We start from the raw sequence: 43,706 nt of genomic DNA, 5'->3' as shown, positions 1-43,706 counted from the left end.
TCAAAAACCTCCTGGTATTACTACTTTGGTTCGCGGTCTTGAGCAATTTGAATCCACTTTTTTTGGCTGGAAACTCGCTCTGGGCAAACTTGTGTGTACACCGTAGCCTTGTAGGAGAGAGGTTTGGAGAGAGGTCAGAGTGGATTGTATACAAACGAGAAGCGCTATATGTAGCAGCTTATTTTTGTACTTACAAAGTAAAAATATTAGTCTAATCTATTACTAGTATGAGGGCAGAGGGTGCGATCGCTCTTTGTCACATCTAGATTAGTTTTTAAATAATCCCGTAGTAAATCACACCCCCGCGCCAGTAAATTCTCTAATCTAATCTCTGCTAAATTCTGGAAAATTACCTGACCATTACCGCTACCTGTTGCCAAAATCTTACTGTCAGGACTGAAGGTGACACTAGTTAATTCTTCTTTGTCACCTTTTAAGACCATGAGCAAGGTTCCTTTCTGGTTCCACAGCCTGACTTTATCATCACTACTAGCGGCTAACATCTGACCGTCAGAACTAAAGCTGACACTGATAAAACTATCACCATCACCAGGAAGATTTCTTAATAGGCTACCATCCCGATTCCACAGTTTAACTGTGCCGTCGATACTTGCAGAAGCTAAAATTTGTCCATCTGGCGACCACGCTACCCCATTGACTCGGCGGCTATGTTCTTTGAGGGTGTGGAGTAGTTGACCTTCTCGATTCCATAACTTGACGGTGGTATCATCACCGACGGAGGCTAACAACTTGCCATCAGGGCTAAAACTGACCCAATTGACTGCATCGGTGTGACCTTGTAAGGTGTGGAGTAGTTTTCCTTCTCGACTCCACAACTTCACCATTTTATCTTTACTAGCTGAAGCGATCGCTTGACTATCTGATGACCATGCTACAGCTAAAACTCCATCTTTGTGACCTTGTAAGGTATGCAGTAGTTTACCATCCGGATTCCACAACTTCACTAGTTTATCTTTACTGGCTGAGGCTATCATCTGCTGATTTGGCGACCATGCAACACCCCAAATTGAATCTTTATGTCCTTTAAAGGTGTTGAGTAATCTCCCATTGCGATGCAAGATTTTCACGGTTTTATCTCGACTCGCCGCCGCCACAGCCTCACCATCAGGGCTAAAACTAATACTAGTTATCCAGTCGTTACCATCGGCTTTGGGGTTTCGCAATAGCACTTCATCCCATCGCCAGAGTGTCACCGTTTTATCTCGACTACCAGAGGCGAGGGTGCGACCATCAGGGCTAAAACTGACACTATTCACCCAGGTGTTATGTCCTTTTAATGTTCCCAACAGCCGACCTTGGAGACTCCATAGTTTCAATGTTGCATCTATACTTGCAGAGGCGATGGTTTCACCATTAGGACTGAATGTAACGGCTGTAACTCCCGCCGTATGTCCTGATAGGGTTCGCAATAAATTACCTTGACGATTCCACAGTTTGACGGTCTTGTCAAAACTAGCCGTAGCGATGATTTCATCATTAGGCGACCAAGCTACACCCAAGACTGCATCATCATGACCTTTCCAGGTTTTGAGTAGTTGACCTTGCTGACTCCAAAGCTTGATGGTATTGTCAGCACCCACGGAAGCGAGAGTTTGACCATCACCTGTCCAAGCTATACCCAAAACTGCATCACCATGATTTTTTAACGTTGTCAATAATTTCCCTTCTCGATTCCACAGCTTGATAGTCTTGTCGCTACTGGCGGAAGCAATAGTTTCTCCATCGGGGCTAAAACTGGCGCTATTGACTACATCCTCATGACCTTCTAGAGTTGTGACTAATTGCCCGACTCGATTCCACAATTTTACTGTCTTGTCTTGGCTAGTAGAGGCAATCAATAAACCATCAGGGCTGAAGCTGACACTATTAACCACGTTGGTGTGTTGGGACAATGTATTGATTAAACTGCCATCATTACGCCAAAGATTGATGGTATTATCGGCGCTGGCGGAAGCAATCAGGGAACCATTAGGGCTAAATACAGCACCGTTTATCCCTGCGGTATGTCCTTCTAAACGGTTGTGTTCCCTGACTCCCACAACGGCTTGATACAGTGCTGTTTGTACCTGTTCTCTGGTGTGAGCGTCTACCCAAATAGCCCGTTGCAGTTTTCTCCCGGCTTTGACACCTTCTTTTAAAGCATCGATACCTTTTTGAGAAGCAAACAAAGCTTCACTGGAGACACTGAGGGTTCTAATTTCGCTATCTACGGCGGTAATAATAGAAACACTTAATCCCAAGATAGCGAGACAGGAAACTGTCAAGGCTATTTTCAGTGAACGATTTACTTTAGCTTCACTCAACCTTTGTTGTTTCTGACTTTCGGCTAGTTGGGCTGTTAACTCTTTCTCTTTGAGTTCTGCCCGTAATTGTTCAATTTCTAGTTGAGTTAGTTCTTCTCGCTTGCGTAATTCCCGCAATTGGGTAACTAAATCTAATCCCTGCTGGGGATAAGTAACTGTGATCTGGGATTGCTGCTTTTTTTGCCTGAGTTCGCTTTTGAGGCGCTCAATTTCACTTTGACTTTGTTGGGCTTTGCGGCGCAGTTGGTCAAGTTGTGCTTGTAAGCTGGATTCCTGTTGTTGGAGGTAGCGAATCAAGTCTACTAAATAATCATGAATGAGTTGATAGCGTTCGGGAACATCAGGAAATAATACGACTAAACCAGAGCTAACTAAAATGTCTAAGACTAGTTCTAATTTGTCTGGGTCTTCTAATTCTGCTAGTTCGGCGGTTAATTCTGCACGGGTTTTAAAAGGTCGTTTGTTACTTTCATCTGTTAATAAATATAAAACTAGTAAAGCTGCACGTTCATTTTCGGGGCCACAGTCTTTGAGGAGTTCTTTAATATATCTCTCTATAAGTTTGTTTGGTCGATATTGCTGATATTCTTTTAAGGTATTGATGCGCTCATCTTGGATTTGTGCGCCGACTACTTGCAATTCTATGGGGCGGACTTCTCCTAATTCGGTAGATAAATCTTCAACTACAGCATCAATTAAGGCTGGTTCTAAATTAAATTGAGAACGTTCTGTTAATTTCTGAATAACGGCTTTGGCGTATTCTGGAGAAAAATTATTTAATTGATAGCGGATATGTTTATCGAGAATATTATTATTAATTGCTTCCAGGCGGGAAAGATGTTTAAATTCTAATAATCTATGTAAATAATCTTCTCTGATGGAGAGGATAATTTTGACAAAAGATATATTCAGACATTGATGCAAAAATTGATCAAACTCTTGTTTTTGTTGCCGATCATCACTATAACCAAAGAAAAATTCTTCAAACTGGTCGAAAATCAAAACGGTGATTAGATGGTTATTGGCATTTTGGCGTAGTTGTCCTAATATATCAGCGATCGCCATCGGTCTAGCATTGCCTATACCTATCGCCGGTGTGGGTGTGGATAAAATATCTGGGGAAATATGGGTTTCTCCTTGAATGTGAGTCACCGCCTCAGTTAAAGATTTGCCTAATTCTCGTACCCAATCGGTGTATACTTGCAATACTACAGGCACAGCAATTTGATCACCGATCGCTCGATTCTGTAATGCTGGGACTAAACCAGCCGTGACAGTGGAACTTTTCCCCACTCCAGAAGGGCCATGAATCACAATCAGTTTTTGGTCAGACCGACTAATTCTGCCAATTAAGTTATTAATATCCTGTTCTCGACCAGAAGCCGCAATTTCTAAAGCCACAGTACTGCTTGCTGATGGTGACATCAAGGCTGGATTGGTCGCCTGTCTTTGAGGTTGTAACCTCCCCGCACCGATAAAAGCCCGCAAGCCATACTGTTGTTCGACAGAACGGCGTTTTTGTCGAATCCCGTAAGCTTCTAGATATCTGCCTGCTTCAAAATAGAGCGATCGCAATGTCCGCAACAGTCTAATATAACGGTGGGCATCATATTGATGGGCGCTATTTTCTAAGGCTACGGGTAATTCTTTGGTAGCTTTATCTAAATATTCCTCTGCAATTGTCTGATCACCTAACTTTTGTTGTGCTTTCGCTAAAATTAGGTAATATATCTGTGCCAACAGCAAGGGAAATAAGCCATGATGGGAGTCACTATCACTGTGCTTTTGCGCTTCGCTTAATTTTAACAGTGATACGTGCGCCAAAATGCTCGCTTGCACCCAGCGCGAATGCTGTAGCGCCACCTGGGCCAGAAAACCATAATCACAAGCTAGTTGAATCTGATTACCGTAAGTATGATGTAACTCCAGGGCTTTTTCAGCCACAGTCTGTAATTCATCCCAGGCTTGCAGATGTTCTAAAACTTCGGCAAACTGACCAATAAATTCACCTGCAATATCTGGTCTATTGGCTATCTCCAAAATTTCCAAGCACTCTTGAAAGTAAAATTTTGCTGTTTCCCAATGACGGCGATTATCTAGCTGATTCTGTTCGGCTAAACGACAGTAACATAGTCCGATGTAGTATTGTAAAACTGCCTGTCTGAGAGATGGGGAAGATGGGGGAGTAGGGGGAGTGGGGAAAGTGGGGGAAGAATTTCTCTGTTCTTTATCTTCTATCTCGACCAGTTGTTGCCAAACTTGCAGGCTTTGTTGAAAATGATGTAAGGCATGATGAATGCGATCGCTGACATAATTATCTAAGCCAAACACAAATTTTAAACTGGCGTTTAATTCTGGCTCTAAGGTTATCCCGCGCTCATGCAGTTCGGCAATGGCATAGTGTAGTTCATTACTATGTTCCCAAACTTGCTCTAAGGTAGAGTAATTATCACCGACTCGTGGCTGTTGGTGTTGTCCGATATTTTTGGGTAAGACTTTGGCAAATAAGGAATCAGTTTCTTGTTGGAGAAATTGCAGCAACTCCGGCGTTGTCATTTCAAACCGGATTGGTGTCGCCGCCCAACTAGCGAAATCCGGCGCTAAACGCATCACCTTTTGTAAAACTTCTTCATTCACCCAAAAAATCATCGGAAATGAATGACATTTAGGCAATTCATCCCGGATATGATTCATTGCTCTGAGTAAATCGTCAATTTCATCAACTGACTCTAAGCCCAATACCATCAAGGCTGATGGTGGTTCCTGTCCAGGGATGGTATTAAAGTGGAGGGTTGTATAAAAGCTTCTGGTATTGGGGGGGAGGACAACTTTTTGAATGTAAGTATCGGTCGCCATTTCATCGAGTCGTTGCAGTATTCGCTCTTGCAAGACACGATAATTACAGTAAACTAAGGCTACAGAAAAATTATCATGAGACAGTGCGATCGCTCTTTGTAAACTCTTGAAAGCACGCTCGTTTGCTATCTTGATATCTACTGGTGGGTATCCTTCAGCCATGATTTAAATTTTTGTGTCTCCGCTATAACTGGGTTGACAGCAAACCAAGCTCCTTGATGGTCGCGGTATTCAAAAACAAATAAGCTCCGCAACAATGTATGGTATTCAATATCACCTCTCACTCTCTGCTGTTGTACCACCTGAAAAATCAACTCCCATTCATGGGGGTCAATGGCGTTGGCGCGGTAGTCTCTTTGTCTTTGAATGACTAATTCGACACACTCCCGCCCAAAAGGTGGGTCTTGTTCCCGCAGACAGTCAAACAGCAACCCTAATAAGTCACGTACATGACCACCACTGATCAAGCACAATCTATCTAATGTTTCTAAACTATCAAACACCTCTGTAATTAAGCCTAACCGATCGCCAGGGGTAATGTCAGGAAAGCTCCTCGCCAATACCATTTGTCGCATCAGTGTTAATCCCTGGGTAAAAATCTCCCCAGACCGTAGGCGTACAGGTATCATCGGTAAAACTTTTGGCGCTACCCCACCCCCCAAGCGATGTTGCAGTTCGGCGCTATCGTTGGAGAAAGTTAAAGCCAAGGGAATGGTGTAAACTACATGACAGTTGAGTTTACGTAACTGCTCACCCCGTTCAATAAACAAGTATTCTGGGAGCGATCGCCCGGATGGTAAAGGTCGAATTGCTACTCTATCCAAGTTATCGACAATTACCACCAATCCCTTTTTTCCCAAGGCTTTCAGTTCTGTATTCGCCCGTTCTAGTAATTCTAAGTTAATAGATTGCAGTATATTTTGTGTACGTGGTTCTAAGTAATCTCGCAACCGTCGCCGTAATTGGGGACTTTCCTTCGTCTTAGCGGTAATTTTGGCAATTCCTATGGATAACTCACCCTCCACACCCAATTCAATCGGCGTTTGCAGAAAATCTACCACCTCCCCAAATAACTTAGTAAAGTAGTTAGGCTTGAGGCGGATTTTGATGGCTTCTAAACTTTCGCTCACCTGACCGGCGATCGCTAGTAAAATATCAGTTACATCCACATCTGCCATTTCTAAGACGTGGGTAGACTCAAAATAAACTACGTGAAATTGCTGTTCTTCTAACTCGGCTTTCAGTCGTAATAATTCTGTGGATTTGCCACAGCCAAGATGCCCCGTAAATAGCTGACAGGTGGGGGCATCCGGTGATATTCTCGTAATTGTACGCAGTAACGCCTCAATGATTTTACCGCCCCGTACCGCCGCAAAATCGATATAGTATCGGCGATCGCTAGCATTGCCCATAATCAGAGGTCTGCTTGGATTAGAAGCTTGATAAAATCTTTTTAAGTCTAAGGGCATAACTAGTTAAATCTACTGAACAAGGGGTAAGATTAATACTACTGAATAAAATATAGGAATTTTTAGCAATTTATGCTCTAGATTCAGCACTCATTGCACAAATTACTGACCAATTTAACAATATTCACGGGAAATTTGATTTCTGATTCGGACTTAGCACATAGTAATTCTATCTGTTACTCAATCAGGCAAAATTTTATAAACATCACAAATTATAAAATTTCCACTTTAGAGGTTATTTATAAAGCAAAAATAAAATTATTGTAGGGTGTGTTAGGCGCTGATTTCCAAGATGATTGGTCACGAAATAAATATCCTTGCGCCTAACGCACCGCCTCACGGATGGTGCGTTACGGCTAAATTGTCTTGTCTCTAAGTCACAAATCCTTTCATAGCCGTAACACAACGGCAATAAAGCGGGAAGAACATCTACACCGCTTTTTGCTTCCCCTACTTAAGATTTACTTTATAAATGGTCTCTTAATGTGCCTTTATAAATTTTAAAAATATTTCATAGCTAAAAAAGTACGTTTGAGTACAGTCTGTCCGTATCTTGCAGCCTCGTGAGTTGAAAAAAGAGATTAGAGGCTTTTAGCCTCTTGCGACTTCAGTGATTAAGGAAAATCCCCTAATTTTCACAATTTCTTTACAAAAACCTTAATAAAAGGGGCTTTTCTTTACCTGAAAAACAAAATAGCTGCTTATTAGAGGTATTACACTTAATAAATGTGAAGATTATACAAATTTAGATTTAAATATTATATCTGTAAAAAATAAAATCTCAATCTGTAAACTTCCCAATTACCCTGTTATCTCGCTTTAATTTGCTGAGGTAGAAAATTTTATATTTTTTATTTCATGAATTTCTAGATTTTAAAAAAATCAGATAAGCATTTCATAACCCATAAATTAAATACTATGAAAACTTTATATTTATATACTTTTTTTAATATGAAGAATGGTAGACTTACTTAGGTACAACTATTTTCAAAAAAACTTACTATGGTTGTTCAATTAAAAAAATAATTCTTGTCACCCAATAAGTGTGAAGGATTTATCAGTACCGCAACTTCGTAACCTACTCATGCTGAAATACTGAGAAAACATTATGAAAGACCGCTTGCATAATGGAAAAGGCAAGTTATACTGGGTAATCCTACTTAAGTTAATAATATATGGTACCTGTTCAGGTTTACTATTCATAGCTAGTATTGCAATTATTCAAGCTCTGTTTTTCTACATTAATTCCTTTACTAAGTCTAGTTATCCTACTTCACTTCCTTGGATTGACGACCAATATGAATGTGAGTATACAGGTCGAACCTGGAATCAAAACGAGTGTTGGGATAAAGAACAGAGTCCTTGGTTTTAATAAGTTTCTTGCTAAGTTAACTAGATTGTCGCCAATGTATTGGTATTTCAAAATTATCAGGTAAGCGAGTTGTGCGATCGCCAAATGCCATGCTAAGTTGTTGTGGCTTTAAATTTTTGACTCCTGTGAGAATTGCCCCAGCTAATTTGACATCACAAAAGTTAGTATCAGATAAATTAGCACCAACAAGATTAGCCTGAGAAAGATTTGCTTGATACAGACTGGCTCTTTGTAAATTTGCCCCCATCAAATTAGCTTTACACAAATCCGCTTCTGTCAAACTAGCTTCAGTGAAGTCAGCAAATAAAATTTCTGCTTGTTGTAACTTTGCTGCATTTAAATTTGCACCATTAAGATTTGCACCATTAAGATTTGCACCTTGTAAATTTGCACCGATTAAGCCACAAAGATATAAATTAGCTTTACCAAGTTTTGCTCCTTGTAGGTTAGCCAAAAACAGCTTTGCACCGGAAAGATTAGCCAACTTGAGTATTGCTTGTTGCAAATTAACTTTATAAAGATTGGCTCCTTGTAAGTTAGCTGCACGCAGACTTGCACCCATCAGATTAGCACCCCGCAAATTTGCGCCACAAAGGTCAGCGCGATTCAGGTTTGCTCCATGTATATCTGCTCCTTGCAAATTAGCTTTTAATAAAGTAGCCTCAAAAAGAATAGCACCAGCAAACTTAACACTATCAAGATTTGCTCCACTGAGGTCGCAACCACGTAAGTCAGCCCCCCGAAAATCACAACCACGCAGGTCTGCTCGTTGTAAATTGGCTCCCAACAGTTCTACTCGCCTCAAATCAATATTACGTAAATCGAGTTTTTTATTTTCTTCTTCTTGTAAGTAATTACGTCGTCCAATGACCGTCAAGGCTATTTGAATATCCCTGCGAATTTTTGGCGATTCTTCATGAATATTCAAACGCAACTGTGGTGTTTGACGCTCCCCGTACTTATATCTATTCAAAGATGTTGGCTGTGAGTCGTCTTCTTTTTGTTCTTCTATTTCCCGAATAGGAGCATTCTCACGAATAAAAGCTGTAAGGATTTCGATAACTGTCCAGTGTTCTTGGGGAAAATCCTGCGCGACTTTTTCTAAGACATAAATTGCGCCTGTTCGGGTTTCAATTTTTTCATGTCCAAGTTGGGTAATCGCCGTCATCAGACGTTCTGAAATTAATCTATCTTCAGATAATTTGGTATTTTGAATACTGACTTCTACGTTCTTTTCAGCAGCTAAGGCACTTTTATTTATCGCATCCACACGCTTGGCTGCATAGTAAGCGTTAATCATCACTCCCAATCCCAAAAAAATGATGGCAGTAGTTGTTAAGGCTTGATTTCTAGATTGTAATTTTTGTTGAATACTTAATCCTTCAGAATTTGAGGATGCAAATAAAATAATAGCCACGCTAACGGCAAATATAACGGTTATGCCAATCAACCAGCGCCATAATTTATCTGTCTTATTAGCAGGCATAATCGTATCATTCCTTACCACACACAATGAATACTCATGTGTTTTCTAGAAAATAATACACCATTTAAATCTAAATTTAAATATCGTACTCAGTGCATTAATTAATGCTTTAATGATCACAGGAATAAGGAATTTAAGGATTATGTAAGAATTCAGAAGTCAAAATCCAGCAAGGGATGAGAAAAATCAGAATTGATATCTTATTCATTCTAACTTTTAGATTTTGGATGACGAATGCTTACCGAATTACCATTGCTGATTTCGGTAGTCGTAAATTTTACATCTCGTAGATTTGCTTCATTAAATATTGTCTCATTTAAGATTGCTTCCTGCAAATTAGCTAAATATAAACTTGCTCTAGACAAATTAGCTCCTGTGAGATTTACACCAGTCAGATTTGCAGCACTGAGAATTGAGCCAGATAGATTTGCGCCAGCAAGGTTAGCGCCAGATAAGTCGGCGGCGCTAAGAATCGTCCCACAAAGATTAGCTTCAGCTAAGTTTGCGCCAGAGAGGTTAACACGATAGAGGTTTGCTTGTTCTAAATTGGCTTTTCTCAGATTTGCTCCTCTTATATCAACATGGCTTAAATCTAATTGTTTATTTTCTGGGTCTTGTTTTCTATCCCTCTGAGCAATCACAGTTAAAGCGGCTTGAATTTCTGCATGAAGTGGTGATGTTGAGCCAGTGTTTAACTGTGCTGGAGAAATATTAAAAGCATTAAGGCGTACAAAATTGCTGAGAGCTTCCATGATTAACCAGTGATGTTGTGGATAATCTTGAGCTATCTGCTCTAACTCATAAACTGCTTTCAGTCGGGATTCTATTGTTTCATGGTGCAAGTATTCTATTGCTATTTTTAAGCGTTGGGCAATTTTTCCCCGCCCCACCCGTGGGGAAAAACTTTGTATTTCTTTACAAGGAAAAACCATCTCATTGATGATATCTCCTACAAAAGCGTGATTATGTTGTATCTGCCCTGCGACTGTACGATAAACATTAAAAATTATATTTAACATAAACAAGGGAATATTTAAGAGATTAGTTTTATTTGCTATTTTGCCTATATTTTTAAAATTTGAGTATTCGTGATTGTAATGATAATATTTATTTTACTACTAAAAAATAATACTTGTTTTAGCAGCGTATATCAATTAATACTCTAATAGTTTTTGGGCATTTTATATGAGCATAATTCATTTTTTACTTGATACTTTGTAACAAAAAAATAGTTAGATGACATACCTCACTTAGCTAGAAATCGCTATATAATTTAAATATTAAGTTGTCATCAATATTTACTAATTTAAAAATAGATATTACATATATGATTTTTATTTGATGTTAGAAATACAGGTAGGGTAGCCAAGTATGTGCGTGGGTTTCCAGGGTTGAGAGTAGTGACGTTGGCATTGCCCACCCTACATATACTTAGATTTTTAAGCACAAGCGCAGGCTACGTTCACAAAAATCAAATCGGATTGTTATAGATAAATCATCCATTATCCAAAAGCTAACAATTTGACCTTATAGTTGTGTAAAAAATACTGCAATTACTAACTACAGACAAATCACTATTATTTAAATTACAAATAGATGCAGCAGAATTTAGTACTAATTGGTGGAGGTCACAGTCATGTCATTGTACTCAGAATGTTCGGCATGAAACCTCTACCCGGAGTAAGTTTAACTTTAATAACACTAGCTTCAGATACACCATATTCTGGAATGTTACCAGGACATATTTCTGGTGTTTACAGTCGTGACGAATGCCATATTGACTTGCAAAGATTAGCTAACTTTGCTCAAGCGCAGTTGTATATCGATAAAGTCATTGACCTAGATTTAAAAAACCACAAAGTAATTTGTGCTAACCGTCCGGCGGTAGATTTCGACTTACTGTCTATTGATATTGGCAGCACTCCAGCCACAATATCTGTATCCGGTGCAGCAGAATATGCAATTCCTGCTAAACCAGTATCTCAATTACTAGAGCATTGGTATCAGTTACTAGACAGTGTAGCTCAAAATCCTCAAATCAAGCGGAGTATTGCGATCGCCGGCGGTGGTGCTGGTGGCGTGGAACTGGCGCTATCAATGCAAACACATCTACAGCGCATCTTACAACAAGCCCAACAACCCCTGAATAATCTAGAAATTCATTTATTTCATCGCCAACCTGAACTGATGTCTCACCATCACCCATCAGTGCAACGTCAGGTCAAGCAAATTTTAATTAGGCGCGGCATTAACTTACACTTAGGGGAAACAGTTTGTCAAATTGCACCATCTGCCGACAACAAAATTGAAGAATTATTAGACATTCAATGTGAATCTGGCATAAAAGTAAAATGCCACAAAATTTTTTGGGTAACCCAAGCCTCAGCCCCCCACTGGTTAAAAACCACAGGATTAGCCACTGATGAGCGAGGCTTTATTTTAGTTGAGGACACATTACAATCACCAACGCACCCAGAGGTATTTGCAGCCGGGGACATCGCCACAATGATTCATCATCCCCGTCCAAAGGCAGGGGTATTTGCTGTACGCCAGGGTAAGCCCTTATTTGAAAACTTGCGGCGGATGTTATGGGGACAGTCGCTCAAACCCTACAAGCCACAGCAACAATATTTAATGTTAATTGGTACAGGTGACAAAAGAGCGATCGCCACCAGAGGTTGTATTACTTTACCACCACACCAACTATTCTGGCAGTGGAAAGATTGGATAGACCGTCGCTTCATGCAAAAATTTAGATGAGGAACTCAAATCAAGGGAGCAGAGGAACAAGAGGAGAATTTGAACTCAGTACTCATTATGTAAAGCTACCCCAATTAGGTAGTGATTGGGTTACGATCTTGTCAAAGTTACTTTTTAATTTGAGAAGTCCTATACTAGAATTTTCCGGCTAAAATAGTATATCTGTTCTACTCAAACTCCAAACCCCAAACTACTTAAATCCATATATTTTAGAGGCAGGAATGGCTATCAATACCGATACTTCTGGCAAGCAAAAAGCGCTGACTATGGTACTTAACCAAATTGAGCGCAGCTTCGGTAAAGGAGCAATCATGCGCCTGGGTGATGCTACCCGGATGCGGGTAGAAACAATTTCTACAGGAGCGCTCACCTTGGATTTAGCTTTGGGTGGCGGTTTACCCAAGGGGCGGGTGATTGAGATTTATGGCCCGGAAAGTTCCGGTAAAACAACAGTAGCACTCCATGCGATCGCAGAAGTGCAAAGAGAAGGCGGAATTGCTGCCTTTGTTGATGCTGAACACGCCCTAGACCCCACCTACGCCGCAGCCTTGGGTGTAGATATCGCAAACTTACTGGTTTCCCAACCTGACACTGGCGAATCAGCATTGGAAATTGTTGATCAATTGGTGCGCTCCGCCGCCGTTGATATTGTAGTAATTGACTCAGTAGCAGCGTTGGTTCCCCGTGCAGAAATCGAAGGTGATATGGGTGATGCTCACGTCGGTTTACAAGCAAGACTCATGAGCCAAGCTCTACGCAAAATTACTGGCAACATCGGTAAATCTGGTTGCACAGTCATTTTCATTAACCAGTTGCGACAAAAAATTGGTGTCACCTACGGTAGCCCAGAAACAACAACTGGTGGTAACGCATTGAAGTTCTATGCTTCAGTACGCTTAGATATTCGTCGTATTCAAACCTTGAAAAAAGGTACTGATGAATTTGGTAACCGAGTTAAAGTCAAAGTTGCCAAAAATAAAGTTGCACCACCTTTTAGAATCGCGGAATTTGACATTATTTTTGGTAAAGGAGTTTCGACTATCGGTTGTTTAGTCGATTTAGCTGAAGAAACTGGTATTCTCATCCGTAAAGGAGCTTGGTACAGTTATAACGGCGATAATATTTCTCAAGGCCGAGATAACGCTATCAAATACCTAGAAGAAAAACCAGAATTCAGTGAACAAATTAAACAACAGGTGCGTGAAAAATTAGATAAAGGAGCTGTTGTTTCCGCAAACTCTGTAGCTAAAAACAACGAAGACGAAGAAGATGATGATGATGTAGAAGAGGAAGAATAATATTGATGGTGTGATATTTGAACGTTAATCACACCAAGTTAGTCTGAACATGATCACATAATACTGCTATTCATCAAAAGATTACTCCAGATGGAGTAATCTTTTAATTTATGGATTTTTATGAGTTTCATTAAATTAATGAGATGTCGCTATTAATTGAATTAATTATAAAGCTCTTACGTAAATAGTAAAATTTTCTTACTGTAAATTTAAATTTTTCATGAGTACTGTTTTATAACTTGCAGCAATCATACAACTATAAACTTTAGATAAATAAATTAAGAAATTACTTTGTTTATAAATGAAATATGAGTATGATATCTAAGTAGGTACTGATAGTACTTCTACTAAGTTGTTTATACTGCGAAGAATATGACAATTTATACAAATCATCAACTGAAGGAATATTTGCACAAATCCTTAGGGCAAATGGAGAATTTTAAATCATGTGCATTCCTAGACTATCCAGCATATCCCAACATAGGAGATCACTTAATATGGCTGGGCGGTGTATTCTATTTAACTAAAGTTAAAGGCGTAAAAATACAATATGCCTCTAGTGTGGGTGATTTTTCTCCTATCACTTTAAAAGAGAAAGCTAATAACTCCCCTATAGTTCTTACGGGAGGAGGAAATCTAGGAGATTTATGGCCTGATTATCAGAATTTTCGGGAATACATTATTTCTACGTATCGCGATCGCCCAATCGTCATTTTACCCCAAAGTATATATTTTCATGATTCTGCGAATTTAAAAAAAGCAGCAGACATCTTTAATCGTCATCCTAATTTAACTATATTTACCCGTGATGATTATAGTTACAAGTTAGCAAGGGACGCTTTTGATAAATGTCAGATTTTTAAAGCCCCGGATATGGCTTTTCAAATGACTGATTTACCAGGCATTAATAATATTGTTTCTCCCAAATCCTCGATTCTATATCTTTGTAGACAAGATAAAGAACTAAATCAAGAATTTACAGAAAATATGTGGGATATTCCCAACTTAAAAATTGATGATTGGGTTTCATATCAATGGAAAGTAGGACATCCTGACAACCTACTTATACGTTATGGATCTGCTTTATTTAGAGAAGGATGGCAAAAAGGCTTGGCAAATCCATCTGATTGGCTTTCTAGACAAAAATGGCAATACTTGCATCCATATACTAATATTTTCCAAGAATTATACAATCCAAAAATGCACCAGTATTCATGGAGTTTGATGCACAGTGGCATTTACCAACTCCAGCAACATAAGCTAGTAATAACTAACCGATTACATGGGCATATTCTCTCTACACTTTTAAAAATACCTCATATTTTCTTTCCAAACAGTTACTACAAAAATGAATCTTTTTACGAGGCTTGGACAAAGCAGATTCCATTCTGTAAATTTGTCAAAGATACTTCTCAGATAAAAATTGCCATTCAGCAAGTATTGGAATCAAGTGAGCCAGGGAGAATCCAACAAGAAAAAGTGGAAATTTGATATTCAGATTAACTCTTTTATCAGTATTTTTACAAAATCAGGGTGTGTTCTAATGAGTAAAATTCATGTATGGCAAGAGCCAATAGTTGAGAACGAAGGTAAATTAACAATAAATGTTACTGTTGAAAACTCGCAAAAAAAAATTGATACTCTTTGGTTTCAGATACCTGTAGAACATAAAAAGATAATTACTCAAAGTTGTGATCCTTTTGTCCTGGCAACCATCTTAATCGCCATGAAACAGGATAAAAATTTAATTATTCATGGTGAAGTTTCTCCATCTCTTTTACAAAATTTGGCAGAATTTCAAGCTGCTTGGTGTTCTTGGAGACCAAATGTTTACAAATTAGTTGATATTCATGCAGAAGTTGTAAAAGAACCAGCTAAAAATACAGATTTAGACAAAATTGTTAGTACTTTTTCTGGAGGTTTAGATAGCTGCTTTACTGTATTTCAACATCGCACCCATAATTTAGTTAAAATACAACGCAACTTACAAGCAGGATTGATGATACACGGATTTGATATCCCTTTGGAAGAAAAAGAAGTTTTTAATAATGCAGTTGCTAAATCAAAAAAAATCCTGTCTAGTGTGGGTGCAGAATTAATAACAATGACAACTAATTTACGTCTATTTACTAAATTAAATTGGGAAAATACTTATGTAACAGCACTTGCGTCTTGTCTTAGCTTGCTACAACGTGGATATACAGCAGGTTTAATTCCTAGTTCTTCTTATTATAATGAGCCTTCCCGTCTTTATCCTTCTAATCCAGTCACAGATCATTTGCTATCAAGCAATAGTTTTCGGATTATTCATGATGGTGCAGCCTTTACCCGTTTAGAGAAGATCAGAGCCATTGCAAATAGCCAAGAAGTATTACAAAACTTGAGAGTTTGTTGGCAAGGAGATCAAAAAGATCGCAACTGTTGTCGTTGTGAAAAATGTATCCGGAATATTCTTCACTTTCGGATTTTAGGTATGGATTTACCTGCTTGTTTTGAGAAAGATGTTACAGAAGATCAGATTTTACGAATGAAGGTAAAAGGCGCTCAGTTGGATGCTCTTAAAGATACTCTTAAAACTGCAAAATCTGTCGGTATATCAGATAGTTGGGTTCAAGCATTAGAAAAATGTATCCAACACAATCAGTTAAGAATTTTCTTAAAAAAACATTTACCTAGTAATATACAAAAACAATTCAACAACATCAAGAAAAATTTTATTAATAATTAAGAAATAAGAAATATGATTTGAACGATTGCTTTTCTTTGCTAGTGCTTAAACAAAGCTAGACTAGCCTAGCTTTATTTCAATATTTAATTATGCTTGTCTCTGAAAAAATTGATCTAAAATATCGACTTTTTGCTCAGAGCTTAAATCATATTCTCCATATTTTAAATTTTCTACATATTTAGAATCTATGGGAATTTGTAAAGTATTATCTGAGTTTTCACTGGAATCATTCTGTTTTGGTAGCATCATTTGTTTTAGTAAATCTCCTGCTAATGTTGGTAGCATCCGGCAGTTATGATTTAAGAAAAAATCAAAAGTTAAACTCCCTAAGCGGACGCGATCGCCATCTTTGAGATAGACTGGTTGATAAACTGGTTCTCCATTCACAAAAGAACCATTTGTACTTTGTAAATCTATCAATAAAAAGCCTTGATTTTCAATATATTGGATAGCCGCATGATGACGAGATAAAAGTTTATCGTAAGTGCAAATGCCATTACTGTGATCGCGTCCTATCGTCCAAATATTTTGTAGTTGTTGTAAAGTTTGTGTTTGATTGTCACATAGGTTGGTGATAACATAGATAGCTGAGTCATTCACTACCCCTTGTACATAATACGGCTTTTTACTAATCCATGATGACTGAGATATATTGTCTAATTGAAGAATTTCATTCAGAAGATTACTATGACGTTCATACAAAGAAATAAATATTTGATATAAACTCAAACGTTTTTCTATATCCTGGTTTTTTAACTGAAATTTTATACCTGTATCTTGAGAGTGCAACATATATTTATAGCTACTTTTGTTAGTTAATTATCAAACAGAATTTAGAATTAAAATAAGCATATACAGGTGTATCTTTGCCGCAGACTATTCTGTATAAATAAAACCACTGTTAAATTGAGAATTTAGCAGTCTATAATTATTTGCGAGTCTAACCCTGACTAATGGATTCTGGATACTGAACTATTTTTCACAAGTTCTATAGATTATTTCCTAGATTAAAACTAGTTTTGACTTACTAAGATTACTTCATACACTGTCATAGCCATCTTTTCAAGTTCATATTATTTAATTAATGAAAATTCAGGAATTATAATTAGTAATTATTGTTATCTTATTTAAATTATCCAATTATAACAAACCTCTTTTACCGTTAGGACGTATAGTCATCCAGTTAGTTTTCGCTAATGCTAATTGCTCATCAGTAACTTTTGCACTTGTAAGATTAGCACCACACAAATTAGCTCCCCGGAGATTAGCATTAGTGAGATAAGCATGGCTGAGGTCTGCACCGCGCAGGTCTGCTCCTTCTAAATCGGCATGATTGAAGTAAGCTTTACTTAAATTAGCGTCTCTGAGATTAGCGCGTGTCAAACTAGCTCTGCCAAAATCACTATTATGGAGGTTAGCTCCTTGAAGATTAGTGTTTTGTAATTGAGCAGAATGAAAATTTGTTTCTGATAAATCAGCACCTTGGAGATTGAGTAAATTTAAATTGTGAAGAGCAAAATCTCGTCTCCCCTTAAGATAAGCTTTCATTAAAGTTTGACTATCTAATCTACGCCCAACCCTAGATTGTTGAGTCGGCAACCCGTTACCATGACTGTTGCTGTTAGGCAACATTGGTAACTTTGCTGCTGCATCTTTAGCCCTTCTGGCTCGAATTGCGGCAGCTACCTGTGCTACACCTATACCAGTAGCCGCCGCAGAATAGTTGCTAGATAAAACCGCAGAATCTTCTGGACGATGGGGTATTTGCTCTTTATCTGATTTAACGAGTAATCCCTGAGCCAAACTTTCCAAATATGGCTCTATTTCTAGAGCTTTTAGCACTTCTGTTGCTGACTGGTAGCGATTACGTACCGATACATCCAACATTTTCCGCAACACACTAATCAAGTGGTCACTTGCTTGAACCAAATGTTCCCACATCACTTCGCCTGTTGTGGGATTGTAATCTAAATCTTTAGGTGTTTTTCCTGTCAGCAGATATACACAAGTTACGCCTAAGGCGTAAATATCACTAGCGTAAACTGGACGCATCGCCATTTGCTCTGGAGGCGCAAAACCAGGCGTACCAATTGCATAGGCAGTCAATGCTGTATGTGCTGATTGGTTTGTAATCGCTTGACTGACTTGGTTTTTGACCGCGCCAAAGTCAATCAGTACCATTCTGGCATCTTGAGAACGGCGAATTAAGTTAGCTGGTTTAATATCACGATGAATTACTTTATGTTCATGGATGTATTGTACTAACGGTAGAATCTCACTTAAAAATTGCTTAACACCAGCCTCGCTCAAAGTACCATTAAGCTTGACTTCCTGTTGAAGAGTAGAACCACTGATGTATTCTTGAACTAAATAGAATTGTTCTTGCTCCTCAAAAAAGTCCAATAATCGCGGCACTTGGGGATGATTGCCGATTGTGCCTAAGGTTTTAGCCTCTCGCTCAAATAATTCTCGCGCCATTTGCAAAACGTGTGGTGCTGTTCCTGAGGGACGTAGTTGTTTAATCACACAACTTGGTTCCCCTGGCAAGATTTGATCATGGGCTAAAAAGGTTGCACCGAAGCCACCTTGACCCAATGGTTTGACCACCCGATAACGATCGCGCAACAGTAGCCGTGAGCCACAAGCCTCACACCTTTGGCTAAAAGCCACATTTTCTGGATTTGGACAAGTAGGATTTATGCAGTAGCTCATGCACTGTCAACTCGCTGCACGAATAAATAATAGAAAGCGTTATGCTCTGTTTCAATTATTGAGATACAAAATCAACTTTAACTAGGTCATTTTTGCTGGAACTCCTTTAAAGACTTTCTAAAGCTATACCTAGATTATGTAAAGAAATTCGCATAATTGAATAACTTATTATACCGATGCTGATAGATAGTGTCGAGATGAGATATTTGACTCAAATTGCCATAGCGATCGCTATTTTTCTACGTAAGTATATTTTTAAATTTTATTTCTTACGTTATTTTACGTATATATAATCTTTTAACTGACACAAAAAAGGAGTATATCTGTGCCTGTTAATTTTTTTAATGCGAATTTCTACCGAGTTGCCAATTCTGATCTAGCAGCAGCAGGCTTAATCACAGATGCACAACTACAGTCTCACTTCCAAAATCATGGATTGAATGAGGGACGCTCCTTTTCACCTTTTGTTAATCTCTCCTTATACCGCGCCAGCAACCCTGACTTAGCAGCAGCAGGGTTAAGAACCAACCAGCAATTATTGAACCATCTGCAAAACAATGGCGTGGCTGACGGAAGAAGGTTTTCAGAGTTCGTAGATATTGATTTCTATTTAGCTTCTAACTCCGACCTGAATCAAGCCTTTCGAGGTAATCGGGAACAAGCCTTGAATCACCTCAGTAGCTATGGTGTGGAAGAAGGACGAAGATTTTCGCCCTTTTTCGACATCAATCGCTACGCAAGTTATAACCCCGATTTACCAACCGCCTTTGCTCAAGCTGTGGGTAGAAGACCATTTGAAGTAGGAACAGTCCCAGGTTTCCGACTGTTTTTGCTATATCACTTGGAGTTAGCTGGAGTGAATGAAGGGCGGGATTATTCTAATACTTTTAATGTTAATTACTATCGCAGCGTCAACTCAGATTTAGCAGCCGCAGGTTTAAACAATCAGCAGTTATATAACCACTTTCAACTCAATGGTTTACGTGAGGGACGAGCATCGTCCTTCTCGTTCAATGTCAGATACTATTTGAACAATAATAGTGACCTGAGAGCAGTATTTGGTGCCAACTACTCCCAAGCATACAACCACTTTATTACCTCAGGTCAGAGAGAAGGAAGACGTGGAAATGAGTATGGAAGTTTTTTGACTGGTGCAGAAGTCTCGACAGGAGCTATCAATCTGCAAACAGGAAGCCAAACTGTTAGTGCTAGTTTATCTACGAGCGATCGCCCAAATCCTACCCGTCTTGGTAGCTATAGTGATGATTATCGTTTATTCGGTATTGCAGCCGGTCAGCAGATCCAATTGAATTTGAATGCAGGTTTTGATGCTTATCTACAACTGGTGAATGCAACAACGGGACGAGTAATTGCTGAAGATGATGACTCTGGTTTTGGACTTAACTCACAACTGACTTTCACAGTCCAATCAGGAGTTGAATATATTGTTCGTACTAGTAGTTATGGCGCTCAAGCAGTAGGAGACTATACATTAATTGCTGCTGCCAGTAGTGCGATCGTTGGTTCTATAGGAGCTAATCAATCTCGTAGTGGTACTTTAAGTAGTACTGACTTTGATAACCCCACCCGCCAAGGTAGTTATCGTGATGACTATAGTTTGACTGGGGTTACTGCTGGTCAACAAGTACGAGTGAATCTAAGCGCTAACTTTTTTGACACCTATCTACAACTAATAAATAGCTCTACGGGAGAAGTCATTGACTATAACGATGACGCTAATGGCACAACTAATTCTGAATTAATCTTTACAGTTCAATCTGGAGTTAACTATATCATCCGTATTGCTAGTTATTTTGCTCAAGACACTGGTAACTATACTCTGACTACAACCACATCAGGTAATGCGAGTATTGGCTCTAATCAATCAGTGACTGGTTCTCTAGACACCACTGATACATTGAGTAATGGTTATTACTCAGATTTTTATCAATTAACGGGAGTAACTACTGGTCAACAAATTCGCATTAATTTAAACTCTTCTACATTTGACACTTATCTCTATTTGGTCAATGCCAGTAATGGTTCAACAATTCTCTCTAATGATGATTCAGGAGACAGTACCAACTCTGAGCTAACTTTTACTGTCCAGTCTGGAATCAACTACCGCATTCAAGTTAGTAGTTACTTTACTAATGAAACAGGCTCATACACTCTGACTACCACATCATCTGCATCACCATCACCATCACCAACACAAGATTGGTACAGCCAAAATATCGTTGATGCTGGACTACGGGAAATAATTCGGAACAGAGCAGGTGATGGCACGCTTGATCGCAATGATATGTTGGCGATCTTTCGTAATGCTCAAGATGATTCTGTAATCGATGCTAACGAGGTCGCAGATTTAAGGAGATTAGTTAGTAACAGTACACGTTTTCGGATGCCAGATTATGTAGAGTTCCTGTCTACCAGAGTATCTGAAGGTGCAACTGTCAATATGTCTGCCAGCACCTTTGAGTTGAATGTGCTGGGGCGTTGGTTTTTAGGAACTATTGCTCCCACAGCCAGGTTTACAGATCAAATCGCAGGTAGAACTTACAATCTCACTTACGTACAAGCACAAGGTAACTTATTTGGTAGCTCTGGACGCGCTCAGATTGGTGATATTGACCAAGGTAATTGGGGTGATTGTGCTTTCCTGGGAGCGTTAGGTGCGACTTTTGCTCCCCAATCTAATGATTCTGGCAATCAGCGCAGTTCAATAATTGACAGTATGATTATTGACAATGGTGATAATACATACACTATTCGCTTCTACTCTAATAGCACTCCTAACTGGGTAACTGTTGATCGTCGCTTGGCTACTTTTAACGGTGAGTTATTTGGTGCTAGGGCTAATGGTAGTGCAAATCCGAATAACCCTGCTAATGTACTTTGGTCTCCACTAGTTGAACGGGCTTATGCTCAGTGGCGTGAATGGAGAGAAGGCGCACCTGGTTATGATTTAATTGGTAATGGTGATTCGGTAAATCGTCCGCTCCAGTTCGTCACAGGACGTACAGCAACCCCATATTATGTTAGCAGTATAACTTTCAATCAAATAGTGAATGCACTACAAAGTGGTCAAGCTATACAGTTAGGTTCTCAAAGCTATTACACATCTTATACAGTTCCTAGTCATGCTTACACGCTGACAAATGCCTATACCACTAATACAGGACAACAAAGAATTGTAGTGCGTAATCCCTGGGGTGTAGATAATCAGAGTGGTCGTCTTTCTAGCGGATCTCCAAACGATGGATTTATTGATTTATCTTTTTCTGAATATAGGAGCAGTTTTTATGCGATCGCCTTCGCTTAAATTCAACATAATTTGACACAGATTAATTCACTGCCTCGGCCTATTCAAATACACAACTTTCTGGTTAGGCTTGCGTCTTGAAATATAATAGCAAGCAAATTCATGGAGGTCTGTGTGTTAGATTTTGCTCTCTTGATAGCCTCTGTTACACTGGCTTCTTCACCCCAGCCTGAATTACCCATTCAAACACCAATTATGTTAAAAAATGCCCAAAAGGCTCCCTTAAGTTTGAATGTCAATCTTTTGGAAGTATATGAAGCCTTGACACCCCCTCCTGGTGCATCGAAAAATTATCCGGTTGGTCATGCTGTTGTTAGGTTGAGGCTAGAAAATTACACTCTCGAAAATCTCCAGATCAATGCGAAAAAAGTAGAGATTACGCAAGCTGATAATAATAAAATTTTGATTTCTCAGGTGGTGCAGCCATTAAATTTAGCTGGACTACAAATTTTTGAGCAAGGTTTTCATCTGACTAATGCTCAAGGCTTTGGTGGTGCAAAAAAAGTCAAAGCTGTCTTCACCTACGAATTTAATGGGAAAAGTTATAGTGCAGAGTCTCAAATATTAGATGTTGTGCCTAATCTTTGAGCTTGAGGCAGAACACCATCACTAAATGATGGATGAAGGCGATCGCTTTATTTCTTAGTATCTCTGTATTTGACCCAATATTACAATTTATTAACCAATACATGAACAGCTATTCATGTATTGTAGTGTAATTACAGATAAATACAGAGGGAATAATTATGTCAACCGTAACTCAACTAAAATGTGCTTGCCCAAGTTGCTTGTGTATCATTTCCATAGAAGATGCCATCAACAAAGAGGGTAAATACTACTGTTCCGAAGGCTGCGCTGAAGGTCACAAAACCATAAAAGGTTGTAACCATAAAGGTTGTGGATGTTAAATTAGTTCTAGTTTTCCAATCATGAGTGCTGAGTTACGGTAGTTACTCAGCACTCACGACTCAGTACTCAATACTTAGAGACTAGATAGAACCTCGCGGGCGATCGCAATAGTCTGGTCAATATCTTCATCAGTGTGCGCCAAAGAAGTAAAACCAGCCTCGAATTGGGAAGGCGCTAAGTAAACACCACGCTCTAACATACCACGATGGAAGCGCCCAAATTTACCTGTGTCACACTTTTTCGCATCTTCGTAATTATGCACAGGGCCGGAGGTGAAGAATAAGCCAAACATGGCGCTGATGTTACCACCACAAGCTGCATGACCAGTTTCATGAGCAACTTTGAGTAAACCATCTGCTAACTTCTTGGTAATCTGCTCTAGATAATCATAAGTACCGGGCTTTTGTAGCAATTCCAGGGTTTTAATCCCGGCTGTCATGGCTAGGGGATTACCAGAAAGTGTTCCTGCTTGATACACAGGCCCCGCAGGAGCAATCATTGACATGATATCCCGACGACCACCATAAGCTCCCACTGGCAAACCACCACCGATGACTTTACCTAATGTTGTCAAGTCGGGCGTTACGCCAAACTTTTCTTGAACACCGCCATAAGCAATGCGGAAACCAGTCATCACCTCATCAAACACGAGTAAAGCCCCATGCTCGTGAGTTAGTTCCCGCAAGCCTTCTAAAAAGCCAGCTTCGGGAGTAATAAACCCAGCGTTACCAACAATAGGCTCCAGAATTACCCCAGCAATTTGATCGCGGTTTTCTGCAAATAAAGCTTTGACAGCTTCCAGGTCATTATATGGGGCTGTAAGAGTGCTGCTAGTTGCCGCTTTCGGCACACCAGGGGAATCGGGTAAACCTAGTGTAGCTACACCAGAGCCTGCTTTGACTAGGAACATATCCGCGTGTCCGTGATAACAGCCTTCAAATTTGATGACTTTCTCGCGGTTAGTAAAAGCCCGCATGAGCCGCAACACGGCCATACAAGCTTCTGTCCCTGAGTTGACAAATCGTACCATCTCGATGCTAGGAACAGCAGCGATGACCATTTCCGCCAATACATTTTCTAAAAATGAAGGCGCACCGAAGCTAGTACCTTTTTCTAAAGCTTCATGCAACGCCCCAATTACTTCTGGATGAGCATGACCGCAAATAGCTGGTCCCCAAGTGCCTACATAATCGATGTATTGGTTGCCATCTACATCCCAAATATATGCTCCCTTGACCCGATCAAAGACTATGGGTTGACCGCCTACAGATTTAAAAGCGCGGACTGGGGAACTAACTCCACCTGGCATGAGGTTTTGGGCGGCGGCGAAGATTTCTTGTGATTTTGTGGTTTTAATAGAGGTGTTTACCAAGGGTCTCTCCTAACAGTGGGCAACTAAAAAAAGCTCTATCTGAGGATAGGGTTAAAAATTGTCTAGAACTTCTATCGTATAAAATAAGCAGAACCAAAAAAATAACAATATGTTATACAAGTCCAACGAAGACTTGCCTTTAGAAATTCGCGCTCAATTATCACAGGCACATCAAGACCTTTATCGGGCTGCTTTTAACTCGGCCATACATTGGTATGGCGAAGTTGCAAAAGCTCATCATGTGGCCTTAAGCGCTGTCAGAATGCAATCGGCGATGAATAAGAGCGTTGTTTTACAAGGATGATAAAAGATTACTCAAAAAAAATCATGCCAGCTGCCCTATACAGAATGGTATCGTGAAACCATGAATCATTCTCATTAAATTAGCTGGTATGTCTTTTATAGATTCACTTTCACCGCAAAATATTATCCCCATCGACAAAATTCGCTACGATGAGCGGGGTTTAGTGCCAGCAATCATCCAAGATTACTTGGATGGTACTGTCTTAATGATGGCGTGGATGAATCAGGAGTCATTACAAAAGACTTTAGATACAGGCGAAACGTGGTTTTGGAGTCGTTCCCGTCAGGAACTATGGCATAAGGGGGGGACTTCTGGACACACGCAGAGGGTGCAGAGCATCCGTTATGACTGTGATAGTGATGCTCTACTAATTGGTGTAGAGCAGATTGGAGATATTGCTTGTCACACTGGTGAGCGCAGTTGTTTTCATCAAGTGGAAGGAAAAATTATTCCCCCACCAGGAGATACATTGTCCCAAGTGTATCAGGTAATTTGCGATCGCCGGGATCACCCCACAGAAAGTTCCTACACCTGCAAGTTGTTTGCAGGCGGCGATAACAAGATTTTGAAAAAGATTGGCGAAGAATCGGCTGAGGTGGTCATGGCTTTTAAGGATGATGACCAAGAAGCGATCGCTGGTGAAGTAGCAGATTTGCTATACCATACTTTGGTTGCTTTGGCTCACCATCAAGTAGATATAAAGGCTGTTTATCGCAAGTTGCAAGAACGGCGGAAATAAATAATTCAAAATTAAAGAATTTTTTGCTCTCCAGATTTCTCTACTCCCCACCTGACAGGTGTAGGCTTTTTACGCTTTGTCCACACAACGCGAGTGGGGGTATAAGGGAGGGGTATGAGGTGGTAAGTGAGCAAAACTTTACACCCATTTTCAACAAAGAATTTTTGTGCGTAAGTGCTGCCTAAAACACAGTAAAGCCTGAACCGACTTCTGATAGAAATCTGGCGATCGCCAAAAACCAGAGTTGAGGGTGTATCGGAAATAACCACACAATTTTTATGAGATTAATTGTTATCAAAAGATAATGTTTTTGTAATTCTTATCATTTGCTAGGATTTTCCTCACTGTTTCCACAGGCTTTCCACAGGGTTTTTGACAGTTTTCCACAGATGCTCTACGAGGTAATAGGCTGTTGCAGGCTTACTGGGGATTTTTAATTTAGGTAGTGAAGAATTTAGATGGACTGAGTTTCCATTAAGTAATGTAACAAAAATAGGTCTTTAATCCTGATGATTTCGTTCATGTCTGTTTTTTATACAATCGTTTTTAACATTTCGCAGCATTGACAAACCCACCCCCTCATATCGCACAATGATTCGACCTGGGTTTGTAGTTTGTTCAAGAGTAGGCATCAAAACCTAACTGGGATGTCTATCTGATTTTGATCGCTAACAAGCTGACTACAAACAATCCATATCCCTTGACTGACCTCAAAGAAGGACTATTTTATGAATTCATCAGTCAGTATTTTTACTGAAATTCCGGAAACTCTCCATGATTCTCTGAAAAATTACTTAGAAACTCATCCCGATTGGGATCAAAATAGAGTCTTAACAGCAGCACTGTCCTTGTTTTTACTACAAAACGGAGATAGCGATCGCCGTGCAGCTCGTGTGTACTTGGAAACTTTATTTCATCACTGCTAAGTAGAAATGTCTCGTACCGATTTGCCACAAATAGCTAATGTACCAGACATTCTCAAATGCTGGTACGGACGGTACTATTCCTATTTAGTCCCATAATGGACACGGTATAGTGTGTCCATTTAACTAATCATCAAAAGCTTTTTGATAGCAAGAGGTTTTCAAACCTATCCCCTGTCCCCTGCTATCAGTCTTCTAAATTTTCCGAAAATTGACATGAAAATATCGCTCACATACTAACTTGATTGGCCGTTTTTGAGCGATTTGATTAATCTATTTGGTTCATCGGACAAGTGAGTTACTTAGTCAAGGTTGAGATGCTGATTACCAACCTAGACTATGAACTACTTATTTAAGCATTAGTCTCTACATGGGAGTGTGTAGGACATTCAAATTTATACCCGACCCCCCGCACAGTCTGAATCAATGCTGGTTGGCTAATATCCACTTCAATTTTTTTGCGAATTTGACCGATATGTACATCTACAACTCGCTGGTCGCCGACGTATTCATAGTCCCAGACCTCTTGAATTAGTTCGGCGCGTCGCCACACTCGACCAGGATGGCTAGCTAAGAAATGTAACAAGTCAAATTCTAAAGCAGTTAAGGGTACGGGTTGGCTGTTAAGTGTCACCTCTCGCCGTACAGGGTCAATCATCAACTTTTCAAATGTTAAACGTTTTTGTTCTGCGGTGGTTACAACGCGCTGTCTTCTTAAAATAGCTCCGACTCTGACTTCTAATTCTCCCAAACCAAATGGTTTGGTGAGATAGTCATCAGCACCTTTAGCAAAGCCGCGAATCTTGTCAGCTTCATCCGCACGGCTAGTCAGCATCAAAACAAAAACACCATTACGACTTTGCATCTCTTGGCAGAGGTTAAACCCGATGACATCTGGCAAATTTACATCCAAAATTACCAAATCTGGGTTAAATTGCTCAAATAGAGACAAAGCTGTCTTACCATCCTCGGCAGCCTCCACCTGATAGTTTTGCTTTATTAAAAAGCGTTGGATTAAATTCCGAACCGCAGGGTCGTCATCAACTACAAGAATCTTGGCAGGAGCCATGACCATCACTTTGCACAAAAATGTATAAGATTAACAGCAGTATGGCGTAAAAACGCAGTTTTCACTTGGGAATATTCAAGAAACTACAAGGGTCAGGAGTAAATTTCCTGATAATCCACATAATAGTTTAATCACAATACGGAATAACGACACCAGGAAGAGTTTAGTAGTAATTCCTACATTTGAATGTAGGGATTGTCATTGTCAACTTGATGTTCCGTGATTTTTGGGGATTATCCACGGTAGTTTATAAACGAAGGAGCGTATTTGCTCTTCAAGTTTAGTGGAAATTTAAAACTTTTCAATTTTAAATCTTTATCCGCATGGATACTACTACTTAATTGAGTGGCTCAACATGAAAACCTGTTCAGGGAACAGTAAAGCGCCAAATCTGAAAGATAAAAGTTATTTTTTTCATAAAAAATAGCTCTTAGGTATCCCTAGTTCAAATTCTAGAGTAGAGCCAGAATTGGTCAACGACATGAGGGGATACACTGAGTTGTGGCAATATGTTAAGGTAGTTGTAGTTAAAATTTACAGGTTAATCTAACTAACCCGTGTTAATATCCTGGTAGGGCATAAAATTAGGTCGATACATTTGTTTTCGATCGAAATAAAACCTAAGATTGTTTCCTTTGATAAAAGACTGCCCCTGACTAAGGCTGAAGTACAAACTCCCATGAGCGATCAAAGTCCCTACGAAAAACTTGGGGTATCCGAGGATGCTAGCTTTGATGAGATTCAGGATGCTCGCAATCGCCTATTGGAGCAATACAGTGGCGATGGTAAGAGCGTAGAAATCATCGAAACTGCTTACGATGCGATTTTAATGGATCGTTTAAGGATGCGCCAAGAAGGTAAAATTAAGGTTCCTGAGCGTATCCGCTTTCCCGAATTAAGAGTCCAATCGCCTCCTAAAGAAAACTTAACACCCCGCGAGCAGTCGCCTGCATGGCTGCAAAAAATATTAGATCAGCCTTCAGGGACAGATGTGATTTTGCCAGGGGTTTGGTTTTTGGGTTTGAGCGCTATTAGCGTTTTTTACCCAGCAGTTGGTGATCAAGTTTTGCAGTTGGCGTTGGTACTTGGGGTAGGAATTAGTATTTTCTTTCTCAATCGTAAAGAAGGTAGATTTGGTCGAGCAGTTTTATTCACTCTGGTTGGTCTGATTATAGGCTTAATTGCTGGTGGGCTAATTGCTAGTTTGCTCTTGCCGCAAATATCCGCTATCAGTATCACAGCAAATCAGTTTTCGACAGTACTTACTTTTATATTATTGTGGTTGGTTAGTAGTTTTTTACGTTAAGTCGGTTTATTCCGGAAAACACAACAACCAAGATATTTCCAAAGCTAACCCCTACCTTCACAGGTAGGGGTTCTTGGTTTAGATTTTCGCAACAGAAGATACAGGAATAGACGTTCTTGACTTTAAGATCATATCTACGGCAGCACCCAAATTTCCCACAATTAAATCAGGCTGGTACTCTTTCAATTGAATGCGATCGCGGATACCAGATTCTACAGCAATCACTTTAATATTATGCTTTTTCGCCGCCGTAATGTCGGCTTCGGTGTCTCCCACCATCCAAGTATCAGCTGCGGGTGGTAATTCGGCTAATGCTCTTTGCATTAACAGAGGTTTGTCCTCAATATCGCGGGTTTTCACATAGTCGTTACTGAGACAATAACAGCGATTCTCCGGGAAAAATTTACCTAAATCATATTTTTGTAAAGCATAGTCTAGTTCCCGAACTCGGCGCATAGTCATTACGACTAAATCAACCCCAGCTTTTTGAACCTTTAACAACACATCTAAAGCGCCTGGAATGGGAATATCATACTGAAAGTAAGGTTCTGTATGCACTGTTTTCCGGCGCAATTGAGAAAATTCTTGTGCTTGTAGTTCATCTAAACCAGAAATGAGGGCAATTTCTTTTTCAGGAACTTGCTTGCGCTTCATTTGCCAAAATTCGGCTTTAGATAATTGTTGTACTGGCTGGCCTGGATATTGAGTTTTTTCTAAACAGAATAGGTATACACGGTAGTACCTTTCCGAAACATCCATAATCGGCCCATCAAAGTCAGTAATTAGTCTCAGCATCGCCCCAGTTAAATATTAATTAATATTAATATTATTGTAGCTTTTGTCATAAATTAACATCAAAATACCCAGTAGTCAGAGTAATTACTACCTGTAATTCCTGCGATGATTTGAAAGGCAGTACTAGCCTTATGGTAGTTTTAAATTACATTCATATATTGCGAAATATTACCTTACCCTCATGACTGGAGAGCATCACCTTGGGAATAGAACTACGCAGCTTCGTATTTCTCGACAGCCTGCAACCACAACACGCAGCTTACATAGGAACAGTAGCCCAAGGTTTCTTGCCATTACCAGGAGATACATCACTGTGGATTGAAATCTCTCCTGGTATCGAAATTAATAAAATTACCGACATAGCCCTCAAAGCCGCCTCTGTCCGCCCCGGAGTGCAAGTAGTTGAGAGATTGTACGGTTTATTGGAAGTACATTCAGGTTCCCAAGGCGAAACGCGGGCTGCGGGTCAAGCGATTTTAGCTGCTCTGGGAGTCAAAAGAGAAGAGTGTATTAAACCGCGAATTGTTTCCAGCCAAATTATCAGGAATATAGACGCTTATCAAACCCAACTGATTAACCGGACGCGACGAGGACAGCTACTACTAGCTGGGCAAACTTTATACGTATTAGAAGTTGAGCCTGCTGCTTATGCTGCTCTAGCAGCCAATGAAGCAGAGAAAGCAGCCTCAATCAACATCTTAGAAGTTCAAGCTGTAGGTAGCTTTGGCAGGTTGTATTTAGGTGGGCAAGAAAGAGATATTCTTGCAGGTGCGGCGGGAGCGAGAGCAGCCATAGAAAGCGTAGCCGGACGGAGTAATTCTCAGAGTGGTCGCCAGGAGTAAAGGAGAGATAATGGCAAATCAAGAGCATCTAGCTTTATTACAAGCAGGTGCAGTGAGATGGGTTGAGTGGAGACAGAAAAATCCCCAAACTGAACCAGACCTCAGCACCGCTAATTTACAAAAAAATAACCTCAGAGGCGCAAACCTCCAGAGAGCTAACTTGAGTCGAGTCGATTTCAGTCATGCTTTGCTGGTGCGTGCTAACCTCAGTGATGCTGACCTCAGTAGTGCCAACCTCTACCAAGCCGTACTCAGTGAGGCTAACCTGAGTACGGCTAATTTCAGTGTGGCTAATTTGAGTCAAGCCATACTCACACAAGCAGATTTAAGCCGTGCTAATCTCATTGGTGCTGATTTGAGTCAAGCAAATCTTAGAGGCGCTATTTTGGCGGAGGCTAACTTGATTGGGACTGATTTAAGTGGTGCTGACTTGAGAGATGCTGATTTGGGTGCAGCAAAACTCATCCGGTCTAACTTCTGTTTTGCGAACCTCATCGCCGCTAATCTTATTGGTGCTGATTTCAGCGAGGCAAATTTATACCAAGCAGAAGTTATGGAAGCTTATCTCTACAAAGCCAACTTCTACAAAGCTAATCTCCATCAAGCCCATCTAGGTGGTGCATATTTATTTCGAGCCAACTTAACCGAAGCCGACTTGAGAGGCGCTGACTTAGCATGGGCTAATCTCACGAGTGCTAATTTAGGAGGGGCTAATCTTAGTGGCGCTAACCTGAGAGGAGCTAATTTGCACGGTGCCAACCTCAATGGTGTTAATCTCCAAGAAACAATTATGCCTGACGTGTAAGCGTGGAGTAGGGAGTTTCGCTGCCATAAGGGTGTAGTTTAGGGTTTATGGAACTACCTTTTTCTACTCTTTAATAATTCAGCATGAATCAGCTAGTAACAGCTTTTATTAAAAGTCTGATTGCCTTCGCAGCCATAAATATTGATGACAGTTTGCCAAGATTTTTCGATGGCTTATGTGTGGAGTGAGAATTAATAGGATTGCTAGGAATATTACCTATAATAATTGGATTCAGACAGTTAATTATAAAAAATAAAACACTCCAATACAAGCAGTAACTACTGATTTTAAAAAAATATTACCTACTAAGCTAATCAGCATTTAAGTTGCATAAAGCCAGGGCTAAAGCCCTTACTACAAGCGAATCAGTCTGGAAAAGTGAATGACGATTAGCTTAATCCTATATTATCTGGGCGATCGCCTAACTTTCCCCAGGAAGTATGCTCTCTCACTTCTTCTCCTTGGCACCATCTACTAACCAGCTAAATGATCATCCAATCTGATAGTATTTTCTGTAATTTCCTGCTCGACAGGAAAATAATTGAATGGAAATCAAGTACTTTGATACCCAAGAGGAGTGAAATGAGACTTAGTGAAGGACTCTTGAACCCAACGAAAAAGGCTCTGGTCGTGGATGATTGCTGCAACATGATAGAAGCACAACTCGCTTCCAAGTCAGGTATAAGTGGTATAGCCTTGAAAACTGCTTTTGCTGCCCTGAAGGGAGTCAAACCTGGATATATCCCCCATGTAGTAGAGCAGCTCCTACCACAGTGCTTTGAAGCGCTTGATCCAATCTGGGGTGAGGGTGTCCAGAAGGGCGATCCCGTCGGACATTTGGTTGAGAGTCGTTCTCGCACAGCCGACGCATTACTTAGCATTACCGATGCCAGAGTCAAGGATTCAAAGCGCCAAATTGTGCGGGGAACTTATGATAAATTTCGTGGTTCAGCCAAGCAACACGTAGAAGAAGCAGTGCCAGATTTTGCAAAATTAATTGATAAATACACTAAGGCTTAAAAATTTAATTTTTGTACATTTGCGGTTTTAGGGTGTAAGGGTATAAGTTTGTAGCAGTTTATATAACCTTAATTATTTCGTGAATTTTATACTCATCACTCAATAATTTTAGGAAAAACCTACACTTACCCTAGCCCCTAATCCCCATTTTTAGAACCGTGTTTGATACTCAACTACTGCACGACTATCATCTTCTAAATTAGTCGAAGCACGTACACGGAATTCATCGTTTATGCGGTAATTAATCCCCCATTGGAAAGGGTCATTTGCCGTTAAGATTTTGATGCTAGAAATAGAGAACTTGTTAGAAATATCTACTCCAGCTTCGGCTGCCAATTCTATACTAGAACCACCTCTATTATTATTACTACCAGCTTCCGGATTATCAGAGATGACAGTGGGGAAGATTCGCAGTTCACTTAAACCAAAAGCAGTACCAATTTGGTTAAAGGCAGATTGAAAGTTACCGAAAACGGCTGATCCAGCGATGTTAATTAAACCTAATGTACTATCCCCACGCCCTTGAGTATCGACAAATCCACCACCCAAAAGTGCTACTAATTCAGTTTCACTGCGTGACGGACTGCTTCTTAATTCTAGGCTTTCATTCAGTCTGCTGGCAGGCCCTTTGATATTCGCTTCCACTCGTACAGTATCTAAAGCACCTAACCCAACAGGATTAAGTCTGCTCAAGTCACTGTTCTGCACTACCTCTACAACTTTTGCAAGTAGCTGAATATCTAAATCTGGATCACGGGGTTGATTGGCTCTAAAGGTAGCAGTATGTTCATAACCACGAGTCAGGTTAAACTGGGTTGTAAATAAATTCACTCCACCTTTTCTTAATTGAATAGTACCCACAGGTATAGGATCGGCAAAAGAACCATTGACTGTGAGATTACCCGTAGCGTCGAAACTGAGAAGGGGAGGACGAGTAATTTGTAAGTTTTTACCTAACACTAGTTCTAAATTATTAAAACTAGTGTTAGCGCTCTCAGTTGGTGGTGTGTTTTGTTTGTTAAATTTTGTCAGTGATATATTAGAAACATTATTTGTAGGTTGGTTATTATCAGTAGATTCTGCTAGCAATACTTGACCATCATATAAACCTACCTTACCTCCGATACTTGGATTAAGGGCAGAACCAGTAATTTGTAAATTACCACTAGCACCACCTTGATACAAACCTTTGAGATTTAATGTTAGCTGATCAAGATTCACAGTTAGAGGATTGTTAACAGCTACACTATTGTTGTCGAATACGGGAATTGCTCCAGCAGCTTGCACTTGTCCACGGCTAAATCTGCCTTGCAGACTTTCTACTAAAATCTGGTCGAAATTAAACAGGATTCTACCTGTAACACCTCTGATCTTTCCTGGCAAAGCTTGAGCAGAAAAAGTGGCATCTTTGATAGTAGCAATACCATTGACGATGGGTTGGTCTCTAGTTCCACGTACAGTCAAGTCTATTTCACCTTCACCTTTTTCAAAGGTGACTTGGTTACTTAACAAGTTGAACAGTGCCAGTCCTTCATTTTCAACTTTTACATCCAAACTGATTTGATTGCTATCAGGAGCGACAGAAGCAAAAGGTAGCTGATAAGGGATACTACCTGCAATATTTACAGGTTGCGGCCCAGTAATGGCTACGGTACTACCAAAGTTTAAGCGGCCATTACCATAACTAAAACTAGCTGTGGCTGACTCAATTGGATTTTGATTGAGTGTCCCATCTGTAATTTGCAGTTCTCCTCTGGCTTGGGGATTAGCAATACTACCGGCCAAAGCTGCTGTTCCAGTGACATTTCCTGTTACACCGACTGGGAGGTTGACGAAATTATTGAGTAACTGAATGGGAAAATTATTAACTCGCAATTGACCAGATTGTTCGCTCCCACCAATGTTACCAGTGAAAGCCACTAGACTATTTTCCGATTCAATTCGCACAGGTCGCAACTGCAAAACCCCGTTAGTAAAATTACCTTCAGCTATGATGTTATCGGCGCGGTAAAAACGATTTGGTTCTGTTTCTTGACCCCAGACAAAGTTTTGACCATTCAAGTTAAACTGTACTGCTAAACCATTAGCTGTGGCAGTGTCTACAGTCACGTCTCCGTTAAAGGTTCCTTGCAAATCTGCTAGGTTTGGTATCGGTGAACCATTCCGTTCTTGTTCCTGTTTAGCAACTAGAGCATCAATTTCATAAAAACGTTTGATTTGGTCGAATAACGGCTGATTGGGCAAGCCTTGGGAGTAGGTGTTGAGATCCGATGCGTTGCCGTAGTTGGGTTCGGCGCCATTACGCTGGAAATCTTGGAAGTCAAATATTTGTGCTACTTCTAGCACATCTTGAATATTGCCTTGAGTGACGTTCAACTTCCCTTGAATGCGGGGGCCTTGGGGAGTCTGTCCGAAGTTACCAGTTAAGGCGTAACGACTATTACCTTTAGTAAATTCGCTACTGGTGAGGGTAGCTGTACCATTACTGTAGCGGAACTGGGCTGTTAAACCATCGCCTTTGATTCGGCCAAGTTCTGGATTGGCGATCGCTATATTCCCGTTAGTATTAAAAGTATTTTGGTTAAACTGTACATCCCCAGTTGCTAACCCAGCTACCCTACCAGCACCCAAACGCAGATTTGGCGGTGGTGACAAGTTCAATAGTGCTAGGGGGAAGTTGGCAACTTTCACAGCCCAATCATTCCCTTTTACTTGACCTGATGCTAATGCTTGTTGCCGTTGTACTAGGAAGGATTGGGGGCGATTATTGCCGTCTAAATTCAGGGCTAGGCGATCGCTATTTCCGGCTAAATTGAAATTCAATCCCTTTCCTGCGGCTGACTGAATATTGCCAGTTAACAACCGTTCAAAAGCAATATTTTGGACAACTAAGTCTTTTAAGGTGAATTGCCCGTTGACATTGGGCAAGGGTAATCTACCTGTAACTTGACCGTTAAAGTCCATCCTTCCTGCCACAGCTACTTGATTTGGTAAAGTAATTGGTAACTGTTGTAGGCTAAAGTCCTGGGCTTGGATGTTGAGATTGAGGGCAGTAATTTCAGGTATACCTGGCTTGCTGGCATTGGCTAAGATATCGCCAGTGACATTTAAACCGGGGGCTGTGGCTTGCTGGATAGTTAACCGTTCACCATTCCAGGCGATCGCAGCAGTTAAGGGACGCTCAACACCAGGGATTCCTTGTGATAATTGTACCTGACCCGCAGCACTCACATCAGCTAATCTGGTCGAACCCAAGTTACCTGCTAGTTGTAATTGACCGCCAAGCTGACCCTTTAACTGTTGATTGAAGCGATTTAACTGCACACCAGCAGCAGCCACTACAGCCTGATAACGACCTTTAGCGAGTTGGATGTTTGACGCATTAATTATCCCTCCACCCGCCACGTTTAATTGACCTTGACCGCTTGCTTGGATGGTTTGGGGACTAAAGGATGCAACAGAACCAGCCAGATTTAATTGTCCAGTCAAATCGCCTTGAAACTGGGGTGGTACGGCGGCTAGACGTTGCACAGGTACGTTATTCGCTTGGACTTGCGCCTGATAGTTACCGTTAGCTACTTGAATATTGGCGGCAGTAATCGTACCATTGCCGACATTTAACCGTACTTGACCGCTTGCTTGGATGGCTTGGGGACTGAAGGATGCAACAGAACCAGCCAGATTTAATTGTCCAGTCAAATCGCCTTGAAACTGGGGTGGTACGGCGGCTAGACGTTGCACAGGTACATTATTTGCTTGGACTTGTGCCTGATAGTTACCGTTAGCTACCTGAATATTGGCGGCGGTAATCGTACCATTGCCGACATTTAACCGTGCTTGACCGCTTGCTTGGATGGCTTGGGGACTAAAAGATTCAGCCGCAACATCAAATTTTCCCGTCAAGTTACCTTGAAACTGGGGTGACACGGCGGCTAGACGTTGCACAGGTACATTATTTGCTTGGATTTGCGCCTGATATTTACCGTTAGCTACTTGAATATTGGCGGCGTTAATCGTACCATTGCCAACATTTAATCGTGCTTGACCGCTTGCTTGGATGGCTTGGGGACTGAAAGACTCAGCAGAACCAGCGACATCAAATTTTCCCGTCAAATTACCTTGAAATTGGGGTGGTAAGGCTGCCAAACGTTGGACAGGTACGTTATTCGCTTGGACTTGCGCCTGATACACACCTTTAACTAACTGAATATTGGCGGCGCTAATTGTACCATTACCCACACTGAGACGGGCATCACCTGTAGCTTGTAAAGTGTTGAGACTGAAATTTTCTCGGTTACCTACTACTTGGAAAGTCCCGGCGATGGGATTAGCTAAAGCGGGAGGAGCATTTTTCAGAATGCGTGCTAGGCGGACATTATTTGCCACCAGTCGCGCCGCAAAGGCTTGGTCTTGCAGTTGAATGTTAGAGACTGCAATTGTCCCGCCACCAATTTGCACCCCTGCCCCTTCTGTGCGAATGCTGGCAATTTGAAAGGGTGCAGCCGTACCTGTAAGGATGACGCGACCGTTAAACTGCGCCCCTGCCAAAGAGATATTTTGTAGTTGATTTTGGTTGACAAATGGTGTCAAATTGACACTACTAGCTTGGGCTACAGCTTGCCAACGTTCATTGGCGAAACTGCCATATCCGCGTACCGTACCGCCACCAACCTTAAGAGCTACGTTGCGAAAGTTAATGTTACGATTTGCGCCGATAATAACTTCACCAGTAGCAGGATAGACAGCTTTAGGTGCGGCAAATTTTACCAAAGTACTAACGTTAGTGGGAGCGCCGGTTACTTGGGCAGTTGCTGACACAGTGCCAATTTGCCAGGCAGTATTTGTATCGTATAGTTTAGCGATCGCATTCCCCGCTACATTCCTCGCGGCAAAATTCAAATTCAGTTGAGGATTTTCCCCAAGTAAGATTCTGCCACCACCATTAATTTCTCCGCCTATTGTGGTTTGGCCTTGAACATCTCTCAAGCTAACTAAGCCATCGTTAGGGGAAAACTCAAACTTACTAGTAATTTTTTTAAAATCTACTTTATCAATGCGGGCAGTATTAATAGTGCTAACTGTACCTGAGAGAATGGGCTTAGTTGGTTCTCCCACTACTTGTAAGTTGGCTTGTAATTGTCCAGTTACGGGTACAGGCAAATTTATGTTAAGTGTTTTTTGGGCATTGGCTACACTAACACCGTTGACACGTCCTGTGAGCTTATAACCTGCTTTGGTGTCAATGATTCCCGCCGCGACTAGAGGAATACTGCCATAGTTAGCAACAGCATTTTCTAATTTTACTTCCGTCCCTTGGAAGTAAACATTGGCTGTGGTATTCGTCAATAGCTGCGGCGCGCGGGGAATCTGCACTGTTACCTTTTGCAAATCAGCACTGCCATACAACAAAGTTTCTTGTCCTGGTTCTAGCTGGATTCGCAAATCGCCATTAACTCTACCCGTTTCTAAACTCAGTGGTAACTTCACCAAGCGAGTAATATCAGTCGCTAATAATTCTTGCCCCCGCAGTTGAAGATTAGCAGCAGTTGTCTGAGGACGTAATTCTCCGTCAAGCGCTACATTACCACCGCTATCTGCCGTACCTCCAGCCTTGAACTTAATTAGCTGGTTTTTTTCCAGTAGTTGAGCAGATCCATTTAGTTGAGAAAATCCTATGGGAGGCAGGGAGTGGGGGGATAAATTATTTAATTTTGCATTGATTGCTCCCTCATTTCTGACTTGCGGGAGCAACATCAACTTGCCGTTGCGGAAGTTGACATTTTCTAAATCTGTTTGAATGGCTCCCTTTTCACCTGGTGGCGCTATGGTCGTGGTGAGCCAGCGTCCTTGGTTATCCTGTTCGATGTAAACGTCTGGATTTACTAAAGTGACATTTAGTTTTAACTGGCGATTAAAAACTAACAGTAATGGGTTAAAACCTACTTCCACCGCATCGACTGTCACCCTATCTGGATCTGTGGGTGTGGCAGGAATAGATGATTCAGCAAACCGTACTCCTGTCAATGAAAAGTTAGTGACTCTTCCCAGTTGTACCGGACGGTTAAGGGTTGTCGTGAGACTTTCTTGTGCTAACGGTGTTAACTCTTTCTGCACAAAAGTCCATAACCGCCAAATACCGCCCATCAAACCCACAATTAAAAGTCCACCTATGGCAATACCACCACGGCTCAAAATCAGCAACCATAGACTCCGGCGCGGGGTTCGTGGGCATTGATTTTGATTGGGAGAGTTGATCATGATATGAGTTTACTTTTATTTGCTGGATGTGGTTAGCGCACTATTTAAAGAAATTTAAAATTTAAAATATCCTACAGGAAGCAAGCTACAAAATATCCTGTGGGTGAAAGGCTGATCTTACAAAATTTAGGAAAGCAGTTATGGTAAGCATTCCGTCCTTTGAGATAATCCAACTTAAAAGCTCGTTACCTTAGCAGTATTCAGCATTCGTGTTAACTATGCCAATACCAGGATACAAACCAATTAGAGATTTTGGCATTCGGATCAACTCGGTGAGTGGAATTGACTAGAGAATGGGGAGTAAGGATTTCTCCCCCTGCCATCTACCTCATATTGTCCTGTGGAAAAACAAGCCATTGATATTGTCAGTCAAATCTGAATTAAAGTGAAAATATTGCTGTGACTTTCCCAGGTACACGGTCTAGAACTTTAATTAATCAATAGACCTCGGAACATAAAGATAAATGATTACGCCAATGCGGGTTTTTGTTTTAATTTTTAACGCTAATACGGAAAATGAAGGGATTCACACCGTTCGTGTGGGCGATCGCAATAAAATTCTTATGTTTGAGTCCCAAGATGATGCTATACGTTTTGCCCTCTTGCTGGAAGCTCAGGATTTCTCTACTCCTACAGTAGAGGCGATTGACGCTGAGGAAATTAAGGAATTTTGCGAAAGTGCTAATTATGATTGGGAAATAATCCCAGAAAATAGCGACCTAGTGATTCCCCCTGAAATCAATGTAGAAGAAACTGACTGGCAACCTGATGGTCAGTATGATGACGAGGGTACTGATGACGAAATTTTCGAGTCTGATCTGGTACCACCGGCTCAAGATTCAGAATTTTCTGCTACTGAACTGGAAAATATTCGTCGCAAACTGGAAGGATTGTTGTAACTTAGTCATTTAGTCATTAGTCAATGGTCATTAGTCAATGGTCAAGAATTGAACTATGGGCTATGGGCTGGGGATTCTTGACTAAATTACATAATGACAGGGAACATCAGATTACATGGCAAATTTGCAGGAACGTGGGCATTTATTGACTGAACAAGTCAATCCTCTGAGTCTGAACTTAGACCAACTCAGTGCTTTGGAGTTGGTAGAGTTGTTTAATAGTGAAGACCTCAAGACAGTGGCGGCGGTGGGGGCGGCTAAGGTACAGATTGCGGCAGCAATTGAACAGACAGCCGATCGCTTGCGTCAGGGAGGACGCTTGTTTTATATCGGTGCTGGGACAAGTGGCAGGTTGGGCGTGTTAGATGCGGCTGAGTGTCCGCCAACTTTCTGCACACCCCCAGAGTTGGTACAAGGAATTATTGCTGGTGGTGCTGGCGCACTGGTACGCAGTTCTGAGGATTTAGAAGACCGGGCTGAAGATGGAGATGCAGCGATCGCTCAACGTCATATTACTCAGTTAGATGTTGTCGTTGGCATTACGGCTGGTGGAACTACGCCTTTTGTCCACGGTGCAATTAACTCGGCTCGTCAACGCGGAGCCTTGACAATTTTTATTGCTTGTGTACCACTAGAACAAGTTGGTTCTGTCGCTGATATTGATATTCGCTTGTTAACGGGGCCAGAAATATTGGCAGGTTCTACTCGTCTCAAAGCCGGTACTGTTACCAAACTAACTTTAAATATCCTGTCTACTGGGGTGATGGTCAAACTGGGCAAGGTTTACGGTAATCGCATGGTGGATGTGGCGGTAACAAATCAAAAGTTACGCGATCGCGCTTTGCGAATTTTGCAAGACCTCACAGGCTTAAGTCGGGAAGCGGCTGGTTACTTATTAGAACGTAGTGGTAAGTGGGTAAAACTAGCCCTGGTGATGCACTGGACTGGCTTGGATAAAGATGCAGGCGATCGGCTTTTATCAGCACATCAAGGGAATCTGAGGGAAGCTGTTGCTAGTTATAAAAATCAATGTAATTCGTAATTAATTTTTGTTTAAGTTTCTTGAGAATAGGGGACAGGGGATTGGGGACTGAGGACTAGGGACAAGGTTAAAAACCCCTAAACCTTTACCCCCTGACACCCCAACAACCCTTACACTCTCCCAAAAGCAGATCTGATTCCCTAAGATTTTGGTTTGTAAGTCGAAGCCACGTGCAGTTCTTTCATCTGCTTGACATCTACGCCAGAAGGTGCATCTGTTAACAAACAACGTGCTTGTTGTGTCTTCGGAAAAGCAATCACATCTCGAATTGATTCTTCGCCAGCAAATAACATCACCAATCGGTCTAAACCGTAGGCGATACCACCATGCGGCGGTGTACCATATTCAAATGCTTCTAACAGAAAGCCAAATTTATTTTGTGCTTCTTCGGGAGACAAACCAATGGTTTCAAACACTTGTTCTTGAATTTCTCGTTGATATATCCGCCGACTACCGCCACCGACTTCAAAACCGTTGAATACTAAATCATAAGCTTGAGCGCGGGCTGTTTTTAAGTCATGCAAATCATCAGGATGGGGTGCGGTGAATGGGTGGTGCAGTGCTTCTAGGCGCTTCTCGTCTGCATTCCATTCAAACATGGGAAAATCTACAACCCAGAGCAAGTTGATTTTCTCTGGATCAATTAAACCAAATTCTCTGGCGATCGCCTGCCGCAACCTGTCCAAAGTTTTATTTACAGTAGCCGCATCACCAGCACCAAACAACAACAAATGTCCTGGTTTTGCATCTGTGCGCTGCAATATTTCCTGTTTCTGCTCTTCTGTGAGGTTATCTTTAATCGCGCCAATGGTGTCAATTTCCCCATCTTCTCTAACGCGGATATAAGCTAAACCTTTTGCACCGGCTTCGCTGGCTTCTCGGAATAAATCTCCACCTGGTTTGATTCGCACATTAGAAATTTGCTCATTTCCGTTGGGAATTGGCAGAATTTTGACTATACCGCCATTGGCGACAGCATCCCGAAAGACTTTGAAACCAGAGTCTTTCATGACATCGGAAACGTTAACCAGTTGTAAATCGTAGCGGGTATCTGGTTTATCGCTACCATAACGTTCCATTGCTTCGGCGTAGGTGAGACGGGGGAATGGAAGCGGTAACTCAATATCTTTTACAGTTTTGAAGATATAACTAACTAACTTTTCGTTCAGTTCGATAATTTCTTCCTCAGACATGAAACTCATTTCCATGTCCAACTGAGTAAATTCTGGTTGTCTGTCAGCGCGTAAGTCCTCATCGCGGAAGCAACGAGCGATTTGATAGTATCTATCCATCCCCGCTACCATCAGTATCTGCTTAAATAACTGTGGTGATTGGGGTAAAGCAAACCATTCACCGGGGTTAACGCGACTGGGTAGAACATAGTCCCGTGCGCCTTCTGGGGTGGAACGGGTGAGAATTGGGGTTTCGACTTCGATGAAACCTTCCACGTCTTCTAAGTAGCGACGCATAGCTTTTACGACTTGATGACGCAGTTGTATGTTACGCGCCATGCGATCGCGCCGCAAGTCCAAGTAACGATATTTTAACCGCAAGTCTTCCCTAACTGTCTCAGTGTCGGCGGTAGAGACTTGGAATGGTAACTGTTTCCGCACTCCATTGAGCAATTCAATCTGATCAGCGTAGATTTCTATTTCCCCTGTAGGGATACGGGTATTCAGTGATTCTTCTGGACGTCGTGTCACCCTACCAGTAATTTCTACAACGTATTCATTACGTAGAGAGTTAGCCAGTTCGTAGGAGTCTGGGGTGCGTTGCGGATCGCTGACAACTTGGACAATACCAGAGCGATCGCGTAAATCCAAGAATATCACGCCCCCATGATCGCGGCGACGGTCTACCCATCCATATAAGGTAACAGTTTCTCCAATATTCTCTTGTCGGAGTTCGCCGCAATAGTGAGTTCGCATAGTTGTTAATCTGTTCTTCCGGGCTAGATTGGCTAGTGAATGTCAAAGCCTTCCCATTATCTAGCATCAATCGTATCTAATTGAAGGACAGTTAGCACAATCTCATGCAACTTCAAATTCTATGGTTTAGCATCATGCCCCACTCTACGCTACTTTTAATGGCTTTTCAGGTAAACTTTTGCCTTGTTCTTGACATTTGTGATATTCTGCTGTTATGCAATACAACAGGATAGTATTAATCACTACCTGCATAAAAATCTTCATCTAATAACTGTTCTAAAAGATAAGGACAATGCATCGGATATTCTGCTTCAGACGGTTGCCTGACTCCTAATTTAGCTTTTTTACTTTCTTTAATTGCCAGCCTTCGAGCATCAGCATAGGCTTGAGAAATAACTTCATTCATATATTTCTTCAAAGAAGGATTTTCTTCCAAATCCTTTTTGACTCGGAAACGATGTTCTGTCACAGAACTATACCAACTTCCTTGCATTGTTTCAGGAGCATCAGATTGAACGGTTAGTTTAAGTAAATGAGCAATCAAAATTGTTAAATTGCTCTTAAAAGACCGTTTTTCGGATTTTCCAATGTCTTCTAATTCTAAAAGCAAATGCTCCCAATCTATTTCATTGAATCGATGTTGTTTAATCTGCTCAATAATACTTTCTCGCCAAAGATTAAAATCTTGTTCATACAGTTGATTGGTCATATAGCAATTCTAAAAACTGATTAGGCTGTTGGCTTGATGATTCACACCTACTGCAATTATAGAAAAATTCCTATAAGTAAAATCAATGTTCCTTTTCTTTAGACTTGACTGGGGCTAATTTTAGTAAAGCATCATGGTTTACCAGAGACAGCAGCATTAGTTGAGGCTGTTAGTAAACTATTGCCTTTAATTTCTAAGTTTTTGGGTTTAGGGTAAGCAGACAATCAAAGCAACCTATGTGAAAAAAAGTAAACTAAATCAAAATCTTCTTTTCTCAAAAAAAGAAGCAGCAGGGTAGATGTTGAGTTTGTAGTGTGATTACATTAAGTCAATAATTGATAACTAATAACAATACCTTAGCCAAAATAAGAGGATGAAGAGAGAGGGCCGATGTAGTAGAGTTATTGTCTCTCACAACGACAACTCAAAAACCACAATCAGCCCATGCCCGATATC

The 43,706-nt window shown here is 40.8% G+C and carries 28 protein-coding genes; 16 read left to right on the top strand and 12 right to left on the bottom strand.

Translation table 11 applies throughout. The features are described from left to right. Window positions 1-206: 206 nt before the first annotated feature. The 4 genes from H6G18_RS20990 to H6G18_RS20975 all read right to left on the bottom strand — a co-directional run bounded on the left by H6G18_RS20990 (window position 207) and on the right by H6G18_RS20975 (window position 10,526). Window positions 207-5,342 carry a WD40 domain-containing protein gene (locus H6G18_RS20990; protein WP_190409040.1) on the bottom strand — a complete coding sequence of 1,712 codons (5,136 nt, stop codon included), beginning with the start codon at window positions 5,340-5,342 and terminating at the stop codon, window positions 207-209. Further along, a complete protein-coding gene (locus H6G18_RS20985) occupies window positions 5,318-6,649 on the bottom strand; it encodes a P-loop NTPase fold protein (protein WP_190409039.1) in 1,332 nt (443 codons plus the stop codon). The genes H6G18_RS20990 and H6G18_RS20985 overlap by 25 nt, the downstream gene beginning before the upstream one ends. Window positions 6,650-8,037: 1,388 nt before the next feature. Continuing rightward, on the bottom strand, window positions 8,038-9,507 hold the full coding sequence (locus tag H6G18_RS20980; RefSeq protein ID WP_190409038.1) for a pentapeptide repeat-containing protein: 1,470 nt from the start codon (window positions 9,505-9,507) through the stop codon (window positions 8,038-8,040). 209 nt (window positions 9,508-9,716) lie between these two features. Continuing rightward, window positions 9,717-10,526, bottom strand: coding sequence for a pentapeptide repeat-containing protein (locus H6G18_RS20975; protein WP_190409037.1), 810 nt, complete (start codon window positions 10,524-10,526; stop codon window positions 9,717-9,719). A 577-nt stretch (window positions 10,527-11,103) separates the two neighbouring features. On the opposite strand from H6G18_RS20975, the gene H6G18_RS20970 reads away from it, so the two are divergent. From H6G18_RS20970 to H6G18_RS20955, 4 genes are all read left to right on the top strand, one after another. Continuing rightward, the gene (locus H6G18_RS20970; RefSeq protein WP_190409036.1) at window positions 11,104-12,267 is read left to right on the top strand and encodes an FAD-dependent oxidoreductase; all 1,164 of its coding nucleotides are present in this window, start codon (window positions 11,104-11,106) and stop codon (window positions 12,265-12,267) included. 221 nt (window positions 12,268-12,488) lie between these two features. Then, a complete protein-coding gene (gene recA, locus H6G18_RS20965) occupies window positions 12,489-13,565 on the top strand; it encodes a recombinase RecA (RefSeq protein WP_190409035.1) in 1,077 nt (358 codons plus the stop codon). Window positions 13,566-13,994: 429 nt separating this feature from the next. Beyond that, the gene (locus H6G18_RS20960; protein WP_242040426.1) at window positions 13,995-15,056 is read left to right on the top strand and encodes a polysaccharide pyruvyl transferase family protein; all 1,062 of its coding nucleotides are present in this window, start codon (window positions 13,995-13,997) and stop codon (window positions 15,054-15,056) included. Window positions 15,057-15,108: 52 nt separating this feature from the next. Beyond that, window positions 15,109-16,293 (top strand): hypothetical protein, encoded by a 1,185-nt coding sequence (locus H6G18_RS20955; protein ID WP_242040425.1) that lies wholly within the window; start codon window positions 15,109-15,111, stop codon window positions 16,291-16,293. An 87-nt stretch (window positions 16,294-16,380) separates the two neighbouring features. Here the strand turns inward: H6G18_RS20955 and H6G18_RS20950 are convergent, their stop codons facing one another. Further along, the gene (locus tag H6G18_RS20950; RefSeq protein WP_190409033.1) at window positions 16,381-17,085 is read right to left on the bottom strand and encodes an FHA domain-containing protein; all 705 of its coding nucleotides are present in this window, start codon (window positions 17,083-17,085) and stop codon (window positions 16,381-16,383) included. 348 nt (window positions 17,086-17,433) lie between these two features. Beyond that, complete coding sequence (locus H6G18_RS20945; protein ID WP_190409032.1) at window positions 17,434-19,005, bottom strand: serine/threonine-protein kinase; 1,572 nt, start codon at window positions 19,003-19,005, stop codon at window positions 17,434-17,436. A gap of 325 nt (window positions 19,006-19,330) precedes the next feature. Between H6G18_RS20945 and H6G18_RS25210 the strand changes: the two genes are divergently transcribed. The 3 genes from H6G18_RS25210 (at window position 19,331) to H6G18_RS20930 (ending at window position 23,238) form a co-directional block, all read left to right on the top strand. Next, on the top strand, window positions 19,331-22,330 hold the full coding sequence (locus tag H6G18_RS25210; protein ID WP_190409031.1) for a C2 family cysteine protease: 3,000 nt from the start codon (window positions 19,331-19,333) through the stop codon (window positions 22,328-22,330). 114 nt (window positions 22,331-22,444) lie between these two features. Further along, window positions 22,445-22,918: a hypothetical protein gene (locus tag H6G18_RS20935; protein WP_313954452.1), complete on the top strand. Its 474-nt coding sequence runs from the start codon at window positions 22,445-22,447 to the stop codon at window positions 22,916-22,918. A gap of 158 nt (window positions 22,919-23,076) precedes the next feature. Beyond that, window positions 23,077-23,238: a metallothionein gene (locus H6G18_RS20930; RefSeq protein ID WP_190409029.1), complete on the top strand. Its 162-nt coding sequence runs from the start codon at window positions 23,077-23,079 to the stop codon at window positions 23,236-23,238. A 74-nt stretch (window positions 23,239-23,312) separates the two neighbouring features. Here the strand turns inward: H6G18_RS20930 and hemL are convergent, their stop codons facing one another. Beyond that, window positions 23,313-24,611 (bottom strand): glutamate-1-semialdehyde 2,1-aminomutase, encoded by a 1,299-nt coding sequence (gene hemL / locus H6G18_RS20925; protein WP_190409028.1) that lies wholly within the window; start codon window positions 24,609-24,611, stop codon window positions 23,313-23,315. A gap of 109 nt (window positions 24,612-24,720) precedes the next feature. Here hemL and H6G18_RS20920 point away from each other — a divergent pair, with 109 nt between their 5' ends. The 3 genes from H6G18_RS20920 (at window position 24,721) to H6G18_RS20910 (ending at window position 26,580) form a co-directional block, all read left to right on the top strand. Beyond that, entirely contained in the window at window positions 24,721-24,915 is a 195-nt protein-coding gene (locus tag H6G18_RS20920) for a ChaB family protein (RefSeq protein ID WP_190409027.1), read from the top strand. A gap of 88 nt (window positions 24,916-25,003) precedes the next feature. Then, window positions 25,004-25,654, top strand: a complete 651-nt coding sequence (gene hisIE, locus H6G18_RS20915; RefSeq protein ID WP_190409026.1) for a bifunctional phosphoribosyl-AMP cyclohydrolase/phosphoribosyl-ATP diphosphatase HisIE — start codon at window positions 25,004-25,006, stop codon at window positions 25,652-25,654. A 728-nt stretch (window positions 25,655-26,382) separates the two neighbouring features. Beyond that, the gene (locus H6G18_RS20910) at window positions 26,383-26,580 is read left to right on the top strand and encodes a DUF2811 domain-containing protein (RefSeq protein ID WP_190409025.1); all 198 of its coding nucleotides are present in this window, start codon (window positions 26,383-26,385) and stop codon (window positions 26,578-26,580) included. 349 nt (window positions 26,581-26,929) lie between these two features. Here H6G18_RS20910 and H6G18_RS20905 read toward each other — a convergent pair whose 3' ends face one another. After that, the gene (locus H6G18_RS20905) at window positions 26,930-27,646 is read right to left on the bottom strand and encodes a response regulator transcription factor (protein WP_190409024.1); all 717 of its coding nucleotides are present in this window, start codon (window positions 27,644-27,646) and stop codon (window positions 26,930-26,932) included. A gap of 679 nt (window positions 27,647-28,325) precedes the next feature. Here H6G18_RS20905 and H6G18_RS20900 point away from each other — a divergent pair. After that, window positions 28,326-28,952: a CPP1-like family protein gene (locus H6G18_RS20900; protein ID WP_190409023.1), complete on the top strand. Its 627-nt coding sequence runs from the start codon at window positions 28,326-28,328 to the stop codon at window positions 28,950-28,952. Window positions 28,953-29,030: 78 nt separating this feature from the next. Here the strand turns inward: H6G18_RS20900 and H6G18_RS20895 are convergent, their stop codons facing one another. After that, window positions 29,031-29,747 (bottom strand): HAD family hydrolase, encoded by a 717-nt coding sequence (locus H6G18_RS20895; RefSeq protein WP_190409022.1) that lies wholly within the window; start codon window positions 29,745-29,747, stop codon window positions 29,031-29,033. Window positions 29,748-29,947: 200 nt separating this feature from the next. Here H6G18_RS20895 and H6G18_RS20890 point away from each other — a divergent pair, with 200 nt between their 5' ends. From H6G18_RS20890 to H6G18_RS20875, 3 genes are all read left to right on the top strand, one after another. Then, the gene (locus tag H6G18_RS20890; protein ID WP_190409021.1) at window positions 29,948-30,589 is read left to right on the top strand and encodes a hypothetical protein; all 642 of its coding nucleotides are present in this window, start codon (window positions 29,948-29,950) and stop codon (window positions 30,587-30,589) included. Between the two features lie 10 nt (window positions 30,590-30,599). Beyond that, window positions 30,600-31,394 carry a pentapeptide repeat-containing protein gene (locus H6G18_RS20885; RefSeq protein ID WP_190409020.1) on the top strand — a complete coding sequence of 265 codons (795 nt, stop codon included), beginning with the start codon at window positions 30,600-30,602 and terminating at the stop codon, window positions 31,392-31,394. Window positions 31,395-31,976: 582 nt separating this feature from the next. After that, window positions 31,977-32,414, top strand: a complete 438-nt coding sequence (locus H6G18_RS20875) for a DUF6918 family protein (RefSeq protein ID WP_190409019.1) — start codon at window positions 31,977-31,979, stop codon at window positions 32,412-32,414. A gap of 150 nt (window positions 32,415-32,564) precedes the next feature. Here H6G18_RS20875 and H6G18_RS20870 read toward each other — a convergent pair whose 3' ends face one another. Then, window positions 32,565-38,672, bottom strand: coding sequence for a translocation/assembly module TamB domain-containing protein (locus H6G18_RS20870; protein WP_190409018.1), 6,108 nt, complete (start codon window positions 38,670-38,672; stop codon window positions 32,565-32,567). Window positions 38,673-39,136: 464 nt separating this feature from the next. Between H6G18_RS20870 and H6G18_RS20865 the strand changes: the two genes are divergently transcribed. After that, complete coding sequence (locus H6G18_RS20865; protein WP_190409017.1) at window positions 39,137-39,571, top strand: DUF3110 domain-containing protein; 435 nt, start codon at window positions 39,137-39,139, stop codon at window positions 39,569-39,571. Between the two features lie 115 nt (window positions 39,572-39,686). Continuing rightward, window positions 39,687-40,613: an N-acetylmuramic acid 6-phosphate etherase gene (gene murQ, locus H6G18_RS20860; protein ID WP_190409016.1), complete on the top strand. Its 927-nt coding sequence runs from the start codon at window positions 39,687-39,689 to the stop codon at window positions 40,611-40,613. Window positions 40,614-40,753: 140 nt separating this feature from the next. Here the strand turns inward: murQ and aspS are convergent, their stop codons facing one another. Together aspS and H6G18_RS20850 are read right to left on the bottom strand one after the other, a co-directional pair. Beyond that, on the bottom strand, window positions 40,754-42,541 hold the full coding sequence (gene aspS / locus H6G18_RS20855) for an aspartate--tRNA ligase (RefSeq protein ID WP_190409015.1): 1,788 nt from the start codon (window positions 42,539-42,541) through the stop codon (window positions 40,754-40,756). Between the two features lie 235 nt (window positions 42,542-42,776). After that, entirely contained in the window at window positions 42,777-43,250 is a 474-nt protein-coding gene (locus H6G18_RS20850; protein ID WP_190409014.1) for a DUF29 domain-containing protein, read from the bottom strand. Between the last annotated feature and the right edge of the window lie 456 nt (window positions 43,251-43,706).

The sequence above is a fragment of the Anabaena subtropica FACHB-260 genome (assembly GCF_014697105.1).
Lineage (GTDB): Bacteria > Cyanobacteriota > Cyanobacteriia > Cyanobacteriales > Nostocaceae > Trichormus > Trichormus subtropicus.
This window is presented reverse-complemented; position numbering and strand designations above follow the sequence as displayed.

What these genes read in the sequence shown, in the direction of transcription:
- H6G18_RS20990 (WP_190409040.1), bottom strand. Translation starts at nt 5,342, where the DNA reads ATGGCTGAAGGATACCCACCAGTAGATATCAAGATAGCAAACGAGCGT.
- H6G18_RS20985 (WP_190409039.1), bottom strand. Translation starts at nt 6,649, where the DNA reads ATGCCCTTAGACTTAAAAAGATTTTATCAAGCTTCTAATCCAAGCAGA.
- H6G18_RS20980 (WP_190409038.1), bottom strand. Translation starts at nt 9,507, where the DNA reads ATGCCTGCTAATAAGACAGATAAATTATGGCGCTGGTTGATTGGCATA.
- H6G18_RS20975 (WP_190409037.1), bottom strand. Translation starts at nt 10,526, where the DNA reads ATGTTAAATATAATTTTTAATGTTTATCGTACAGTCGCAGGGCAGATA.
- H6G18_RS20970 (WP_190409036.1), top strand. Translation starts at nt 11,104, where the DNA reads ATGCAGCAGAATTTAGTACTAATTGGTGGAGGTCACAGTCATGTCATT.
- recA (WP_190409035.1), top strand. Translation starts at nt 12,489, where the DNA reads ATGGCTATCAATACCGATACTTCTGGCAAGCAAAAAGCGCTGACTATG.
- H6G18_RS20960 (WP_242040426.1), top strand. Translation starts at nt 13,995, where the DNA reads ATGGAGAATTTTAAATCATGTGCATTCCTAGACTATCCAGCATATCCC.
- H6G18_RS20955 (WP_242040425.1), top strand. Translation starts at nt 15,109, where the DNA reads ATGAGTAAAATTCATGTATGGCAAGAGCCAATAGTTGAGAACGAAGGT.
- H6G18_RS20950 (WP_190409033.1), bottom strand. Translation starts at nt 17,085, where the DNA reads ATGTTGCACTCTCAAGATACAGGTATAAAATTTCAGTTAAAAAACCAG.
- H6G18_RS20945 (WP_190409032.1), bottom strand. Translation starts at nt 19,005, where the DNA reads ATGAGCTACTGCATAAATCCTACTTGTCCAAATCCAGAAAATGTGGCT.
- H6G18_RS20930 (WP_190409029.1), top strand. Translation starts at nt 23,077, where the DNA reads ATGTCAACCGTAACTCAACTAAAATGTGCTTGCCCAAGTTGCTTGTGT.
- H6G18_RS20920 (WP_190409027.1), top strand. Translation starts at nt 24,721, where the DNA reads ATGTTATACAAGTCCAACGAAGACTTGCCTTTAGAAATTCGCGCTCAA.
- hisIE (WP_190409026.1), top strand. Translation starts at nt 25,004, where the DNA reads ATGTCTTTTATAGATTCACTTTCACCGCAAAATATTATCCCCATCGAC.
- H6G18_RS20910 (WP_190409025.1), top strand. Translation starts at nt 26,383, where the DNA reads ATGAATTCATCAGTCAGTATTTTTACTGAAATTCCGGAAACTCTCCAT.
- H6G18_RS20905 (WP_190409024.1), bottom strand. Translation starts at nt 27,646, where the DNA reads ATGGCTCCTGCCAAGATTCTTGTAGTTGATGACGACCCTGCGGTTCGG.
- H6G18_RS20900 (WP_190409023.1), top strand. Translation starts at nt 28,326, where the DNA reads ATGAGCGATCAAAGTCCCTACGAAAAACTTGGGGTATCCGAGGATGCT.
- H6G18_RS20895 (WP_190409022.1), bottom strand. Translation starts at nt 29,747, where the DNA reads ATGCTGAGACTAATTACTGACTTTGATGGGCCGATTATGGATGTTTCG.
- H6G18_RS20885 (WP_190409020.1), top strand. Translation starts at nt 30,600, where the DNA reads ATGGCAAATCAAGAGCATCTAGCTTTATTACAAGCAGGTGCAGTGAGA.
- H6G18_RS20875 (WP_190409019.1), top strand. Translation starts at nt 31,977, where the DNA reads ATGAGACTTAGTGAAGGACTCTTGAACCCAACGAAAAAGGCTCTGGTC.
- H6G18_RS20870 (WP_190409018.1), bottom strand. Translation starts at nt 38,672, where the DNA reads ATGATCAACTCTCCCAATCAAAATCAATGCCCACGAACCCCGCGCCGG.
- H6G18_RS20865 (WP_190409017.1), top strand. Translation starts at nt 39,137, where the DNA reads ATGATTACGCCAATGCGGGTTTTTGTTTTAATTTTTAACGCTAATACG.
- murQ (WP_190409016.1), top strand. Translation starts at nt 39,687, where the DNA reads ATGGCAAATTTGCAGGAACGTGGGCATTTATTGACTGAACAAGTCAAT.
- aspS (WP_190409015.1), bottom strand. Translation starts at nt 42,541, where the DNA reads ATGCGAACTCACTATTGCGGCGAACTCCGACAAGAGAATATTGGAGAA.
- H6G18_RS20850 (WP_190409014.1), bottom strand. Translation starts at nt 43,250, where the DNA reads ATGACCAATCAACTGTATGAACAAGATTTTAATCTTTGGCGAGAAAGT.